A 55,530-nucleotide genomic window follows, 5' to 3' on the forward strand; every position below is an offset into this window, starting at 1 on the left:
TGGGAAAGAAAGGGGCCAGGCGTGCCATCTGCGCGTCGGTCAGCCAGAAGAGATCGCTCATGTCACCGCTCCGTTTTCGAAGCCGTGAATCATGCTGTTCACGCGAAATCAATGCATCCTGACCCTAGCCTGCCCTGAGTTCTTCCAGATATCCAGCCCACCACTCTGACATGCGGATCCGCTCTTCCCAGTGCAGGCCTCGCGCATAAGCGCGCCGCACCACGTTGCCTTCAACATGGGCCAACTGCCTTTCTATCGCGTCCGGGTGCCAGAGGACGCTTTCATTGGCCAATGTCGAGAAGGTCGCGCGGAAACCATGCGCAGTCATTTCATCGCCAGAGTAACCGATCCGACGCAACGCCGCGTTCAATGTGTTCTCACTCATGGGGCGCTTGAAGGAGCGTAGACTCGGGAATAGGTAAGCGCCCGTGCCGGTGATCTCTCGTAGTTCTTCGATAAGTTCCATTGCTCGGCCCGGCAATGGAACATCATGCGCGCGCCGCATCTTCATCTGCTCTGCCGGAATCGACCACACAGAATTTTCCGTATCAAGATCCTGCCATTTCGCATGTCGGATTTCGCCTGGGCGCTGGGCCAGCAACGCAAGGAGTTGAAGGCCGATCCGCGTTGTCGTTTGGCCGTGAAACCCATCAATCGCCCTCAGAAGCGCACCGAAGGCTTTAGGATCGGTTATAGCCGCGCGTGAAGTCGCCCGAGGCCGGATCAGAGCATCTTGCAGGGCATATGTCGGGTCACTCTCCGCCGCGCCGTTGGCCACAGCATAGCGGAAAACTCCGCCAATCTTGGAGCGCAAGCGCTTAGCCGTTTCGTAGTTTCCTTTTGCTTCGACTTTGCGGAGAACGACAAGGATGTCCGGCGCTGTGATTTCCGTAATTGGACGGGGACCAAAAGCAGCCTTCGCCATATCCAGAAGCCACTCCGTCTTGGCCATCGTTGCAGCGGCACGACCTTCGCGGCGGGCCTTGTCGATAAACTGGTCCGCGAGCTTGCCGAAGGTACGTTCAGTGACCTTCTGCGCCTCCCGCTTTTCTTCCTGTCTCACCGCGCTCGGGTCATTGCCTTCCGCCAATAGCGCCCGCGCGTCGTCCTTTTTCTTGCGGGCGGCTGAGAGGCTAACCGCAGGATACGCGCCAAGCGAGAGAAGCTTCTCTTTGCCCTCGAAGCGGTACTTCATGCGCCATAGCTTCGACCCGCCCGGTCTGACATCGAGATAGAGGCCCTCGAAATCTGAGACCTTGTAGGGCTTTTCCTTCGGTTTGAGACTGCGAATTTGAGCATCGTTTAAGGGCATGCTGGGGGTATCCTCATTCGCGCACTTGCTGCGATACCCCCTGATCTACCCCCATCGGGGCCGTATTGTACTGGACCAAGCCGCACGACTTCGGACCATAGGGGCCGCAAACCCCTTGTATTTCTTGATTTTCTGGATGTCTCTAACTTTCTTTGGACAAGAAAGTGGTGCCGGTGAAGGGACTCGAACCCCCGACCCCATCATTACGAATGACGTGCTCTACCAGCTGAGCTACACCGGCACTGGTGCGCGGCCTATTAGCAAACAGGCCGCGCAAGGGGAAGTGCTATTTTGCGCCCGCTTTCACAGGCTCTTCGGCCTCGATGATTTCCGCGTCCTCGGGCTCAGATGTCGGGGCCTTGGCCTCTGTCGGGGCAGCGGAGGCCGGGGCATCCGGGCCGACGTTTATCACGTCTGCCTCATCCGCCGGCTCCTGTGACTTGTCCTCCAGAGATCCAATGATCAGCGGCAGCATCTCGGCTCCTGCGGGCAGGACCACCTCGGATTGCGGCGGCGTGGTCCAGCTGAGCGTATCGAAGGCAGAGCAGTTGGTGCAGATCGGTGCCCATTCGGCGTGGATCGTTTTGCACTTGTCGCAGACCCATTGCGGGCCGCGCGGTGCGGTCAACGCCTTCGCCAGCCAGCCGCGCACAACGGCATCCTTTGCGCCCTCACCCTTTTCGATGGCCGCCATGATCGCGAGAACCCGCGCATCCGGATTCTTTTCCACCAGATCGCCCAGCGCGCGACGCGCCTCAGGGAAATCCTCGGCGGCGAGGTTCAGTTCCGCCTTGAGCAGCTTGGTCTCACGGTGGTCCGGCTGGATACGGGTCAGCTGAACAAACCGTTTCACGCGGGCCTCCGGGGTTTCATCCGGTTCGATCGCGGCAAAGGACGCGGCCAGATCAGGATGCGGATGCGCCTCCCAGGCCTTTTTCAGCACCTTGATCGCGTTGCGCTTGCGCCCCTGACCGATATAGGCCCGAGCCGCCAAGGCCGCGGCAGGGACCAGATCGGGCGAGGCGCGGTTGGCCTCCAGAGCGATCTCGGCGGCCTTGCCACTGGCTTCGGTATCCTCGATCTCGGTCGCTGCGGACAGCGCCAGAACCGCATCGCGCCGCTTGAAGACATCCCGCGGCAGAGCGCCATGCTTCAGCTTGGTCGCCAGCGTCTTGCGCGCCCCGGCCCAATCATGTTTTTCCGCCTGCAATTGCAGCAGGGTGTCCTGCACCTCGCCATGCTTTGGCTTGATGGCAAAAGCGCGTTCCGCCAGTTGCAGGGCGGTGTCGGTTTCACCGGCCTCCAGCTTTTGCCGCATCAGCCCACGGATGCCGACAAAGCGGGTGTTTTCGGACTTCAGCAGGCGCTTGTAGACCTCTTCGGCCTTCTTGCGGTCGCCGGACATTTCCGCCGCCTGCGCGGTGATCAGGTCCGTCAGTTCCGGCTTGTGCAGGTACTTGTCGGCCTTGGTCGCCTTTGCAATGGCCAGCCGCCCCTCGCCCGAGGCCAGCGCCATCAGTCCCTCGGACAGCGCCTCGTATCCCTTGCGCTCGCGGTTGCGATCGAAATAGCGGCTGAGCGCGGTGTCGTCGCCATTGATGAATTTCAGCGTGGCGATGACCAGTCCGAGCAGCTTGAAGAAAAGCCAGACACCGACGACCAGCAAGATGGCGGCAATGACCGATTGCAGCGGACCAAGGTTGTATTCCATGCCCGCAACGGTGATCTGCAACCCGCCCTGGCTTTCCAGCAGGTAGCCCGCGCCAAGGGCCAGGGCCGCAACCAACGCGACGAACACAACGATCTTGATGAGTGACCAAAGCATGGTGCGGACCCTTATTCCTGATTGAGTTCCTGGGAGAGCGCGGCGGTCGCCGCCAGCGCATCGCGCCGCAGCGTGGCCAGCGCCACCCAGTCGGAAAGTTCTGCCTGCGCAACGTCGGGCAGGGCGGAAATCTCAGACAAAGTGGTGTCCAGATCACCGCCGCGCAGGGCGGCCTCTGCACGTGACAGCACCGCATCGGGGTCGTTGCCCTCTCGCGGAGTGACCGACCGGGCGCCCAGCTGGCTCTGGAAGAACCCTGCAAGGCCGCCGTTTTCCGCGTCGTCGCTCCGGTTGGCGCGCGCAGCGGCCAATGCGTCACGCGCGGCGGCCGGGAATTCCGACAGCAGAACCGACGTCGTCGGCAGCCCGTCCTCGGCAGACTGCGCAAGTGCATCGGGCACCGCAACGCCATTGCCGGTCAGCACCGCCAGCGGCTCTGCGTAGGGTTTGCCATCGCGGGCACGCGTGGTGAGATCGGCAAGCGCGGCGCGGCTGGCGGCCAGCTTGGCGCGGGTTTCGGCGCTGGTCTCCGCATCGCGGGCCCGGGCCGCCACGGCCTCGATCTCTTCTTTCGCTGCCTTGACCGCGGCCAGCTGCTCCTTTTGCGCCTCGGCGATCGCGGCCTGCTGCGCCGCAACCTGCGCCTTCAGAGTGTCCAGTTCACGCTCATAGGCGGCAACCGTTTCGGGTGAAACGGCGTCGATCAGCGGCTGCTTCTCGATTGTCGACAGGCGCGTGTCCATGGCCTTGATCTGGTCCGACAGCCCTGTGACAGAGGACTGCAAACCGGTCAGGGTGGTTTCCAGCGTCGTCAGCTTTCCTTCCGCCGCCGTGATCGAACCGGAAAGCGGCGCCAGATCGATCCCGCTGATCGCATCGGCATTTTCCCCCGCCTTCTTGGTCAGGGTTTCGATCTGTTCCACCTGAGACCGCAACGCAGCCTTGGTTTCGGTGACAAAGGGATCTTCCTCGACCGCACCGCCGCCCATGAAGGGCAGATCGGGATAGGCCCCCGCAGCATAGCCCAGCGCAGCCGCAACGACACCGCCCAACACCATGGGACCGAAGCCGCCTTTGCGTTCCACAACGGTTTCGCGGATCACCTGCGGCGCAAGGGCCGAGGTCTCCGCTTCCGGCTCTGCGGTTTCAAGGCTGTCCTCACCGGAAAGCGTGTCATCGCCCTCTGCCGGTGCAGCGTCCGCACCGTCGACGCCGGCCAACGCGTCCGCGTCAGGCTCATATGAATCTGCCGTCTCGGTCAGGCTGTCCTCTCCGGACACATCATCCGCGAGTTCATCGCGCTCCGGTGCCGGATCTGCCTCTGCGGCGTCAACGGTATCCGCAACCGTGTCCGCCTCATCGGCGATCACTGTCTCTTCCGGCGTCTTCGGATCTTCCGACGTCAGGCTGTCTTCGACGGCCTTGGTGTCGTCGGTCTTGTCCTTTCTCGACTTCGCCACCTGATGTCACCCTTTCACATCGCATCTTGGTCCAACTGGGGTGGACCCAATCAAAACGCCCCGTCCCGCGCCTGTGACAGAAGACGCGCCACCGCCTTCTTCATCTCCTCCGACTCGGGCCGTTGAGCCACTATCAGTTCCTGTTTATGCAGCGGCGAGAGAGCGTTGACCACAGCTTCGCTCATTGCCGCGACAAGAAGCGGCGCATTTGCGTGTTCCCGCGCCAGCAATTTCGCCGTTCTGGGGGAAAACACCGGCACCACCACCGGAAGGTCACCGGCCAGCGCCGCGCGCGCCTCTGCCGTCAGATCCTGCGCGGGCTGATCGTAGATCGCGGCAGACCGGCAGGGCAGACCCTCCTTTGTCAGCATTTCCGCAAGGGTTCCGCGCACATGAACCCCGTGCAGATGCAACAGCGGCGTCTTCGGACGCCGTGCCGTCAACCAGCCAAACAGCTCGTCCACCGTTCCGTCCGCGCTTATCGCCGTCATGCCCGCAGCCCGGGCTGCATGGGCCGTGGCCCGCCCCACCGCATAAACAGGCAAATCAACCCGTCCGCCAAGTTCCAGCCACGCGCTCACGCCATTGGCAGAGGTAAAGATCAGCCCCTTGGCCCTGCGGTCATCCGGCAGGGGGCCGGTTACCACGATCGATATCAGCGGCGAGATTACGGCCCGAAAGCGCAGCCCCTCCTCCTCCAGCGCCCGGGCAAAATGCTCCGACGCCAGCCGGGGGCGGGTCAGCAGCAGCACGGGCAGGGTTTCGGCCATGCGGCCTCCGGGATTGTGGGGCGTTGATGGCGGTGGTACCTGCTGGTGTCATGCAACGCAACGGGAACACCGGATGACCGCTCCCCTTATCCTTGGCCTTGAAAGCAGCTGCGACGACACCGCCGCGGCACTATTGCGCGGACGCGCGGTGCTGGCCTCTGTCGTCAAGGGACAGGCAGATCTGCACGCGGATTTCGGCGGCGTCGTTCCAGAAATCGCCGCACGCGCCCATGCGGAACGGCTGGACCATTGTGTTGAAGACGCGTTGGCCGAAGCCGGGGTGAGTTTGCAGGACGTCGACGCCATCGCGGTCACCGCCGGGCCGGGGCTGATCGGCGGGGTTTTGTCGGGCCTGATGCTGGCCAAGGGGCTGACCGCCGGTCTGGGTGTGCCGCTGGTGGGCGTGAACCATCTTGCGGGCCACGCGCTGACGCCGCGCCTGACCGACGATCTGGCCTATCCCTATCTCATGCTGCTGGTGTCGGGCGGACATTGCCAATTCCTGATCGTGCGCGGACCACAGGATTTCACCCGTCTGGGCGGCACCATCGACGACGCCCCGGGCGAGGCTTTTGACAAGACCGCGCGCCTGCTGGGCCTGCCGCAACCGGGCGGGCCATCGGTCGAGGCCGCAGCGCGCGACGGTGATGAAAAACGGTTCCGCTTTCCCCGCCCCCTGCTGGACAGGCCGGGATGCGACTTGTCCTTTTCCGGTCTGAAAACCGCGCTGCTGCGCCAGCGCGATCAGTTGATTGCGGAGCAGGGCGGGTTGCACCGGCAGGACGTGGCAGACCTTTGTGCCGGGTTTCAAGCCGCTGTGCGCGATGTCTTGACCGAAAAGGCGCGCCGCGCGATCGACCTGTACCTACAGGAACAGCCCGATGCTCCCGCAATGGCCGTGGCCGGAGGCGTGGCAGCCAATACGCCCCTGCGGACGGCTTTGCAGGGGCTCTGCGAAACCTCGGGGGTGCGGTTCACCGCGCCGCCGCTGCGCCTGTGCACCGATAATGCCGCGATGATTGCCTATGCCGGGGGCGAGTTGCTGAGCGCCGGGGTCACGCATGACATGAGCCTCTCCGCCCGCCCCCGTTGGCCACTGGACCAACGGGCCGCCCCCCTGATCGGCTCTGGAAAGAAAGGCGCCAAGGCATGAGCGTAGCGGTCCTTGGCGGGGGTGCCTTTGGCACGGCGCTGGCGGTTGCTCTGGGCCGCAAGGGGCCGGTGACGCTTTGGGCACGGCACTCAGCGGAAATGATGGAACACCGCCAAAGCCCGCGCCTGCCCGGCGTGATCCTGCCCGAAACGGTAAAGGTCGTATCGGACCTGACCCAGGCGACGCAGCACGACAGTTTGCTGCTGGCCGTACCGATGCAACAGCTGTCCGTCCTGCTGGACCAGATAGACGCGCCGTTGAGCGGTCAGTTCCTTGTCGCCTGCTGCAAAGGCATCGACCTGACCGAAGGGCTCGGCCCCTGCGGGCTGATCGCGCGACACAAACCGCAGGCCGTGCCGGCCATCCTGACCGGCCCCAGCTTTGCCGCAGACATCGCCCGTGGCCTGCCCACCGCGCTGACATTGGCCTGCTCTGACGCGGCAGCGGGTCGCCAATTGCAGGCGACCCTGTCGACACCCGTGCTGCGGCTCTACCGCAGCGATGACACCATCGGCGCGGAGCTTGGCGGCGCGCTGAAGAACGTCATCGCTATCGCCTGCGGCGCCTGCATTGGGGCCGGACTGGGCGACAGCGCCCGCGCGGCCCTGATGACGCGCGGCTTTGCCGAGATGCAGCGTTTAGCCGCGCGGCTGGGGGCGGCGCCCGAAACCCTGACAGGTCTGTCCGGGTTGGGCGACCTGACGCTGACATGCACCTCTGACGGATCGCGCAACTATCGGTTCGGAGTGGCGCTTGGCCAGGGCGAGACCTTTGATCCTGAAGTAACGGTCGAAGGTGCGGCCACCGCCCGAGCCGCCGCCGGTCTGGCCGCCAACCTTGGCCTCCCCTTGCCCGTTTGTACCGCCGTCGCTGACCTGACCCAAGGCAATCTGACCGTGCCGCAGGCCATGGACACCCTTCTTTCCCGCCCACTCAAGGATGAATGACATGCTGATTGCCCTGATCGCACAAGACAAACCCGGCGCCCTGCAGATCCGAAAGGACACGCGCGACGCGCACCTGGAATACCTCAAGGCCACCAACGTCTACCAAGCTGGGCCTCTCCTGAATGACGACGGAGAGATGATCGGATCGCTGATCGTGCTCGACGTCGCCGACATGGCCGCCGCAAAAGAGTGGGCCGAAAACGATCCCTACGCCAAGGCGGGCCTGTTCGAAAACGTCACCCTGACCGCGTGGAAAAAGGTGATCTGATGCGTTACTGGCTGTTCAAGTCGGAACCCTCCACCTGGTCCTGGGACGATCAGGTGGCCAAGGGTGACGCGGGCGAGGAATGGGACGGCGTCCGCAACTATCAGGCGCGCAATTTCATGCGCGAAATGGCCTTGGGCGACCGTGGATTCTTTTACCATTCGCAAAAGGAAAAGGCCGTTGTCGGCACGGTTGAGGTCATCGCCGAGGCGCACCCCGACAGCACGACCGATGACGACCGCTGGGAATGCGTGGACATCAAGGCGCTGGAAAAGGTGCCGACCCCTGTAACCCTTGACGAGATCAAGGCAGAGCCGCGCCTGTCCGAAATGGTGTTGGTCAAGAACTCCCGGCTATCCGTGCAGCCAGTGACCGAAGATGAATGGCGGACCCTTTGTGAATTGGCCGGGCTGACAGCCTGACGCCGTTTCAGTCACTCTGCTCGGCGTATTGCCAGCCAAGGCCCGGCGCGGAGCCATTGCGCGACGCGCGGGGTGTTCAGGCTGCATATTTCCCAATTGATGCTAAACTTGCGCTGCCCGCAGGCGGGAAGCGCAACAAGGACAAAACCCATGATCGAAATCATCAACGTTATCGTGGCGGCCGTGGTCGCCTTTGCGGCTGGTGCCGTCTGGTATCTGGTGTTTGCGGAACCGTGGAAAAAGGCCACTGGTGTTCCGCTGGACGCCGAAGGCAATCCAGAAGGCGGGCAGAACCCGGCGCTGTTCGCGTTTACCTTTGTGATGCAATTGCTGGTCGCAGGCATGATGCGGCACGTGTTCGAATCTTCCGGCGTCGCCACGATTGGCGGCGGCCTCCTGTCCGGGATCGGTATCGGGTTGTTCTTCATCGCGCCTTGGGTGGCGATCAACAACGCCTACGGGATGCGCCCGTTCAAGCTGACTGTGATCGATGGCGGATACGCGGTCGTGGCCTGCGCGCTGATGGGGCTGATCCTGACGCTGTTCTGAAATAGCGTCTGAAGCAGACAGTGTTTTCTGGCGTACGCACGCGCGAAAAATCGGAGGGTTCCAGAATACCGGAACCCTCCGCTCACCCACGTGCTCCCTACGCACCACACGTGTAACGAATTCTTTGGTCCGGCCATTCTGGCCCGCAAATGCAGACTACGGCGGCCACCCCGGATCGGCAATTCAAAAGTCCGTTCAATTTCAATCGATTGAATCAAAAAGCCCCCGCAATGCAGGGGCTTTGACAGGTCTGCGACCTCGGTTCAGCCGTAAACGGCCTCTTTGCCGAAGTGCTTGGTCAGCATGTAGTACACCACTGCGCGGTACTTGTTGCGCTCGGACTTGCCATAGGTTTCGATGACCTTGTTGATGGCGTCCATCAGTTCCGGTCCATCGGACAGGCCCAGCTTCTTGATCAGGAAATTCGTCTTGACGGTCTCAAGCTCTGCCGGCTGGCTGGACGCGACGGTAGAGGCATCCGCGTTGTAGATCGCCGGGCCGCAACCGATGGTCACTTTGGTCAGAAGATCCATGTCAGGCTCGACGCCGCACTTGTTCTTCAGGTCACCGGCATATTGTGCGATCAGATCGTCGCGCTTTCCCATAGTTTTTTCCCTCGTATTGGCGCCCCATGTCAGGCGCAGGTCTCTTGGCATACCGCCTTGCGGGGGCATGGTGACCGCAGTTCCCCACTTTTGGCAAGGGAAATGCAGACCCGCCTTCCCCCTTGCGGCCCACCGGATACGACAGAGCCTCGTCGGAAATCCGACAGACCGGGCGCTGTCACCGGATCATCCTGCACGTGCCTTGCGCGAAATGGACCGACCACAGGGCCGGAGCCGACCAATCCGGCGCGACCGTCCGCGCCGGTTCAACAGGACTTTTGACCCGCAACGCCCAGCGCTTTACGAAGAAGGGGATGCCCGCGGGAACGCTTGCGGAGGATCGGGGCCAAAACGAACAAGAAGGGCACGACATGAGCGACACACGCACCGTCAGCTTTACCCAGATGAAACACGGCACCAAGGAGGATTACCTCCTGCTGGAAGAGCTGGAAAAACCCTACCTTGCCCTGACGCCTGACCGCGTGCTGGACGAATTGCGCCGACAGGGGGAGGTCACTCTGGAAGGCTACAGGATCACCCGCCTGACCCATGGCCTGCAATCCGCCACACGGGCCGAACGCGACGGTGCCGATATAGACTGGATCGTGGGCGCGTTGTTGCATGACGTCGGCGACGGGCTGGCACCGCAGAACCATGACCGTTTCTCGGCCGAGGTGATCCGCCCCTTCGTGCGCTGGGACGTGGCCTGGGTGGTGGAACACCACGGCATCTTCCAAAGCTTCTACTACGGCCACCACTACGGCTGGGACCCCAACGCACGCGAGCGTTTCAAGGAGCATCCCTGCTTCGACAGTTGCGCGGCCTTCTGCGAACGCTGGGACCAGTCCAGCTTTGACCCCGATTACGATACCCTGCCGCTAGAGCATTTCGAGCCGCTGGTGCGCGAGGTATTCGCCCGCAAGGCCTATGATCCGGCGGTCATCCGTGAGGGTTATGTCTCACCCTTGGCGGGGTGAGGCCATTCCGGCCCAAAGCGGCTTGAAGCCCGGGCCATGCAATGCAACTGTCCGGCAATCACCAGTACCGGAATGCCCATATGACACGTCGCCCTTTTGTTTTGATTGCCAGCCCGCTCATCCTGCTGGCGCTTGCCGCCTGTGAACCGGTTCCCGGCGGTGGCGGAATCAGCGGTCCCACCTCTCCCGCGCCGGAATCCGTGGCCGCCATCGCGGCGCCCTATCAGGATCTGAGCAATGTGCGCGTGCGGGCCGAGGATGGATGTTACTGGTACACGCATACCGGCCCGGTCGAAACCACGGAACTGCCCCTGCGCACCAACGCGGGCAACCCGATCTGTACGCGCCCCCAGTCCTGAGGCGCTGAAACCTCTGGACCAGGGACCGCCGTTTCACGACGTCAGCGGGCCGCCATCGGTGGGGTACAGATAGGCGGTCACGCCGGTGCTCACCTGTTCGTACAGATAGTTGATATGCGGCATCACCATGCGCACGCAGCCTGAACTGGCCCGCGTGCCGATGGAGCGCGGCGCCGGTGTTCCGTGAATGCGCAAATAGGTGTCCCGGTTGCCCTTGTAGAGATACAGAGCGCGCGACCCCAAGGCATTGCTGGGACCGGGGGGCTGCCCATCCGCCCATGCCGCGTACTTTTCCGGTTCGCGCGCGATCATCGCGGCGGTCGGTGTCCACATCGGCCACTTCGACTTGCGCCTGATCGTGTAGACGCCCGGCTCATACAGGCCGTCACGGCCGATGGCCGCGCCATAGCGCATCGCGGTGCCGTCATCCTGAATGTGGTAGAGGTAGCGCGCGACGGCATCGACATGAATGTCGCCCGGCTTCAGCCCCGGATTGGCCGTGACCCTGCGCGGCAGAAAACGCGGATGCAGACCCCAGGGATTCGACGTTTCAAGATTGAAATCAGGCGGCGTCACCTGGGCGTCCCACGACGCCCAATCTCCGGGCGCGGCGAAGGCAGGCCCCGCGATCACCGGCGTGGAAAGTGCGGCGAGGGAGGCAACCATCTGGCGTCTGGTAAACATTCGGAACCTTTCTAACGATGGCAACGACCGGGAAGACCCATGACAGCATGCCGTTGCGCAGACTTTCCTATCAAACCGTCAAACCCGTTCCGGCTCAAACCGGTTTCATGAACTTCACGAATTTTTTTGCCGATTGCGGTTTTCAGGCTCTGAAAAAGAACAACCGCCAGCCGATTGGCTGACGGTTGCGCTCTGGTCAATCAATCCGAACCGTCAGTAACGGTAGTGCTCGGGCTTGAACGGGCCCTCGGGCTTGACGCCGATATAGCTGGCCTGTTCTTCGGTCAGGGCGCTCAGCTTGACGCCGATCCGGTCCAAGTGCAGACGCGCGACCTTTTCATCCAGATGCTTGGGCAGGATGTAGACCTCGTTCTTGTAGTTGTCGCCGTTCTTGTACAGCTCGATCTGCGCCAGCACCTGGTTGGTGAAGGACGCCGACATCACGAACGACGGGTGGCCGGTGGCGTTGCCGAGGTTCAACAAGCGGCCTTCGGACAGCAGGATGATGCGATGCCCGTTCGGCATCTCGATCATGTCCACCTGTTCCTTGATGTTGGTCCACTTGTGGTTTTTCAGCGCGGCAACCTGGATCTCATTGTCGAAGTGGCCGATGTTGCCGACGATGGCCATGTCCTTCATCTCACGCATGTGCTCGATGCGGATCACGTCCTTGTTGCCGGTGGTGGTGACAAAGATGTCAGCCGTGGCAACCACGTCTTCCAGCGGGGCAACCTGGAAACCGTCCATCGCTGCCTGCAGGGCGCAGATCGGATCGATCTCTGTCACGATCACGCGGGCACCCGCGCCTTTCAGCGAGGCGGCAGAGCCTTTGCCCACATCGCCATAACCGCAGACCACGGCAACCTTGCCGGCCATCATGGTGTCGGTGGCGCGGCGGATGCCGTCGACCAGCGATTCCTTGCAGCCGTACTTGTTGTCGAACTTCGACTTGGTGACAGAGTCGTTCACGTTGATCGCCGGGAAGGGCAGCTGACCGTCGCGCACCAGTTGGTACAGGCGGTTCACGCCGGTGGTGGTTTCCTCGGACACGCCCATGATCTGGTCGCGGGTCTTGGTGAACCAGCCCGGGGAGGCCGCCATGCGCTTCTTGATCTGCGCCTTGATGACTTCCTCTTCTTCAGAGGTCGGCACGGCGATGATGTCCTCACCCGCCTCGGCGCGTGCGCCCAGCAGGACGTACAGGGTGGCGTCGCCGCCATCGTCGAGGATCATGTTCGGGCCGTCTTCGAACATGAAGGACTTGTCGAGGTAGTCCCAATGCTCTTCCAGCGTCTGGCCTTTGATCGCGAAGACCGGAATACCGGCCGCGGCAATCGCCGACGCGGCGTGATCCTGCGTCGAGAAGATGTTGCACGAGGCCCAGCGCACGTCGGCGCCAAGGGCCGTCAGCGTCTCGATCAGAACAGCGGTCTGGATCGTCATGTGCAGCGACCCAACGATACGAGCGCCTTTCAGGGGCTTTTCTTCGCCGTACTCGGCACGAAGGGCCATCAGGCCCGGCATTTCGGTCTCGGCGATATCGAGCTCCTTGCGCCCGAAATCTGCCAGCGAAATGTCTTTTACGATATAATCGTTCGTCATGTGGCTATGCTCCTGGTGCCGCTTGTGCGGTATGCGCCCCCGTACCAAAGAGGGATGTGATTGACAACAAGCGCGGATGTCATATCCAGAACGCCAATCAGGGCAGGGGTGCAGGCAGATGGAATTCGAACACCGCATTTGCGTGAACGAGCACGGCTTTTACTGCGTGCCCGATGCCTATGCGAAACGCGAGATCCCGAAAATCCTCGCACGGGGGGAGGTTTACGAGCCCAACACCCTGTCGTTGCTGGCACGGCGCGCGTTTGGCGGCGATATCGTGACCGGCGGTGCCTTCATCGGCGATTTCTTTCCTGCACTGTCCCGCGCCGTTGCGCCCGGTTCCCGCGTTGTCAGCTTTGAACCCAATCCGCTCAGCTTTGCCGCCGCGCAGCGCACCATCGCATTGAATGGCCTGTCCAACGTCGATCTGGCAGCCGTAGCGGTCGGCGAAACTTCCGGCACGCTTCACCTGCAACTGGCCCGTGAGGGCGGCAGCGCCACGGCGGCCCGCGCCAAGATCGTCGAGACAGCCAAGGACGGGGACACCGTCCCGGTCGAGGTCAGCACGCTGGATGACCTCTGCCCGGCGGACCGCATCGTGTCGATCCTGCATCTGGACGTCGAAGGCCATGAGAAACCCGCACTGCTGGGTGCGCGACGGATCATCGAACAGAACGCGCCGATGATCGTGCTGGAGGCCGATCGCCCGTGGCAACGCGGCATGTACGCCGATTTCCTGATCGAGCATTTCCCGGACCAGCGCTATCTCATGTGCGGTGGCATGGAGCGGAACGTGTTCTTCATCTCCCAGAACTGAGGCGTATCATGGCCCGTACTCCCCGTGCCTGGCAAAGAATGCTGTCCGGTCGCAGGCTGGACCTGCTGGACCCGACCCCGGTGGATATAGAGATCGAGGACATCGCGCATGGCCTAGCCTTTGTCGCGCGCTGGAACGGGCAGACGCGCGGAAATTACGCCTATTCCGTGGCCGAGCATTCGCTGCTGGTCGAGGTGATCTTTGGCCGGTTGTGCCCGCAGGCCCGTCCGGCAGAGCGGCTGACCGCCCTGCTGCATGACGCCCCGGAATACGTCATTGGCGACATGATTTCCCCGGTGAAGGCCGCTGTCGGTCCGGGCTATGAGGATCTGGACAAAAGGCTGACGGCGGCGATCCATATCCGCTTTGGCCTGCCCGCGGTGACGCCCCAACGTTTGAAACGCCAAATCAAGAAGGCAGACCGTGTCAGCGCGTGGATGGAGGCGACCCAGATTGCCGGGTTTAGCCGCGCCGAGGCGGACAAATTCTTTGGCGCCCCGGATATCGACATGATTGCCGATCTGGACATCCACCTGCGACCCCCGGTCGAGGTGCGACGGGATTTCACCTCACGCCACGCGTCTCTGTTGCAGGACATGCCCTGATGCGGATCACCGTCCGCCCTGCTGGCCCTCTGGATGCACGCCCCCTTGCCGAGTTGCTGAACGAAATCATCAGCGCAGGCGGAACAACGGCGTTGACCAACCCGCTCAGCACCACTGAGATGCAGGATTGGATGACCCGCGCGCCCGGCCGTTCTGCATGGCATCTGGCAGAGAATGAAATCGGGACCGTTATGGGCTTTCAGTGGATCGAACCGGCGGAGTATCTGCCGGATGAGGCCGCCGAGATCGCCACCTTTGCCCGCAGCGGAAAGACCGGACTTGGGATCGGATCGGCACTGTTTCGCGCCACGGAATCCGCCGCGCGGGCCTTGGGCTATGGCTGGATAAACGCCAATATCCGCGCGGACAACAGCGGCGGACTTGCCTATTACCAAAGCCGGGGGTTCGAGGATTACGGCGTGAAACGGGGCGTGCCTCTGGGGAACGGGCTAACGGTCGACAAGGTGTTGAAACGCTACGATCTGTAGCGTGCTGGCGCGCTGATGAGGCCGCGGCGTCAGGGCCCGGTCAGTTGCTGACGTCCACTCCCGGCGGTTCGGGATAATCAATCATCAGGTCGGTGCCGCTGGCCATGATGCAACTGCGCTTGTCCGCATTGGTGATCAGGACGGTAAAGCGGCCGCTGTCCTCAGAGGCCCAAAGTTCCAGCATCGTCGTCTGCGAGGTCAGGCCGATCAGGATCTGACGCTCATCAAAGCGGTCGTCGAGGCGCGTGACCACGGTATCGCGATCCGCACAAAAGACGGCCGTCTGGGCAAGGGCAACAGGCGGCGCCAGCGCTGCGGCGCCCATGACGAGGGAAGCGGTGAACAGACGTTTGAACATGATCTCTCCTTTCGCCGGAGAGATCGCCACCGGCGCTCTCGCCAGCATTGCATACAGTAGACACTATATATTGGGAGAGAGGCGCTGACCCCGCAATGGACAGCGCCGCACGTTTGCGTGTCGGTTCCGTCAGCGCGGAGAGCGTTTCGCCAGAATCCGTTGCAGGGTCCGCCGGTGCATGTTCAGCCGCCGCGCGGTTTCCGAGACGTTGCGATCACAAAGCTCATAAACGCGCTGAATATGCTCCCAACGGACGCGATCCGCGCTCATCGGGTTCTCTGGCGGCGGCGGCAGGTCGTCGCCCTTGGCCAATAGCGCGTTTGTGATATCGGTCGCATCAGCGGGTTTGGACAGGTAATCGGTGGCGCCGATCTTGACCGCCGCAACCGCCGTGGCGATGGCACCGTACCCCGTCAGGACAACCACGCGGCTATCCGGACGCTTTTCCCGCAGGACTTCGACAACGTCCAGACCATTGCCGTCTTCCAACCGCAGGTCCACAACGGCATAGGCCGGGGGACGCGCCGTGGCGATGGCTGTGCCAGCCGCCACCGATCCGGCCATCTCGACCTCGAATCCGCGTTTCTCCATGGCCTTGGCCAGGCGTCTGAGGAAGGGCTCGTCATCGTCGACCAATAACAGCGACCGGTCATCTCCGAGTTCCTCGATGCTGCGATCCGCCAAGAGCCATCCTCCCCGAAGCCGTTACGTAAAGAAGAGTATTAGCCCGCTAACCCCCGATGGTCAAACGTATCTAACGTCGTCAAGAGGCATCGATGAAGCAGGCCACCCGGTCGGCCATTTGTTCGGGTGTGACCTCGCGCCGGAAGTACTCGACAAAGCCATGCTCGGGCAGCACGAGATAGGTGAAGGTCGAGTGATCGACGAGGTAATACTCGGGGTCACCTTCCTGCTTCTTGTAGTAGGTCCGATAGGCAAGGCTTGCGGCCTTGACCTGTTCCGCCGACCCGGTGAGACCGATCATCTTGTCATGGATCAGTTCGGAAAACTCTCCCACCACCTCGGGGGTGTCGCGCTCCGGGTCGATGGAGATGAAGACCGGCGTGGTGCTCATCCCGCGTTCAGCCAGCAGATCCACCGCGTCGGCATTGCGCGCAGTGTCAAAGGGGCAGACATCGGGGCAATAGGTATAGCCGAAATAGACCAGGGTCGGCTCTGTGATCACATCCTGGTCCGTCACCGTCTCCCCGGCCCCGTTGACCAGCGTGAAGGGCCCGCCGATCTGGTCGGACCCGCCAGCGACCACGCCCTGACGGCACTGCGCAAACCTGTCATCCCCGGACGGGCGCTGTGTCACGTACCAGACCCCCCCCATCAATCCGACGAGCGCGGCAAAAGCGGCGATTGCGGCAAGACGCTGCATGACATTCTCCGGTTTAGATGTTTTGCTTCTAGCTAACGATTGTGGACGGGGCCGCAATTGAGACGAAAGGGCGCATATGGCGCAGAGCGAATTCGGTTTGTTCACTGACGAGCAGCGCAGCAACTGGATCCGGCTGCGCACGATGATTCTTCTGCGGTGGTTCGCCATCGTCGGGCAGATCACGGCGATTACCCTGGCCCAACGCCTGTACAACCTGCAGTTGGAACTGGGGCTGTGCTACCTTGCGGTGGGTGTTTCCATCGTCGGCAATCTCATCGCGATTTCGGTCTTTCCGGAAAACAAGCGCCTGAGCGAGACCGAGAACTTCATGATGGTGATGTTCGATCTGCTGCAACTCTGTTTCCTGCTCTATCTGACGGGCGGATTGCACAATCCGTTCTCGCTGCTTGTTCTTGGCCCCGTGACCGTATCCGCGGCCGTGCTCAGCCTGCGGTCGACTTTTCTTCTTGGGACAACAGCGTTTTTGCTGGTGTCGGGCATGGTCTATTATCACCTGCCGCTGCGCACCGAAGAGGGATTCATCCTGCGTATCCCCGATATTTTCGTCTACGGCCAGTGGGTCGCGATCACGATCGCGCTGGTCTTTATCTCTGTCTATTCGCGGCGCATCACGCGCGAGATGAATTCCATGTCCGACGCGCTGGCCGCGACGCAGATGGCGCTGGCCCGCGCGCAGAAACTGAACGATCTGGGCGGCGTCGTTGCGGCGGCGGCGCATGAACTGGGCACGCCCTTGGCCACGATCAAGCTGACATCGGCCGAATTGGCCGAGGAACTGGACGACCACCCGGACCTGAAAGACGACGCGCTGCTGATCCGCGAACAGGCCGACCGCTGCCGTGACATCCTGCGCAGTATGGGCCGCGCCGGGAAGGATGACCTGCACATGCGGCACGCACCGCTGGTCGAAGTGATCCGGGAGGCCGCCGAGCCGCATCAGGACCGCGGCAAGGAAATCCTGATCGAAGACGGCCCCGGGCCAGGCGGCGAATATACCCAACCGCAGATCCTGCGCAGGCCAGAGGTAATTCACGGGCTGCGTAATCTCGTTCAGAATGCCGTCGATTTCGCCCGGACCAAGGTCTGGGTCGAGGCCATGTGGACGGATGACGTAGTGTCAATTCGAATTCTCGACGACGGTCGGGGATTTCCGCAACACCTAATCGGACGTATAGGTGATCCCTTTGTTCGCCGCCGCCGCAGCGAAAGCGAAAAACGCGCGCGCCCGGAATACGAGGGTATGGGACTCGGGCTTTTCATTGCAAAAACTCTTCTGGAACGCAGCGGTGCGGAATTGAGTTTTGCAAATGGATCAGACCCTTACACCCAAGGTTTGGACGAAAAGGAACGGCGCGGCGCAATTGTCGAAGTTGTTTGGCCGCGCAGCAAGATCGTCGCCGATCAAGCCAAACCCGGGACGGCTCTCGGCGAAAACCGGTTGATTGAAATTTAACAAAATACTTTCCCGCCTACGTTGAAACTTAACAAGAAATTAACCTTCATGAATTGTTATCCATCCGGGAATTCCTGAAGGTCAACAAGAGGCGGAGATTTGGAAGACGTCTTATTTCTAGCCATCGGTGCAGGCGCCGGATCGGCAGCATTGGTCGTCCTGCTGATCCTCAATTCTCTGCGTCCGAAACGGGACAACCGACGAGGTATGCACGCCGGAATTCCCGATACGGTTCTGCTTCTTCGCAACGGCGAAGTCGTCGATCACACCCCTGACGCACCCGCTCTGTTCGAACGGACCATGCTGACCGGGATGGGATGGGACGAGGTTCGCGAGGCCATGTTGCCCGGTTTCCCCGACCTGCCAAAAACCCTGCCCGACCAGGCCACAAGCTGGCATTCGCCCAAGGTCCCCAATGCCGAATTGCGGGCCGATCCCTTTCGCAGCCGTGTGCATCTCAGTCTGCGCTGCGCCCCCGACGGCGCCGCAACCCTGTTCCGCGCGACCTGCTTTCTTGATGAATACGGACGTATCATCGACATGGCGCAAGCGGCACCCGACGCGCTTTGGCAGACCGACATGGAGGGGCACGTCATATGGAGCAACGAGGCCTATGAACGCCTCTGCGCCGAGGTTGGCGTCAGCGGTCAAAGTGAAGGCCCGTTCGAGTTTTCGCTGCCCGATGCCCGCGCCGAGCGGACCAGCCGTGTCAGCCTGCGGTCAGAAGCGCGGGTTCAACAGTGGTTCGAGGTCGTATCCCGGCCGATCGATGGCGGATGGCTGCACTACGCAAACAGCATCAACAGTCTGGTCAACGCCGAAATGGCGCAGCGGAACTTCGTTCAGACCCTGACCAAGACGTTCGCCCATCTTCCCATCGGTCTGGCGGTCTTTGATCGTGATCGCAGGCTGGTTCTGTTCAATCCCGCCTTGGTGGACCTGACGCACCTCCCGGTTGATTTTCTGTCGGCCAAGCCGAACCTGCTCAGCTTTTTCGACCACATGCGGGAAAACCGCATGATGCCCGAACCCAAGAATTACGCCTCTTGGCGCGACAAGCTTTATGATGTGGTCAGCGCCGCGCGTGAGGATCGCTATTGCGAGACGTGGAACCTGCCTTCGGGCCTGACGTACAAGATCACGGGACGCCCGCACCCCGATGGCGCTGTCGCCTTTCTGATTGAGGACATCAGCGCGGAAATCTCGCTCACCCGGCGGTTCCGCTCCGAGTTGGAACTCACGCAATCGGTGCTGGACTGTTTCGACGACTCCGTTTCGGTCTTTTCCCGTCTTGGCGTGCTGACCTTTTCCAACGCCGCCTATCGCACCCAGTGGCAATGTGACCCCGACAGCGCCTTTGCCGAAATCACCATCGTAGATGCCACCAAGGACTGGCAGAAGGCCTGCGAACCGTCGCCAATCTGGACGGACCTGCGCGAATTTGTCCTGACACTGCGTGATCGCCAAAGCTGGGAGGCAGAGCTCAATCTCAGGGACGGGGGCCGTCTGCGCTGCACGGTGCAGCCGGTCGCAGCCGGGGCGACCATGGTCCGGTTTACCAAGCTCACCGCACAGGAGTACCTGCACGAGGCGGAACCCGAACGTCGGCACGCGTTGAGTTGATCGCGCTTGCAGCCGGTGGCGGCGCTTGTATCCTCGCGCCATGATGCCCCGCCATGCCGAAATCCTGCTGTCGACACCGGATGACACCCGCGCCTTTGCGCAGCGGGTCGGTCGGGTCCTGCGTCCCGGTGATGTTTTGCTGCTGCACGGCCAGATCGGCGCAGGAAAGACCCATTTCGCGCGCAGCCTGATCCAGTCCCTGCAGGACGGGCCAGAGGATGTGCCGTCGCCCACTTTCACGCTGGTGCAGGTTTACGATACGCGCGCCGGGGAGCTTTGGCATGCCGATCTTTACCGCCTGACCGGACCGGATGAATGCGTTGAACTGGGCCTGACAGAGGCGTTCGAGTCGGCAATCTGTCTGGTCGAATGGCCCGACCGTCTGGAGGATCTGACGCCAGCGAACGCACTGAACCTGTCCTTTGCCGAAGCAGCGTCCGAAGACGCCCGCGTTTTGACCCTGTCATGGACAGATCCACGCTGGGACAGCTTGGCTGAAGGGGTTCCCGCGTGACTGCATTTCTCAAGGCAAGTGGCTGGGGCGACACTGTGCGGGCCCCGCTGGCTGGTGACGCCTCTGCGCGTCGCTACACGCGTTTGCAGCGGGGGGAAGACACCGCGATCCTGATGCAGGACCCGGAGGGGGATGTTTCCCTATTCGCACGGCTGGCACGGCACCTGACGGGCATCGGCCTTAGCGCGCCCGCCATTTTGGCCGACGATCCCGCCTCCGGCCAGTTGCTGCTGGAGGATCTGGGCGACGGACTGATCGCGCGACTTTCCAACAATGATCAAGCTGAGGCCGCCCTCTACGCCATCGCGACCGAGGCGTTGATTGCCCTGCACCGTCACGACCCGCCTGCCGGTCTGCCACGCGCCACACCAGAGCGGTTGGCCGGGATGATCGACCTTGCCTTTCTGCACTACACCCATGCGCCCGAGGCCCTGCCAAAGGCCTTCGCCGCCTTTCAACCGCTGTTGGAGGTGCATGCCCAGCCGGCGGATGTCATGGTTCTGCGCGACTACCACGCCGAAAACATCCTGCTCTTGCCCGGTCGCGACGGCGCCGCCCGCGCCGGCCTGCTGGATTTTCAGGACGCGCTGCAGGGGCACCGGGCCTATGATCTGATTTCCCTGATCGAGGACGCCCGCCGTGACGTGTCACCCGCCACGGCAGAGGCCTGCATCGCGCAGTACCTGGAAGCCACCGGACTGCCCGAAGAGGGTTTCCACGCCTCCCTCGCCGTGCTCGGGGCCCAGCGGAACCTGCGCATTCTGGGTGTCTTTGCCCGTCTCGCCGCCACGCGCGGCAAACTGCATTACATTGACCTCATTCCACGGGTCTGGGCGCATCTGCAAAAGGATCTGTCGCACCCGGCGCTTGCCGGTCTGCGCGAAACCCTGTCCGTGCTGCCCGAACCCACTCCGGATCACCTGCAACACCTCAAGGCCCCATGCCCGACGCCATAATGCTTTTCGCCGCCGGTTTCGGCACCCGCATGGGCGCGCTGACCGCCTCTCGTCCGAAACCGCTGATCGAAGTGGCGGGCAAACCGTTGCTGGATCACGCGCTGGACCTGACGGCGGGCATCACCACCCGTGTGGTTAACGCGCATTACCTTGCCCAACAGGTCGTCGATCATCTTGCCACCTCCAATGTGGCGGTTTCGGTGGAACAGCCCGAGATCCTCGATACCGGCGGCGGGCTGCGCAACGCCCTGCCACTGCTGGGAATTCACCCTGTGTACACGATGAATACGGATGCTGTCTGGAACGGCCCGAATCCGTTGGACCTGCTTCGGGATGCATGGAAACCGGATCAAATGGACGCCCTGTTGCTGTGTATCCCGACCGCGCGCGCCATCGGTCGCAAGACCGACGGGGATTTCACGCTGCAGTCCGACGGTCAGCTCACGCGCAAGGGCGACCTCGTTTACACCGGGGCACAGATCATCCGGACCGAGAGCCTGCATGATTTCCCGGAACAGGTGTTTTCGCTGAACAGGCTCTGGAACGTGCAGGCGGAACGCGGTCGCCTGTTTGGCCTGACCTATCCCGGCCAATGGTGCGACGTGGGCCACCCCGAAGGGATTCATCTGGCCGAAGAGATGCTGAATGTTTGAAGTTCCCGGCCCGCGCCTGTTCACCCTGCAGCCCGGCGCGGATTTTACCGCCGAACTGGTGCGCGGGCTGCGCGCCCGCCTTGGCGGACAGCCGCCAGAGGCCATCGCCCGCGTCGAAATCTACGTCAACGCCGACCGCATGGCGCGCCGCTTGCGCAGCGTCTTCGACGCCGGCGAGGCCAGCCTGCTGCCGCGCATCCGCCTCGTGACCGATCTGGCAGACCCGCTGACGCGCGCCCAACTGCCGCCACCTGTGCCGCCGCTGCGCCGCAGGCTGGAACTGACCGGTCTGGTCTCGAAATTGCTGGACGCCGAACCGGATCTGGCACCCCGGGCAGCGCTTTTTGACCTTGCCGACAGCCTCGCCTCCTTGATGGAGGAAATGCAGGGCGAAGGCGTGACGCCCGAAACCGTGGCACAGCTCGACGTGACGGACCAATCCGGCCACTGGCAGCGGGCGCTGCGGTTCTTCAGCATCGTGCAACACTATTTCGAGGCGGACTGCGCCCCCGATCCGCAGGCCTATGCCCGCCGCGCGCTGGACCTGCGACTGGCGCAATGGGCCGAAAACCCGCCGCAACACCCCATCCTGATCGCCGGGTCGACAGGGTCGCGCGGCACCACCGCCGCCTTCATGCAGGCAGTCGCCCGCCTGCCTCAGGGCGCGGTGATCCTGCCCGGTTTCGATCCGCATATGCCGGACACGGTCTGGGACCGGCTGACCGAACCGCTGAGCGGCGAGGATCATCCCCAGTACCGCTTTTCACGGCTGATGCGCGATCTGGATCTGCGCCCCACCGACCTGCGCCCCTGGACCGACACACCGCCGCCCAGCGCGGATCGCAACCGCGTTTTGTCTCTGGCGCTGCGGCCCGCACCCGTCACCCACCAATGGCTGTCCGAGGGGCCGAACCTGCCGCCGCTGCCAGAGGCAATGGCCGATGTCACCCTGTTGGAGGCCCCGACGCAACGCGAAGAGGCGCTGGCCATTGCCCTGCGTTTGCGGCAGGCGGTCGAGGACGGCACCCGCGCCGCCGTTGTCTCTCCGGACCGGATGCTGACGCGCCGCGTGACCTCGGCGCTGGACCGCTGGAACATCCTGCCCGACGACAGCGCCGGCACCCCGGCGCAGCTGACCCCACCGGGGCGTTTGCTGCGGCAGGTGGCGGAACTGTTCGTCAAACCGCTGACCGCCGAGGCCTTGCTGACCCTGCTGAAGCACCCGCTGACCCATTCGGGCGGCGATCGTGGCCCGCATCTGCTGAACACGCGTGAGTTGGAACTTTTCATCCGGCGCACGGGCATGCCCTATCCGCAACCCGACGCCCTGATCGACTGGGGTCAAACCAATCAGCGCGGCGATTGGGCCGCTTGGGTGGCGAACTCTTTCTGCGACCGGACCAATGGTGCCACACGCGCGCTGGCGGATTGGGTGCAGGACCTGCTGACACTGGCCGAGGCGCTGTGTGCCGGACCGGAGGAGTCGGGCAGCGGCGGCCTCTGGCAAGAGACCGCGGGGCGCAAACTGCAGGGCACGCTGCAGGAATTGCAGCGCGAGGCCGGTGCAGGTGCCGACATGACGGCGCGGGACTTCGCCGATCTGCTCAGCGCGATCCTGTCCCGCGAAGAAGTCCGCGATCGTGACGCGCCGCATCCGCAGATCCTGATCTGGGGCACGCTGGAGGCGCGGGTAATGGACGCCGATCTGGTCATCCTTGCCGGTCTGAACGAAGGCAGCTGGCCCGAGATGCCGGGCGCGGACCCCTGGCTGAACCGCCAGATGCGCGCGCGCGCCGGGCTGTTGCTGCCCGACCGGCGGATCGGCCTGTCGGCGCATGACTTTCAACAGGCCGCCGGCGCGCCAGAGGTCTGGTTCACCCGCTCGCAGAAATCGGATGAGGCGGAGACCGTGCCATCGCGCTGGGTGAACCGGATGCTGAACCTGATGCGGGGCCTGCCGGAACGCGGCGGGGATACGGCGATCAAACAGATGCAGGCGCGGGGCCAGCACTGGCTGGCGCTGGCCGAGGTGTCGGAAACGCCGATCCCGGCAGAGCCCGCGCCGCGCCCGTCCCCGGCGCCACCTGCAGAGGCGCGACCAAAGAAACTGCCGGTCACCGATATCAAGCGCCTCGTGCGCGATCCGTTCCACATCTATGCCAAGCGCGTGCTGCGGCTGAAACCGCTGGATCCGCTGATGCAGGCCCCCGACGCCCTGCTGCGTGGAACGCTGACGCATGACATCCTGGAATCCTTCGTGGCGACGACGGTGCAGGACCCGACACTGCTCACGCCCGCCGTACTGATGGATCAGGCGAAGCGCGTTCTTGATGACCCGGATCAAGTCCCCTTCCCGACAGTCCGCGTGCTGTGGCAGGCGCGGATGGCACGAATTGCCGACTGGTTTGTAGAGACCGAGACCGCGCGGCAGGAACAGGCCCGTCCCGGCCACTTCGAGATCGAGGGCAAGTCAGAGATCCCCGCACTGGATTTTACCCTGACCGCCAAGGCCGACCGTATCGACATCGACGAACGCGGGCTGGCGCATATTTACGACTACAAGACCGGGGCTGCCCCCTCGACCGGCGAACAGGAAAAGTTCGACAAGCAATTGTTGCTGGAGGCGGCAATCCTCGCCCGCGGCGGCTTTGCCCCGCTGACACCGCGTCAGGTGGCCCGTGCGCTGTTCATCGCGCTGCAACCGGCCAAACCGCAAGAGGTGCCCGCCCCGCTGGAAGACAATCCGCCGGGCAAGGTCTGGGAGGAATTCACCGCCCTGATCACCGCCTATGCCGAGGCCGGAACCGGCTATACCGCCCGCCGGGCGCTGCAAAAGGACAGCGATACCGCTGAATACGACCACCTGTCGCGCTACGGCGAATGGGAAGTCACCGACGCGCCGCAGAAACAGGGGCTGACATGAAACGCGACGACGCGACAGAGGCGCAGGTCCGCGCCGCCGCCCCTTGGCATTCGACGTGGCTGGCCGCCAATGCCGGATCCGGCAAAACGCGGGTGCTGACTGATCGGGTGGCGCGGCTGTTGCTGGACGGGGTGGACCCGTCGCACATCCTTTGTCTGACCTATACCAAGGCCGCGGCAACAGAGATGCAGAACCGCCTGTTCAAGCGACTGGGCAGCTGGGCCATGCAGGATGAGGCGCAGTTGCGCGCCGAACTGGACCAGTTGGGCGTCGATCAGAGCCTGAGCAGCGATTTCCTGCGCGATGCCCGCACCCTGTTTGCGCGGGCCATCGAAACGCCGGGCGGGCTGCGGATTCAGACCATCCATTCGTTCTGCGCCTCGCTCTTGCGGCGGTTCCCGCTGGAGGCCCGCGTCAGCCCCCAGTTCACCGAAATCGAGGATCGCGCCGCCGAACTGCTGCGGGCCGAGGTGCTGGACCGCATCGCCGAGGGGCCGGAGGCGCATCTGTTGCGGGCAATCGCCCCTTATATCTCGGGTGATGACGTCGAGGACCTGACCGCGCAACTTTGCGGCCGCAGGGACGATTACCTGCGCGCCTGGAGCGCCGAGGAAATCCGCGCCAGCTATGGCCTGTCGCCGGACGAGACCGAGGAGAGCCTTCTGGCGCGGGTCTTCCTTGGGTCCGAAAAACCGCTGTTTGACGCGCTGGTCCCGCATCTGAAGACGGGTGGAAAGACGGACGTTTCCCTGGGCGATCAATTGGCCTCGTTCACCGCCCCCGATGCCGCCGGGCTGTCAGTGGTGCAGGCCGCTTTGCTGACGCAGGGCGGCACCATCCGCAAGAACCTTGGAACCAAGAAGCTGCGCACGAATGCGCACGACCTGTTCGAACAGCTCGATCAGCTTGCCGCACGGACAGAGGACGCTCTGGACGCCCAGCGCGGACTTGCCGCCGCCCAGCGCGACATTGCCTTGCACGCCTTTGCCACCCGGTTCCTAACCGATTACGAGGCCGAAAAGCTGCGGCGCGGCTGGCTGGATTTCGATGACCTCATCACCCGCGCGCGGGATCTGCTCAGCGATCCGGGCGTCGCGGAATGGGTATTGTACCGGATCGACGGCGGCATCGACCACATTCTTGTGGATGAGGCGCAGGACACATCCCCGGTGCAATGGCAGGTGATCGAACGGCTGGCGCAGGAATTCGCGGCGGGCGAAGGCGCGCGGGCCGACACCCGACGCACGATCTTTGTCGTCGGGGACAAGAAACAGTCGATCTATTCCTTTCAGGGTGCCGACCCGTCCGAGTTCGACCGGATGCGCGAGGATTTCGCGGAACGGCTGAAAAACACCGACAGCCCGCTGCAAAAGGAAAACCTGCTCTACAGCTTTCGCTCGGCCGAACCGATCCTGCGCTTGGTGGACAACACTTTTGACGGGGCGGTGCCCTCCGGCTTTACCCCCGATCAGACGCACCGCGCCTTCAAGGACCGGATGCCGGGGCGCGTGGACCTGTGGCCGGTGGTGGAAAAGGTCAAGGACGACGACGACAGCCCGTGGTTCGAACCGCTGGACCGCCCCGGATCGCGCCATCACACGGTGATCCTTGCCCAGCGCATCGCACGGTTCATCCGACGGACCATCGAGGCCAAGACCCCCCTACCGGTCGAAAACGGCCAGTCCGGCACCTACAGTGCGCGGCCCGTGCATGCGGGCGATTTCCTGATCCTTGTGCAAAGCCGCTCGCGCCTGTTTGCCGAGATCATCCGGGCCTGCAAGAACGAGGGCCTGCCCATCGCGGGCGCCGACGTTCTGAAGGTCATGGCCGAACTGGCCGTGCGCGACATCATCGCCCTGCTGAGTTTCCTCGCCACGCCAGAGGATTCGCTGTCGCTGGCCACGGTGCTGCGCTCTCCGCTGTTTGGCCTGTCTGAGCAGGAGTTGTTCGACCTCGCCCACCGCCGACAGAGCAGACACCTGTGGGAAGACCTGCGCAAACGGCGCGCGGACTTCCCCAATGTGCTGGGCGTGCTGGACGATCTGCGCGGGCAGACCGATTTCCTGCGCCCCTATGACCTGATCGAACGCATCCTGACCCGTCACAACGGCCGCCGCCTGTTGATCGGACGTCTGGGACCAGAGGCAGAGGATGGCATCAACGCGCTGCTGCAACAGGCGCTGGCCTATGAGCAGTCTTCGGTGCCTTCGTTGACCGGCTTTCTGGAATGGGCGCAATCCGACAACCTGAAGATCAAGCGCGCACCGGACAGCGCGGGCCGGATGCTGCGCGTCATGACGGTGCACGGCTCCAAGGGGCTGGAGGCGCCGATCGTCATCCTGCCCGACTGCGCCAAGGCAGGGGTTACGATCCGGGATGTCTTGCTGAAGGATGAAAACGGCCCCCTGTGGAAGATGACCGCCGATGGTCAGCCCGCGCGCCAACGCGCGGCGCTGGAGGCCGCCAAGGAAAAGGCTGCGCAAGAAAAGGACCGCCTGCTGTATGTCGCCATGACGCGGGCCGAAAAATGGCTGATCGTCGGCGCGGCGGGGGATCTGGGGAAAAGCGGTGAAACCTGGTACGACAAGGTCGCGCGCGGAATGGAGCGGTCCGGACAGGTCGCACAAGAATATGACTTTGGCGAGGGCGACACCGGCGAAGGCTGGCGTCTTGGCGACGAGACCTGGACCCACCTGCCGTTCGAGGACAGGCTTGAAGAGACCCCACCTCAGCCCCACCTGCCCGCGCATCTGGCGCTTGCCGCTCCCACACCCCCAGAGCCGGTGAAGGCGAAATCACCCTCTGACCTTGGCGGGGCAAAGGCGCTGTCCGGGGCGCAGGGCGACACCGAAGAGATCGCCAAGGCCCGCGGCACCGCGCTGCATCACCTGCTGGAAAACCTCGCGCCCCTGCCTGCGGACTTGCGATCCGGATCCGCCGACAGCCTGTGCGGCACCCTGCGCAATGACCCTGACCTGTCCATCGTTGCCGACCAACTGGACATGATCCGGGAAGAGGCGCTGACCGTCCTGTCCGCGCCCGAGCTTGCGCCCGTCTTTGCCGCCGAAACACTGGCAGAGGTGCCTGTAACCGCCGATCTGCCCGGCCTTGGACGCATCCACGGCATCATCGACCGGCTGATCGTCACGCCGGACCGCGTGACCGCCATCGACTTCAAATCGAACCGCACGCTGCCCGCCACGCCAGAGCAGGTGCCGGAGGGGCTGTTGCGCCAGATGGGGGCCTACGCCGCCGCGCTGGCGCAGATCTATCCCGGACGGACCATCGACACGGCGCTGATCTGGACGGCAAACGCACACTATATGCCGCTGCCGCACGATGTTGTGACACAATCCCTCGGGCGTGCCGCCGCATCTTGACGGCAGGCGGAGGCGTCCATACCTTCCCGACCTTGTCAGGCTGCTAAACCTCAGGAGATTCCCAATGGCCACCGTTCCCGTCACCGATGACACCTTTGACGCCGAGGTGAAGAACTCCGACATCCCCGTTGTCGTCGACTTCTGGGCCGAATGGTGCGGCCCGTGCAAACAGATCGGCCCGGCTCTGGAAGAGCTTTCCAAAGAAATGGAAGGCAAGGTGAAGATCGCCAAGGTCGACGTTGACCAGAACCCGAACACCGCCGCCGCCATGGGTGTGCGCGGCATCCCGGCCCTGTTCATCTTCAAGGATGGTCAGCCGGTGTCCAACCTTGCCGGTGCGCGCCCCAAGGCCGCGCTGCAAAGCTGGATCGAAGAATCGATCTGATCCGGGCGACCGGGTGATGTTTCAGGGGCGCCTTCGGGCGCCCTTGTCGTTTTGGGCGTCAGGGTCCATATCGCCCAGCAACCGAAAAGGAGCACGCATATGTCCGACGATTTTCCCGGCTGGCACGGCACAACCATCATCGGCGTCCGCAAGGGCGGACAGGTGGTCATCGCGGGCGACGGTCAGGTCAGCCTCGGCCAGACCGTGATCAAGGGCACCGCGCGCAAGGTGCGCCGCATTTCCCCCGGCGGACATGAGGTGCTGTGCGGTTTTGCCGGATCCACGGCGGATGCCTTTACCCTTCTGGAACGGCTGGAGAAAAAATTGGAGGCCGCGCCGGGTCAGTTGCAGCGCGCCAGCGTCGAACTGGCCAAGGACTGGCGCACCGACAAATACCTGCAAAAGCTGGAAGCGATGCTGATCGTCTCGGACGGGCGCGAACTCTACGTGATCACCGGCGCAGGTGACGTGCTGGAACCGGAACATAACGTCGCCGCCATCGGCTCGGGCGGGAACTTTGCGCTGGCGGCGGCCCGTGCACTGATGGACAGCGACAAAAGCGCCGAGGATATCGCCCGTACCGCCATGGGCATTGCCGCCGATATCTGCGTCTACACCAACGGCAACCTGACGGTGGAAACGCTGGCAGGCTGATCGGCGTCAGGGGTCGGCGGGCTGGTCCGCCACCCTGTGCCATGCGCCATCTTTGCGGCGAAAATGCCGCCGCACAGAGGGCTGGAAATCCGTCCCCTCCGACCCCCATGTCTCAACCATAAGGCAATCCTGCCCGATCTCCAGCAGGTTGAAGGTGTTGGGCTCTCCGCGCAGACGGCGTGACAGGCTGGTCCCGGCCTGCACGAACAACAAGCCGGGATAGGCCCGGAACGGCGCGATCACCGTGTTGTGCAGGTGGCCCGATAGCACGATCTGCGCCCCGCAACCGGCAAAACGGTCCAGCGCCTGCGCGGCACCGCGCATCAGCCGCTTGCCCACCTCCGGGCCATGTTGCAAGGGGTGGTGCAGCACGACGATCCGCGCCCGCGACCCGGCCGTGTCAAAGCCATCGCAGGCCCGGGCGATCCGCCGTTTGGACAACCGCCCGCGCTGCCAACTGAACCGGTTTACGGTGTTCACGCCCACCACCACCATCGAGGAGTCTTCGTATCGGGGCTCCAATACCGGATCGATGGCTCGGCGATAGCGCGCCCAAGGGGCCGTCATCCGGACCCACAGGTTGTCCAGCGGCGTGTCATGATTGCCCGGCACCGCCAGCCAGCGACAGGGCAACCGGTCGAGAAAGGCGCTGGCGCGGGCAAATTGACCCTTGCGCGCGCGCTGGGTGAAGTCGCCGGAAATCACCACCAGATCAGGATCGATACGGTGAACGGAGTCCAGCAGCGGCGCTTCCAGCTCGGGCCGATCCTTGCCGTAATGCAGATCCGACAGGTGCAGGACTCGCGTCATGCAGCCTCCCTTGGCACAATGAGCCGCAAACGCTGATGCGACATCCGAAAATCCAATGGCCCCGCCATCCGACGCTTTTCGCCGTCATAAGCCAACAGCGTCGCGCGCCGCTTTGTCAGACCGATGCTGACCCGGTCGCCACGGTACAGATCATAATCGACACCTTCCTCCAACGCCCCGACGGCCAGACGAACCATTCGGTGCAACAACTCTCTGCGCGTCTCCGCCCGCACCACCAGAACCGCGAACTCACCGTTCTGCACCGCATCGCCGCCGGCAATGCCAAAACGAGAGAGCTGAAAGGCCGACCGGCCCACGAAAACCAACGCGGTGCGGAGAACCTCCTGCCTATCGTCCAGATTCAGACTGACCTGCAGTGGCTTTCGAAACCGCAGGAAGGTCTTGACCACCGACCAATGCGCCATCAAACGCCGCCGTCCCCAGCGGCGATAGATCGACTCGCGCTGTTTCAGGATCGACGGATAGATGCCGATGCTGGCGTTGTTCAAAAAGACCTGCCCGTTCACCATGCCGACGCGGCTGCTGACGCCGCGCCCGTCGATGATCTGGCACGCTGCGGTTTCCGGGTCTTCCGACAGGCCCAGACCGCGCGCGAAATAGTTGAAGGTCCCCATCGGCAGGACCGCCATCGGAACGCCGGTGCCGATCAGCATCCCCGCCACCGCCATCGCGGTGCCGTCCCCACCGGCAGAAACGATCATGCGCGCGCCCTGCGCCCGCGCCTCTGCCACCGCCTCTGCCAATGGGCGGCGTCTGTCGAACGGGATGACCCGGGCACCCAGCACGGCCCGCGCCGACGACAGAGCCGCCGGGTCACGCAAATTGCGCCCCGAACGGGGGTTGGCAATCACGCAGACCGGACCGTGATCCGTCGTGTCTGGATACATGTCCATCGGGACGGATCCGGCGTCAGGCATTGGGTAACCTCCATCTGCCCACTCAACCCGGCAGGCAGGGCGCGGTTCCGTCAAGGGTTGGAATCCCGGCACAGGTTGTTATCTCTGCGCGGACGGCGGCATATGCCCCGCATGATGCACAGGACCCAAATGACAGACCTCACGCCCCGCGAAATCGTTTCGGAACTCGACCGTTTCATCATCGGACAGGCAGAGGCCAAGCGCGCCGTCGCCGTGGCCCTGCGCAACCGCTGGCGGCGCAAGCAGCTGTCGGATGACCTGCGCGATGAGGTCTATCCCAAGAACATTCTGATGATCGGCCCCACCGGCGTCGGCAAGACAGAGATCTCGCGCCGTCTGGCCAAACTGGCCCGCGCGCCGTTCATCAAGGTGGAGGCGACCAAGTTCACCGAAGTTGGCTATGTCGGCCGCGACGTGGAACAGATCATCCGCGATCTGGTGGATGCCGCCATCGTCCAGACCCGCGAGCAGATGCGCGAGGACGTCAAGGCCCGCGCGCATGAGGCCGCCGAGGAACGGGTGATCACCGCCATCGCCGGGACCGACGCCCGCGAAGGCACACGTGACATGTTCCGCCGCAAGCTGAAGGCTGGCGAGTTGGACGATACCGTGATCGAGCTTGAGGTGGCCGACACCGCCTCTCCGTTTCCGACCATGGAAATCCCGGGCCAGCCGGGGGCCAATATGGGCATGATGAACCTTGGCGAGATGTTCGGTAAGGCCTTTGGCGGGCGCACCACGCGCAAGCGCCTGACCGTTGCGGAGAGCTATGAGATCCTGATTTCGGAAGAGGCGGACAAGCTGCTGGATGACGAACAGGTCAAGACGGCAGCGCTGGAATCGGTGGAGCAGAACGGCATCGTGTTCCTGGACGAGATCGACAAGGTCGCCGCCCGGCAAGAGGCGCGCGGCGGGGATGTCAGCCGCGAGGGCGTGCAGCGTGACCTGCTGCCGCTGATCGAGGGCACGACGGTTTCGACCAAGCATGGCGCGGTCAAGACCGACCACATCCTGTTCATCGCGTCGGGTGCCTTCCACATTGCCAAGCCATCCGACCTGCTGCCCGAATTGCAGGGGCGTCTGCCGATCCGGGTCAATCTGCGCGCGCTGACCGAAGAGGATTTCGTCCGCATCCTGACAGAGACGGACAACGCCCTGACCCGCCAGTACACGGCGTTGATGGCGACCGAGGAAGTGACCGTGAGTTTCACCGAAGAGGGCATCGCCGCGCTGGCCAAGATCGCCGCCGAGGTGAACACCAGCATCGAGAATATCGGCGCGCGGCGGCTTTATACGGTGATGGAACGGGTGTTCGAGGAGCTGAGCTTTACCGCGCCGGATCAGGCCGGGGTCGAGGTGGTCGTGGACGCCGAATTTGTCGAGAAACATCTTGGCGAACTGACCCGTTCGACGGACCTGAGCCGCTACGTCCTCTAGGGGTGTCCACGCGTGGACAGCTTAGGGGGAATGCAGGATCAATGGGTTACAGGCGCGGTTTTACCGATCTTTAACCCATACGCCTGAATTCCCCCCTTGGCGGTTGGTCAGAAACGAGACAGGGCGCGGTGTACGCGCCCTGTTTTTTATTGACCAGACTCGTGGACCTTTTGGCAGGGCCGAAGGGTTCAGGCGGTCGCCTTCTTGCGGCGCGTCCGCGCGGCACCAAGCGCGCCAACGGCGCCAATCATGAGAAGGGCGGAGGCCGGCAGCGGAACCGGCGTGGCGGTCACGAAACGTCCACCGGCAAGGAGATCACCGGCAGATCCGACCACAAGTTGTTCCTGAAAGCTGAACGTCAGGGAGTCACCGACAAGGCTGGCCGTCACACCAGCGAAAAGCCCGGCCGGATCAAGCTCAAATCCAGTCACGGCCAAGCCGCCGAAATCGAGACCGGACAGTACGAAATCGATATCGTCCCCGATTGCACCGACCAAAGTCCCGGCGAAATCGTAGGAGGCGCCAAAGGTGATGGCCACTTCGGGACCAAGATCGCCATTCGCGTCGATGGAGATGACATCAAGCAGGTTGTAATCGACCGAGCCGACGTCAGCTGTCATGCTTCGCGTTCCAACCAAAGACCCATTATAGAAAATGGAAAAATAATATGCGTCATCTGGCACAACGCTGGCTGCATGGGCGCCAGTGGACAAGGAGGCAACGGTCAAAGCAGTGGCAAGCGCAGAACGCAACATAGTACTCAACTCCGAAAATTAGTCTTTAGTTAACCAATTCAGTGCCAAGCGGACAGGCTTTCTGTCAATGCTTGCCGCCTCAAATGCATGGAAACAGTGAAGAACCAGTGCCGAAATAAAACAGCGCCCGGGCATTGCCGGGCGCTGATTTGTTAACCGGTGCGGCGGTTTACGCCATCCACCACCGTTCCGCCATGCGGGCGTTGTCCATCTGCCAGAGGTTGCCGACGGTGTCCGGGTTGGCCACCTTGTTCGACACGGCCTGAACATAGTTGGCGAACATCGGCACCAGAACGCCGCCTTCGTCACGCAGGATCATCTGCATTTCGGTGTACTGGTCGCGGCGCTTGGCCGGGTCCAGTTCGGCGCGGGCCGAGAGCAGCAGTTCCTGGAAGCGGGCGTTGTCGTCGCCGTCCCACTGGCTGTCATTCCACGGCACACCGGCCTCATAGGCGGTCGAGAACATCCAGTCCTCTGTCGCGCGGCCCGACCAGTAGCAGGCGCAGAACGGCTTTTTCAGCCAGACGTTGGACCAGTAGCCATCCGCCGGTTCCTGCACCACGTTGATGTTGATGCCGCCTGCCTTGGCCGAAGCCTGGAACAACTGGGCCGCGTCAACCGCACCTTCGAAAGCCGCGTTGGAGGCCGACAGGTCGATATCGAGCGAGGACAGGCCTGCTTCCTTGAGGTGGAACATCGCCTTGTCGGGATCGTAGGCAAGCTGTTCCATGTCGCCGGCGAAATACTGGTTGGCGGGACCGATCGGGGTGTCGTTGCCGACACGGCCGTGACCCAGCAGGATCTTATCGACCATTTCCTGACGGTTGATGCCGTATTTCAGCGCCTTGCGCACGTTCGCATCGTTGAAGGGCGCAACGTTGGTCAGCATCGGGAAGGTGTAGTGCTGGTTGCCCGTCACTTCCTGAATGCGCACCATCGGGTTTGCCTTCAAGAGCGCCTCTGTCTTGAAGTCGATCCGGTTGATGGCGTCGACCTGACCGGTCAGCAGCGCATTCATCCGGGCGGTGTTGTCGTTCACCGCGATGTATTCGACAGAGTCGAAATAGCCCGCGCCGTCACCCTTGTAGTGATCGGGGTAACGGGTGGCGACCATGCGCACGCCCGGCTCAAAGCTTTCGACCTGATAAAGGCCGGTGCCGATGCCCTTGGCGATGGCCTCTTCGATCTGGCCCGCCGGGTACATCAGCAGGTGATAATCCGACATCAGGTAGGGGAAGTCGGCGTTCCCGGCGGCCAGCGTGAACTGCACCTGATGGTCGGTGACCTTTTTCATCTCGGTGATGGCTGAGACAATCGGCTTGGCCGCGGATTTCGCGCCTTCGGCCACGTGCAGCTGCAGCGAGGCGATCACGTCATCCGCGCCGAACGCCTTGCCATTGTGGAAGGTCACGCCCTGACGCAGATCGAAGGTCCAGGTCTTTGCATCTGCCGACGCCTCCCACGAGGTCGCCAGTTCGCCCACCAGAGAGCCGTCTGCCGCCACTTCGGTCAGGCTGTCGAATACGGTGCCCTGCGCCGAGGCGATCATGAACAGGTCGGAATGGGTACGGCCATCCCAGCTGTCCGAGGTGTTTGCGCCCGAAAGCGCCGCGCGCAGGCGTCCGCCACGTTTGGCCTGTGCCCGCAGCGGCAGGCCCGAGGCGGCCAGAACACCGGCGGCTGCGCCAGTGGTCAGAAGTCCGCGTCTGCTGATTCTCGTCATGTCAGTCTCCCTTGTCAGTGCCTGACGGGCAGTTTCCCGGCAGGTCATTCATTATTGATCACTGTCTTACGACATTTTCCCGACGGCGGCATCGCCAATGTTATCAACTCCGCGTTCCTTCAGCAGGTTGGTCAACCAATCCGGATCCATTTCCGGCACGGAGGAGAGCAGAAGGTCGGTGTAGGCGTGGTGCGGCGGCTTGAACATTTCGAGCTTGGGGCCCTGTTCGACAACCTGTCCGTCTTTCATCACCACCACCTCGTCCGCGATGGCGCGCACGGTGGCAAGGTCATGGGTGATGAACATGTAGCTGAGTTGCAGTTCGTCCTGCAGGCGGGCGAGCAGGCGCAGGATGCCCTCTGCCACCAGCTGATCCAGCGCGCTGGTGACCTCATCGCAGATGATGAACTTGGGTTCTGCGGCCAAAGCGCGGGCGATGCCGATGCGCTGTTTCTGTCCGCCCGACAGTTCGCTGGGCAGGCGGTCGATGTACTGGCTGGCGGGCAGTTCGATCTGTTCCAGCAGATCCGCAACGCGTTTGCGTTTCGCGCTGCCGCGCAGACCCATGTAGAATTCGACAGGGCGGCCAATGATTTCGCCGATGGTCTTGCGCGGGTTCAGGGCGGTGTCGGCCATCTGGTAGATCATCTGGACCTGCCGCAGCTGTTCCTTGCTGCGCTTGCGATAGTCCAGCGGCAGGGCCTCTCCGTCCAGTTCGATGCTGCCGATGCGGGGCGGCAAAAGGCCGGTGATGCAGCGCGCGGCGGTCGATTTGCCAGAGCCGGATTCGCCCACCACGGCCACCGTTCGTCCCTGATGGATGTCGAAACTGACGTCATGCAGCACATCCACGGTGCCATAGGCGGCGGTGATGCCCTGCACGGAGATGACCGGGGTGGCATTGGCATCGGGCGCGGGTTTCTGCGGCCGTTCAAAGGCGCGCACGGCCCAGAGGCTCTTGGTGTAGTCCTCTTTCGGCTGCGAGAGCATGGTGCGGGTATCGGCCTCTTCGACCTCATCGCCCTTGAGCAGCACCTTGATGCGGTCGGCCATCTGGGCAACCACGGCAAGGTCGTGGGTGATGTAGATCGCCGCCGTGCCGAATTGTTCGACGATATCGCGGATGCTGGCCAGCACCTCGATCTGGGTGGTGACATCCAGCGCGGTGGTCGGTTCGTCAAAGATGATCAGGTCGGGGCGGCAGGCCATGGCCATGGCCGTCATCGCCCGCTGCAGCTGTCCGCCGGAGACCTGATGCGGATAGCGAAAGCCGATTTCGTCCGGGTTCGGCAGGCGCAGCTTTTCGTAAAGCTCGATGCCGTCGGCGGCGCTTTCGGCGCGGGTTGACACACCGTGCTGAACGGGCGCCTCCGTGTGCTGGTCGATCAGCTTGTGCGCGGGGTTGAAGCTGGCCGCGGCGGATTGCGCGACATAGGCGATCCGCTTGCCCAGCAGCTGGCGTTTCTGTTCGGCGCTGGCGGACAGCAGGTCGATGCCGTCGAAGGTGACGCTGCCGCCGGAAATGCGCACGCCGTCACGGCAAAAGCCCATGGCGGCAAGGCCGAGGGTCGATTTGCCCGCCCCCGATTCGCCGATCAGGCCCAGCACCTCGCCCTTGTTCAGGGTCAGATCGACGCCCTTGATGATGGGCATCCAGGTTTCGTCCGAGCGGCCCTCGATATGGACGTCGCGCATCTCGACCAGAAGATCAGACATGGCTCACTCCTTCAGGCCCGACGAGCGGTGCAGCATCCAGTCCACCACAAAGTTGACGGCCACGGTCAACAGCGCGATGGCCCCGGCGGCAAGCAGGGGTACAGAGGCGGCAAGCGGCGCGAATCCGGCGTAGTTGATGAAGGCCGACAGATCCTTGACCATGGTGCCCCAGTCCGCCAGCGGCGGCTGAATGCCAAGTCCGAGGAAGGACAGAGCCGAGATCGTCAGGAAGACAAAGCAGAACCGCAGGCCGAATTCGGCAAGCAGCGGTGCGGTGGCGTTGGGCAGGATCTCTTTGAAGATCAGATAGGTCAGCCCCTCACCGCGCAGCTTGGCGGCCTCGATGTAATCCATCACCACGATGTTCATGCCCACCGCGCGGGCAAGGCGGAACACCCGTGTCGAATCGATCATCGCGATGATCACCACCATGGCGATGGTCAGCCCAAAGCCCGTGACCCAAGCGGAGGCCACGGTGATCAAGAGCAGCGAAAAGATCAGCGAGGGGATCGCCATCAGCACATCGACCCCGCGGCTGAGCACCTGATCCATCCAGCCGCGCAGCGTTGCCGCCAGAAACCCGAGCGTTCCCCCGACGAAAAACGCCAGAAGCGTGGTGGCAAAGGCGATGCCCACGGTGTTCTGTGCGCCGTAGATCAGGCGCGACAGGATATCGCGGCCAATCTGATCCGTACCCAGCGGGAAATCCGGGCTGCCGCCCAGCGCCGGATTGCCGCCCGGCACGATATTGGCCTGCCCAAAGACCTGTTCCTGCCCGTGCGGCGCCAGCAGCGGCGCAAAGATCGCAAGAATGGCATAGATCAGGATGACAAGGATGCCAAAGGCCGCCGTGAGCGGCATCTGCCGGAACAGTTTGCGCGTGCCGGCGGTGCCCAGATATTGCCCGGCAAACCGAAACACAAAGGCCGCCGCCGCGCTGATGGCAACGCCCTGTACCGCCCAGCGAAAGAACTGAACCGGGGCAACCGGAACGCCCTGCTCTGTCTCGGTTGGCTGGAAATAGTACCAGATACCAAAGATCAGCGCCGCCGCCCCCAGCACATAACCAAAGGCCACGGCCAGCGGCATGTCCCGGAACGAGGGCTTGTTTCCGGTGATCTTCTGCCCGGCAAAGCGGAACAACCAGCCCCCGGCAAGCAGTACGAGAAAACCACCTATGATCCACAACAGCGTCATTTCGGATGCCTCAGGCGCGGGTTGGACAGGATCGACAGGATGTCGGCGGTCAGGTTCAGCAGGATATAGGCCCCGGCAAAGATCAGGCAGCAGGCCTGCACCACCGGGATATCGCGGATCTTGACGCTATCGACGAACAACTGCCCGATGCCCGGATAGACAAACACCACCTCGACCACCACGACCCCGGTGATGAGGTAGGCAAGGTTCAGCGCGATCACGTTGATGATCGGCGCCAGCGCGTTGGGCAGGGCGTGATGCACGATCACGCGCATCGGTTTGATCCCCTTCAGGCGCGCCATTTCGATATAGGGCGATGCCAGAAGGTTGATGATCGCGGCGCGTGTCATGCGCATCATGTGCGCGGTGACAACCAAAGTCAGGGTCAAGGCGGGCAACAGCGTCTTTTCCAGCCGCTCCCCAAAGCTCATCCCGTCGTAGATGTTCGACAGCGACGGCAGCACCGGGTTCAGGACGGCAAGGAAGAGGATCAGGATGTAGGCCAGAAAGAATTCAGGCGAAGAGATCGAGGTCAGCGTCGAGATGTTGGCAATCTTGTCGAAGACCGAATTGCGATAGAGCGCGGCCAGTATGCCCAGCGTCACCGCAAAGGGCACCGCGATCGCCGCCGTCACCCCGGCCAGGAACATTGTGTTGGCAAAACGCGGAGCGATCTGCTGCGCCACGGTGACCCGCACGCCGGAATCGCTGCCCACGAAACTTGCAAAGTTGGCCTGCGCAAAGGAATTGCCAAGGTCGCCCCGCAGCGCGCCGCCAAGCCAGTCCAGATAACGCGCCACCGGATGCTGATCGAGCCCGAGGTCACGGCGGATTGCCTCCACCGCCTCTGGCGTTGCGCCCTGTCCCAGAATCGCTTCGGCGAAGTCGCCGGGCAACATGTTCACCGCTGTGAAGATGACGATCGAGACAATGAACAGCGTCAGCAGGCCCAAGCCGAGACGCTGGAGGATGATTTTGAGAACCGGATGCAAGGTCCCTGTTGGTCCTTTTTTGTTGTTACAAGCACGTTAACGCGCTGGTTCAACATGTAAAGCCCGCTTCGGAATTTGATTTCCGGGTGATCAGGGCCGGCACGGGAGGCCGATCAGCGGCTGTCTGCCGCCATTTCATCCATCACGCGCACCAGTTCGGCGCTGATCCCCGGCTCGCTCAGCGCGTGCCCGGCGTTGCGGATCATGCGCAGATCCGCCCCCGGCCAGTTCCGCGCCAGTTCCCAGGCGCGGCGCGGCGGGCAGATCATGTCATAGCGCCCCTGCACGATGACACCGGGGATTTCGGCGATTCGATTCACGTTTTTCAGGATCCAGCCGTCTTCATCTAGGAAGCCGCGGTTGATGAAGTAATGGTTCTCAAGCCGGGCAAAGGCGCGCGCGTAATCCCCCGGTGCCTCACCGCCCTGCCCGTTCGAATAGACCGAGGCCAGCGCGTTTTCCCATGAGGACCAGGCCTGGGCAAAGCGGGTCTCGGTGTGGATGTCGCCGCTGAACAGCCGCTGATGATAGGCCTCGATCAGGTTGCCGCGCTCTTCCTCCGGGATCATCTCGGAAAACCGCGCCCAGGGTTCGGGCCAGAATTGACCGGCGCCGCCGCCATAGAACCAGTTCAGCTCTGCCCCGGTCATCATGAAGACGCCGCGCAGCACCAGGTGCCGAACCCGGTCCGGGTGGCTGATGGCATAGATCAACGAGAGCGTCGCGCCCCAGCTACCGCCAAAGACCACCGCCTCGTCGATTTCCAGCGTTTCGCGGATCAGCTCGATATCGGCGACAAGATCCCATGTGGTGTTCTTGACCACGCTGGCATGAGGCCGGGAACGCCCGCAGCCGCGCTGATCGAAGAGAATGACGCGATAATGTTCGGGGTCGAAATAGCGCCGCATGGCCGGGCTGCAGCCGCCGCCGGGGCCGCCGTGCAGCACGATGACCGGCTGCCCGGACGGGTTGCCGCATTGTTCCACATAGATCGTGTGACCGTCACCCGTGTCCAGCATGCGCTGATCAAATGGGTCGATCGCGGGGTAGAGATACTGCACTGCGCGCTTTTGGCCCGGGATTTTGTCCATGCCCTACCTATATTGCGCCTCAAGGCCAAAAGACCATGGGGAAAGTCATGACAACCACAGTCGACGCATCCGAGATCGCCAAGTTCGAAGCCATGGCCGCAGAGTGGTGGGATCCGAACGGAAAATTCAAGCCGTTGCACATGCTCAATCCCTGCCGGCTGGATTACATCACCGCGCAGATCGCCGCCGAATTCGACCGCGATCTGAAAACGCCGCAGCCGTTCGACGGGCTGCGCATCCTCGACATCGGCTGCGGCGGCGGGCTGCTGTCCGAACCGATGGCGCGGCTGGGCGCGGAAGTGGTGGGCGTGGATGCCGCCGAACGCAACATTCCCGTGGCGCAGACCCACGCGGCGCAGTCCGGGCTGGAGATCGATTACCGTTTCACCACCGCCGAGGCGATGGCCGCGGCAGGCGAAGAGTTCGACGCGGTGCTGAACATGGAGGTGGTGGAACACGTGGCCGACCCGCTGGCCTATCTGACCGCGTGCCGCGAATTGCTGAAGCCCGGCGGGCTGCACATCTGTTCCACGATCAACCGCAACCCCAAAAGCTTTGCCATGGCCATCGTCGGCGCCGAATACGTGATGCGCTGGCTGCCCAAGGGCACACATGAATGGAACAAGTTCATCACCCCGGACGAACTCTATGACCTGATGCGCCGCGCCGGGCTGGACCCGGTGGACCGCAAGGGGTTCGTCTTCAATCCCATCAGCTGGAAATGGAGCCTCAGTGACCGGGATCTGAGCGTGAATTACGTGACCGCAGCGCTGAAACCGGCCTGAACAAGGGGGCAGCGCCCCCTATTCTTCCAGCCGCAGGCGCAATTCCCGCAGGACGGGCAGCGCGGCCTTGACCTTGGCCTCTCCAAGATCGCTGAGCATTTCCTCGATCAAGGGTGTGATCGCGGCCAGGGCCGCTTCGCGGGCGGATTGTCCGGCGGAGGAGATCGACACCAGCTTGCGCCGGGCGTCGTCCCAGTCCGGGCGGATGTGGACGTAGCCCGCAATTTCAAGCTTGCCCAGCGTGTTGGTCATCGCGCCGCGTGTGACGTGAAAGGCGCGGGCCAGTTGGGCGGGGGTTCTTTCGCCGCCGCGCGCTAGGTGATTGAGCACCGAGAAATGCGAGATTTCCATACGGTTGGGCAGCACCTTGGTGAGGCGCGCGCGCAAGAGCTGATCCGCTGTCAGGAGTTCGCTGAAGAGCGAGATGGCAAGGGCGCTGGCGTCGCTCATGCCCGTGGTCCCGTGAATTGGCGGTCATGGGTGAGGGCGGGCACCTTGCGCCGCGCCTCGGCCACCTTTGCCATGTCCAGATCGACGCAAAAGACACCCGGGTCGGTCCCGGCGTCCAGCAGCACCTCTCCCCAAGGGGTTATCGCCATGCTGTGCCCGTAGGTTTTGCGCGCGCGGCCCGCCTGCGCGTTGTGGGTGCCGGTCTGGGCCGGGGCCAGCACATAGCTGCCGGTTTCGATGGCGCGCGCCTGCAAGAGCGGCTGCCAATGCGCCGGGCCGGTGCCGGGCGAAAAGGCGGCGGGCACCGTCAGGATCTGCGCCCCGGCCTGTGCCAGTGTGCGATAGAGATAGGCAAAGCGGACATCGTAACAGACGGTCAGTCCGATAGCGCCCAGCGGCGTTTCGGCCAGAACCGCGCGATCCCCCGGCGCATAACCCGATGATTCGCGGTAGGTTTCGGTGTCCGAGACCTGCACATCGAACATGTGCATCTTGTCGTAGCGCGCCCGGATCGCCCCATCCGGGCCGATCAGGAACGAGCGGTTGACGAAGCGCGTCTCCGGCGGATCCGCCTTCAGCGCCAGCGAGCCCACCAGCAGCCAGAGATCCAGGTCCGCCGCCGTCTTGCGCAGGCCCTTCAGAACGGTGTCTTGATCCTCGACGCGCAGCACCTTTGCCTGATGGCTGCGGTCCATCGAGACGCAGTTGCAGACCTCGGGCGTCAGCGCCAGATCGGCGCCTGCATCCTTGGCCTGCCTCAGCATATCCTGCATCGTGACAAGGTTTTCCGCCGGATCATCCGACGAAGACATCTGAAGGAGCGCGGCCCGCATCACCCTGCCAGCAGGGGGTCCAGCTTGCCCTGCCGTTCCAGCGCCGCCAGATCGTCATAGCCGCCCACATGGGTTTCGCCGATGAAGATCTGCGGCACAGTATGACGGCCATTGGCGCGGTCCATCATTTCGGACCGGCGATCGGGCTGTTGCAGGACATCGACCTCGGAATAGTCCACGCCCTTGCTGTCGAGCAGGCGCTTGGCCGCGTGGCAATAACCGCAGAGCGGCGACGAGTAGATTTCGACCGGTTGCATGTCGGTCCTCCGCAAAAAGGGTGTTTGCAGGTGATTTAGGCGTCTTTGGCGGCGCGCGCCAGCACGCAGACGCAAATCTCTGTTGCACCGGCCGCAAGACAGGCCTCGGATGCCGCAGAAAGCGTCGCTCCTGTGGTCATCACGTCATCGACGATCAGGACCGGGCGTCCGTCGATCTGTGCCCGCGCGCGTTCCGCGACCCGGATGCGCCCCTCCAGCGCCTCAAATCGTTCCTGACGGCTGCGCCCGTCCAGCACAGGCGTCGGCTCTGGCCGCTGCAGGGCATCGGGCGACCAGTCGCAGCCCAGTTCCGTGGCCAAAGCCTCGGCCAGCAGGGCGGATTGGTTGTAGCGGCGGCGCAGGTGGCGTTTGACATGCAGCGGCACCGGCACCACCAGCGTATCGTCCCGAACAAGGCTGCGGCTCACCCGCGCCATCCAGCGCGCGGCGGGGCGGGCGATGTCGTGCCGGTCGCCGTGTTTCAGCGCCAGAACCATGCGCCGCCCCCGGTCCCGATAGACCAGCGCCGCCCGACCGTGTTGCCATGGCCGCGCAATGGTCAGACAGTCATCGCAGACCTCCTCCCGGTCCGACTGACCGGGCAGGGGCACGCCGCAGAGATCGCAGGAAAGGCCGGAAATGAACGGCGTGTCACGCCAGCAAGCCCCGCAAAGGCCAAAGTCCGTTTCGACCAATCCACCGCAGGCAAGGCAGCGCGGCGGGTAGACCAGCTGCACCAGCGTTTGCATCCCCGCCGACCACAGCCTAAGAGCCTTACCCATGCCTAATCCTCCGCGCCTGACCGATCGGAATGCCCTGACCCTGCACCGCGCCCGCGCCCAGCGTGAGGCGCTGTTCCTGCATGACGCCGCCGCCGACGACGCTCAGGATCGTCTGGCCATGGTTAACAGGACGTTTACGGATGTGGCCGTGGTGACCCCCTACCCGCAGGTCTGGGAGCCGCTGTTCCCGAACGCCCGGATCGTCCCGGACGCCGAGGTTCTGGATCTGGCCGAAGCCTCGCAGGATCTGGTGATTCACGGGCTGTGCCTGCATTGGGCGGATGACCCGGTGGGCCAGATGATACAGTGCCGCCGTGCGCTGCGGCCCGACGGGCTGTGCCTTGTGCTGACCCTTGGCGGGCAGACGCTGCATGAATTGCGCGCCGCACTGGGGCAGGCGGAAACCGAGCTGACCGGCGGGCTGTCGCCGCGCGTCGCCCCCATGGGCGAGATCCGGGATCTTGGCGCGCTGATCCAGCGGGCCGGGCTGGCCCTGCCCGTGGCCGATTCCGCGCCCCTGACCGCCAGCTATCAGACCGCCTTTCACCTGATGCGCGAGTTGCGGGCGATGGGCGAATCGAACGCCCTGGACACGCGGCTGCGGCGGCCGACCCGCCGCGCCGTGCTGCTGCGCGCCGCCGGGCTTTATGAACAGGCCTATGCCCTGCCAGATGGCCGTGTGCCCGCCACGTTCGAGATCATCACGCTGACCGGATGGGCGCCGGATGCCTCTCAACCACAGCCCCTGCGCCCCGGATCCGCGGCGCAACGGCTTGCCGACGTGCTGAACACCTCGGAAACACCGCTAAAAAGTTGACGCCGCAATGAACCGCGATACCTCCGACCGTAAACAAGACCACGGGACCACCGCCATGCTGGACGCTACAAATACCGCCGCGCTGCATTCCTCTGCCCCGGCTGACCATCCGAAACTGCCGCGCCCGCGCGTTGGCGTGCTGCTGGCCAACCTGGGCACGCCGGATGGGACGGATTATTGGTCCATGCGGCGCTATCTGAACGAATTCCTGTCGGATCAGCGGGTGATCGACTATCCGCGCTGGAAATGGCAGCCGCTGCTGCAATTGATCATCCTGTCGAAACGGCCCTTCACCTCTGGCGCGGCCTACAAGTCGATCTGGAACGAGGAGGCCGATGAGAGCCCCCTTGCGACGATCACCAAGGAGCAGACCGCAAAGATCACCAACCGCATGTCGCTGGCCTATGGTGATCAGGTCATGGTCGATTACTGCATGCGCTACGGCAATCCGTCGACCGAATCGAAGGTGCGCAAGATGGTCGAGGCGGGATGCCGCAAGATCCTGTTCTTTCCGCTTTATCCGCATTATGCGGGCGCCACCTCGGCCACCGCGAACGATCAGTTCTTTCGCGCCCTGATGAAAGAGAAATGGCAGCCCACGGCCCGCATCGTGGACCCCTATTTCGAGCATCCGATGTATATCGAGGCCTTGGCGCAATCCATCGAGCGGGCCTATGCGCAGGCAGAGTCCCGTCCGGAAATCCTTGTCTGTTCCTACCACGGGTTGCCGCAGCGCTACCTGATGGAGGGCGATCCCTATCACTGCCAGTGCCAGAAAACGACTCGACTGCTGAAAGAGCGTCTGGGCTGGGACAACACCCAGATCAAGACCACCTTCCAGAGCCGATTCGGCCCCGAGGAATGGCTGCAGCCCTACACCGTCGAAGAGGTCGCGCGTCTGGCGAAAGAGGACGGCAAGAAACACATCGCCATCTGCGCCCCGGCCTTCTCAGCGGATTGCATCGAGACGCTGGAAGAGATCAACGAAGAGATCAAGGAAAGCTTTGAAGAGGCGGGCGGTGAGCATTTCACCTATATCCCCTGCCTCAACGCCGATGAGGCGCATATCGATGCGCTGACCCAGGTGATTGATGAAAACCTGTCGGGCTGGGTCGGCTGACCCGGCCAAGCGCGCGGTTTCGTTAACCAAATCAGCGGCGCAGGCAGGACCCGGAATCAAAAAAGGCGGTGTCGTCGCACCGCCTTTTTCATTGTCTGTATCGTCCGTAACCGGCTGACAATTAGTCAGCGGCTGCAGCTGCGATGATCGCGATCAGGAGCAGCGGGATCAGGATACCAGCGGAGGACGATGCCTCCTGGGTTTCTTCCACGACCACGACGGGCTCCATGACGACTTCGTCCTTGGCGTACGACTTGTACGAACCAGCGAATGCGGTGGATGCTGCGCCAGCGAAGACGGCTGCGAGAGCGATTTTCTTCATGTTTCTTCTCCAGATATTCGCCTGCCGTGGACATAAGCGTACCGCCGACAGGCACCCAAGACTTACCTCGTGACTCTCTCTAAGCAGTAATTCGGAGGGTTTGCAATTGGTTCCGACATGCCCGAAATGGAGGTCACGGCCGGTGTCGTCAAATTAGCAACACCTGCGTTCCGACCCGGGCCATCTCGTAGAGTTGCTCGATATGCTCGTTATAGAGACCGATGCATCCGTTCGACGAACGGCGGCCAATCTTGCGCGTGTCGTGGGTGCCATGGATCCGGTAATAGGTCCAGCCAAGATGCAGCGCGCGGGTGCCCAGCGGGTTGTCCGGACCCGGGCCCACATAGTCCGGCCACTCGGGGTTGCGCTTTTTCATCGACGGCGTCGGACGCCAATCGGGGTTGGGATCCTTCAGAATCACGCTGGTGCGGCCCCGACGGGTCAGATCCTCTGTCAGCGGCACCGAAGAGGGGTACAGGTAATAGGCCCCATCCTCGCGCCAGAAGTGCAGCGCGCGTGAGGAAATATCGACAAGGATCGCACCGTTGCGGGTGTTGCTGAAATAATCCTGCCACGACAGGGTGCGGAAACTGGAGATATTGCGGCGCACGGAGCCGATGACCTGACGGTCGAACTCTGTCGTGCCCTGGTTCACGTCCTGGGCCAGCACGGGCGTGCCGATCAGGGCCGCGCCACCAGCCAGAAAGGCGCGTCGGCCCAGCGGTTTTCCTGCCAACTTCGTCATGATGCTTCGTCCTTGGGCAGTTAAAATGATGCGTCGGCATATTATGGCCCGAAAGCCGCAGTCGCAATTCAAACAGGCGTCATTGGGCCTCATCACGCCGATGTGGGTTTGATTGGCAACGCGTCCTTCGCTAAGCCGGTTCCAAATGCAAAGATCCAAGAGCAGCCTGTAATGAACCGTCGTGCCTTTCTCGCCCTGTCGTCTGCCGCAGCCATGGCTGCCTGCACCACCACGCCGACCACAACCCCGGTGACGCGGCTGGGACCGGACGGCAAACCCCTGCCGCAGGTCTATCGCATCTCGAATTCAAGCGACGGACGCATCCAGTACCGGATGCTGGACGCGGTGAATGCGCTGCGCAAGTCCGCCGGTGCCCCCGAGGTTACGCTGGACGCGCAGTTGAACGCCGCCGCCGCTACCCATGCGCGCGACATGGCCGTTCAGAACCGTCCGTGGCACTTTGGGTCTGACGGATCCTCGCCGATCGACCGGGTGCGCCGCGTCGGCTATCAGGGCCGCCTTGTGGGTGAGACGATCTCTGAAACCTACGAGACAGAGCTGGAAACGCTGGGCGCGTGGATGGAAAAGCAGGAAACCCGCAACGTGATCCTTGACGGTTCGGCGCGCGATCTCGGCTTTGCCTGGCATCAGGAACCCAACGGCAAGATCTGGTGGTGCATGGTTCTGGGCGCGCCCGGTTCGGGCATTGTGGCCGTTGCAACCCCCGCCGCCGCAAGCTGAACCCGGCTGCAAGACAACACACGGAATGACAAAAGGCGGGGAGTTCCCCGCCTTTTTCCTTGGACCGTTCAGGGGTTGATGGTGATCGGCGTGCCGTTCTTCACCATCGAATAGATCTGGCGTATTTCGCGGTTGGACACCGCAATGCATCCCGCCGTCCAGTCGCGCCCGCCCTTGCGGTACTTCCACGGCCGCCCGTGAATGAAGATGTCGCCCCCCGGGCTTTTGCCCATCCCGTTCGCCTTGGCACGGTCCTGATGGTTCGGGTAGGACACCCCGATCGACAGGTAGAACTGGCTGTTGGGATTGCGCCGGTCGATGATGTAGCTGCCTTCGGGCGTCCTGCCATCGCCCTCGATCGCCTTGTGTCCGCGCGGCGCGAACCCAAGGCCCACGTCATAGGATTCCAGCACCTCCTGATCATGAATCAGGTACATCTTGCGCGCACCCTTGTTCACCAGAACATGGGTCACCTCCGGCCCATTGTAAGTTGGGAACTTGCCGCAGGCGGACAAACCCAGCCCAAGCGTCAAGACCATCAGTATTCCCAGAAATCGCATTGCACTGCCCCGTTTTGATTTTGGGCCAGTCTATATCAGTCGCGCGATCCGGTGTAGGTCACTTCTTCGCCAGTTCTCCCTGCTCGGCCAGACGCCGCTCTATCGCTTCCAGGCGCGCCAGCACCTCGTCCCGGTAGAGGTCGGTGCGTTCGTTATCCTCTTCGTGGTGGGCATCCTGCATCGAGTTCACGATCAGACCCACCAGCAGGTTCACCACCGCGAATGTGGTGACCATGATGAAGGGCACGAAGAACAGCCAGGCGTAGGGGTAGACCTCCATCACCGGGCGGACGATCCCCATGGACCAGCTTTCCAACGTCATGATTTGGAACAGCGAATAGGCCGACAGGCCCAAATCGCCAAACCAGTCGGGGAAACTGTCACCGAACAGCTTCGTCGCCATGACGGAGCCGATGTAGAAGATGATCGCCATCAGCAGGAACACGCTGCCCATCCCCGGCAGTGCGGTGACGAACCCCTCGACCACCCGGCGCAGGCGCGGGGCCACGGAAATCACGCGCAAGACCCGCAGGATGCGCAGCGCCCGCAGCACCGACAGGCCGCCCGCGCCCGGCACAAGCGCGATGCCGACGATCACGAAATCGAACACGCTCCAGCCGGAGAGAAAGAACCGCCAGCCGCGCGCAAAGAGCTTGGCCGCGATTTCAACGATGAAGATCGCAAGACAGATCTTGTCCAGCGCCACGATCAGCCCTCCGTAACGGCTCATCAGCGCGTCGGATGTTTCCATCCCCAGCACCACGGCGTTCAGCAGAATCACCGCAATGATGGCGTTCTGGACGCTGGGCATATCGACGATTGCCCCGACGCGCGCGCGTAAATTCATCAGGTCATTTCTCCAGTCTCAGGCCTGCGACGACCTCCACATGGGTGGACCAGCGGAACTGGTCAACCACCTGCACCCAGTCAAGGCGATAGCCCGCCTGAACCAGCCGCGCGCAGTCCCGCGCAAAGGTGACCGGATTGCAGGACACGTGCGCGATACGCGGCACGCGGGCGCGGGCGATCTGTTCCACCTGCGCCTCTGCCCCGGCGCGCGGCGGGTCGATCACCACCCCGTCGAAGCGGTCCAGCTCATCCGGCAAAAGCGGGTTGCGGAACAGGTCGCGCGCCTCATGCGTCACCTTTTTCAGCCCCTGCGCCTGCCGCCAGCCTTTGTCCAGCGCGCGGGTCATGGCGGCGTCGCCCTCGACCGCGTGGACCCGTGCCTGCCGCGCCAGCGGCAGGGCAAAGGTGCCACACCCGGCGAACAGATCGCCCACGAAAGCCGCGCCCTCCAGCGCCTCCTTGACCCCGGCAAGCAGCGCCGCCTGCCCGGTTTCGGTCGCCTGCAGAAAGGCCCCCGGCGGTGGCACAACCAGCGCCTCGCCGAATTTCTGGTGGGGCGGTTTCAGCGTCAGGACCTCATCGTCCCATGCCAGACGCGCCAGCCCGTCCTCCTGCGCGATCCGGGCCAGTTCGACCCGGAATTCGTCATCCACCGGCTTGCCGCCCCGCACCGAGACATCCAGCCCCGACAGGCTTTCCGTCACCAGAACCGACAGTTCGCCCTTGCGTGACGCGCCAGCGATGGCCAGCCGTTCGACAATCGGCAGGGACGCGACCAAGGCAGGCGTCACCAACTGGCAATCCGGCACCGCGACCACCACGTCAGAGGCCTTTTGATGGAAACCCGCCAGCGCGCCCTTCTTGGTCCGCCGTGCCGAAAACGCCGCCCGCCTGCGCGACCGCGCCGGGGAGGTCACCGTTTCGCGCAATGTGCATTCCAGCCCATGCGCCTGTAGCGCCCAGCGGACCACGCCCTCTTTCCACGCCGTCACAAAGTCGTCGGCGGCGTGCTGCAACTGGCACCCGCCGCAGGATTTCGCGTGGCGGCACGGAGGGGAAACACGCTGATCAGAGGGGGTCAGGATGCGGGGCGCGGCCATGAACCCGTTGGTCACGACGCCTTCGACCACCTCGCCCGGCAACATCCCCGGCGCATAGACCGGCCCCGGCGCGATGCCGTCACCGTGATGGCCCAGACGCTCTATCGTTATCTGCTGCACGTCTTCGGACATGAGCGCCACCCTGCTGTTTCTACTTGGCAAAGATACCCAATAGCCGCCGCATGCCCAAAGCGCCAGCGCCGGTCACTATTCCGCGGCTTCGGCCCCAAGGAAACCGCCCGATTGCCGCTCCCAGTAGCGGGCATACAGGCCACCCTGCGCCAGAAGCACCTCATGCGGCCCCTGTTCGACGATCCGGCCCCCGTCCATCACCACGATCCGGTCCATCTGCGCGATGGTGGACAGGCGGTGCGCGATGGCCAGAACGGTCTTGCCCTGCATGACCTCCTGCAGGGCGGTCTGGATTTCGGCCTCGACCTCGGAATCCAAGGCGCTGGTCGCTTCGTCCAGTATCAGAACCGGTGCGTCCTTGAGGATCGCGCGGGCCAGTGCGATGCGCTGCCGCTGGCCGCCGGACAGTTTCACGCCCCGCTCGCCCAACCGCGCGTCATAGCCCCGGTTGCCCTTGTGATCGCTGAGATCAAGGATGAACTCATGCGCCGAGGCCCGGCGGGCGGCGGCAAAGACCTCTTCGTCCGTGGCATCGGGACGGCCGTATCGGATGTTGTCCATGGCGGAGCGGTTGAACATTGCCGTTTCCTGCCGCACCACCGAAATCACCTGCCGCAGGCCGGATTGAGTCACGTCACGAATGTCTGTCCCGCCCAGCAGGATGCGCCCCTGTTCCACGTCATAGAGCCGCAATAACAGCGACACGGCGGTGGATTTTCCCGCGCCGGAGGCCCCGACGAGCGCCACCTTTTCCCCCGGCGCAATCGACAGGTCGAAATCCCGCAGCGCCGACTTTTCGCCGCCATAGGCAAAGCCCACATGATCAAAGACGATCCGCCCGTGCGGCGCGCGCGGCAAGGCGTCAACGCGATCCATGATCTCATGCGTGCCGGTCAGGGTGGCGACGCCGTCCTCGATCTCTCCGATATGGGTGTAGATGGTCATCACCACCCGGCCCAGCCGGTTGGTCAGCATCGACAGCCGCGTTGTGACCATGGCCGTCATGGCGATATCGCCCGCCGAGGCACTGCCCAGCGTCCAGAGATACAGCGCGCCAAGGATCGACACCATGGGCAGCAAGCCCCCCAGCGTCATCAGAACCACCCGGAAAAACGCGGAAATCGTCCCGAACTCCATCGAGCGATCACGATAGCGGTCCAGCGCGCCCAGCGTGGCGCGATCCTCCTGATCGTCAGCGGCGAAGAGCTTGACCGTGGCGATGTTGGACAGCGTGTCCACGATCTGACCGCTGACATGGGTGCGCGCCCCCGCCCGCGCCTGCGAGCGCGCCTGAACACGCGGGATGAAATACCGCAGCGCCGCCACATAGAGCACTGCCCACAGCGCAAAGACCAAAAGCAGGCGCGGGTCGATGGCCCCGATCAGAACGAAGGAGCCAAGGAACATCGCCAGCGCATAGACCAGCACATCGGTCGCTTCGATCACGAGGTCGGTCAGCGATCTGGCGGTCTGAAAGGCCTTTTGACTGATGCGGCCGGCGAAATCGTTCTCAAAGAACCGCATCGAATGGCCCAGCGTGTGCCGGTTGATCCGGCTGAGGACCAGCGGGAACAGGTTCGGCCCCAGCAGGATGCTGCTGACGCCCGCGTCAAAGACAAAGATCAGCGGCCGCACCAGCAGGAAAAACACCAGACCAAAGACGATCAGACCCCAGTACGGCCCCCAGAACGCCCCCTGCCCCGTCGCCTCGGCGGTGTCTATCACCCAACCGGTAAAACGCGCGGCGACCAGTTCAGCCAAGCCGGTCATGAAGGTCACGCAGACCGCCGCGAGGATCGCCTTTTCCGACCCGCGCAACGCCCAGCGCGCAAAGGGCCACAGGCTTTGCGGCGGCGGTCCTTCGGCGGGGGCGAAGGGATCGATCATGTCGCCCAAGCGTCGGATCATTCGGCGGCCTCCACCGCGTCTTCGCCAAGGAAACCGCCGGACTGCCGTTCCCAATAGCGCGCGTAGAGCCCGCCCTCCGCCAACAGGTCATCGTGGCTGCCTTGTTCGGCGATCTGCCCTTCGTGCAGGACGACGATGCGATCCATGCTGGAAATGGTCGACAGCCTGTGCGCGATGGCCAGCACGGTCTTGCCCTCCATCACCCGCGCCAGCGCCTCCTGGATCGAGGCCTCGACCTCGGAATCCAGCGCGCTCGTTGCCTCGTCCAGAACAAGGATCGGTGCGTCCTTCAGTATCGCGCGGGCCAGCGCGATGCGCTGCCGCTGTCCGCCGGACAGTTTCACACCGCGTTCGCCCAGATAGGCCTCATACCCCTTGCGGCCCTTGAAATCGGCCAGATCGAGGATGAAGTCATGCGCCTCTGCCCGCTTGGCAGCAGCGACCACCTCTTCGCGGGTGGCATTGGGCCGACCGTAGCGGATATTGTCCAGCGCCGAGCGGTTGAACATGGCGGTTTCCTGCGTGACCATGCCGATCTGCTGGCGCAGGCTGTGCTGCGTGACCGTGGCGACATCGGCGCCGTCGATCCGCACAGAGCCACCTTCGGTGTCGTAAAGGCGCAGCAGCAGAGAAACCAAGGTGGACTTGCCCGCGCCGGAGGCACCGACAATGGCCAGCTTTTCGCCGGGCGCAATGGTCAGCGAAATACCGGACACGCCGCCGGTGCGCCCGCCATAGGCAAACTGCACATCGTCAAAGACGATCTCGCCGTCCGTTACGGTCAGGTCATGGGCTTCGGGGGCATCGGTCAGCGCGTGGCCCACGCTGAGCGTGGCCATGCCGTCCTCGACCTCTCCGACGTGGCCGTAGATCACCATCAGCGTAAAGCTGATCCAGCCGGTCATCTGCGACAGCCGGATCGTCACCGCGCCGACGGCGGCGATATCGCCGGGAGAGACACCGGAAGAGCGCAAAACAATCGCGGCGCCCACCATGATCACAGGCAAGATCCCGGCGATGAAGATCAGGCCAAGACGGAAGGTCGTCGTCGCCTCGCCAAAGTGCAGAGCCTTGCCGCGCAGGCTCTCCATCGCGCCCAGCGCCATGCGGTCCTCATGGCTGTCCCCGGCGAACAGCTTGACCGTCTTGATGTTGGAAATCGTGTCCACCACCTGCCCGGTCACCATTGCCTGCGCCTCTGCCCGCGCGGCGGAGCGGCTGCGGATCTTGGGCAGCATGACGCGCAGAAAGCCGAGGTACAGCGCGAACCAGCCCACCAGTAGCGCCAGCATCACGGGATGGATCGCGCCCAGCAGGACGGCGGTGCCGATGACCGTCGCAAGCCCGAAGGTGACGGCGTTGACCGATTCGATCACGATTTCCGTCAGGGACCGCGCCGCCTGTAGCTGTTTCTGCGCGATGCGCCCGGCGTAATCATCGTCGAAAAAGGTCACCGACTGGCCGATGGTCCAGCGGTACAGCCGCGCGAGGATCAGCTTGAAGATGTTGGGCCCGATCATCACCGCCTGCGTCAGCGCCAGCCCGCCGAACAGCAGGGGCCGCGCGATCAGCAACAGCCCCACCGCCACGGCAATCAGCACGCCGTGATCGGACAGGAAACTGACCTCTACCGGCGCGCCGACCGCATCCACGACCCGGCCCAGCAGGTACATCGACAGCACCTCTGTGATCCCGGCCAGGACGGAAATCGCCACGCCCAGCCAGACGATCATCCAGCCCCCCTGCAGCGCCCATGCCATGAAGGCGCGCAGGCGGTCGGGCGGCTGGCCCTCGGCCTGCCGTTCGGGGTCTATCAGGTTGCCGGCCCGGTATATCAGTCGTTGAAATAGCTGCATTATTCTGCTGCCTCCGTATCCGTTTCCGTCGCGGACTGAGTGTCCGGGTCGAGAAACCCGCCGGATTGCCTTGCCCAAAAACCTGCATATAGGCCGCCCTGCGCCAAAAGTGCGTCATGGTTGCCCTGTTCAACGAACCGCCCCTGATCCATGACCAGAATGCGGTCCATCTGCGCGATCGTGCTCAAACGGTGGGCGACGGCGATGACCGTCTTGCCCTGCATCATGCCGTAAAGCGTATCCTGAATCGCCGCCTCGACCTCGGAATCGAGCGCGCTTGTCGCCTCATCCAGCAGGAGGATCGGCGCGTCCTTCAGGATCACCCGCGCCAACGTCACCCGCTGCCGCTGCCCACCCGACAGTTTCACACCACGTTCCCCCACATGGGCGTCATAGCCGGCGCGCCCCTGCGGATCCTCCAGATCGAGGATGAATTCATGCGCCTGCGCCTGTTTGGCAGCCGCGATGATCTGATCCTCAGAAGCGTCGGGGCGACCGTAGAGCAGGTTGTCCCGCACCGAGCGGTGCAGCAGTGAGGAATCCTGCTGCACCATACCGATGCTCAGGCGCAGGCTGTCCTGCGTCACGGCAGAGATGTCCTGCCTGTCGATCAGGATGCGCCCCTGTTCCACGTCGTAGAACCGCAACAACAGCTTGACCAAGGTGGATTTTCCCGCGCCGGACCGCCCGACAAGCCCCACCTTTTCACCCGGACGGATGGTCAGCGAGATCTGGTCCAGCCCCCCCGACCCGCGCCCATAGTGGTGCGACAGATCCTCGACGCGGATCTCTCCTGCCGTCAGTTTCAGCGGCACTGCCCCGGATGCATCCGTCAGGCTGATCGGCTGCGCGATGGTTTCCATCCCCTCCTGCACGATCCCCAATTCGCGGAACAGCGAGGTTGTCGCCCACATGATCCAGCCGGTCATCGCGTTCAGCCGCAGAACCAGCGCCGTCGCCGCCGCCACGGCCCCCGCCGTGGCACTGCCCCCCATCCACAGGAACAGCGCAGTGCCGACAACCCCGACGATCAGGAAACCGTTTAGCAGGTTCAGCACCAGATCCATGATGGTGTAGAGCCGCATCTCCTTTTGAAAGGTGTGCCGCCCGTATTCGATCACGTCCTTGGCGTCTGCCAGCTCCCGGTCATGCTGCGCGAACATCTTGACCGACTGAATGTTGGTATAGCTGTCCACCACGCGCCCGTTGAACTGTGACCTCGCATCGGACGAGGCCTTGGACGCCGGCGAGACATGCCGCACCGTCCAGCGGATCAGCAGACCGTAGAGCACGACCCAGACAACCAGCGGCACCATCAGCCGCGGATCGGCCCCGCCCAACAGGACCAGCGCGCCGACAACATAAGCGATGGAAAAGGTCATCGCGTCAAAGGTTTGAAAGGCAACCTCGCCCACTGCGGGCGGGGTCTGCATGATCCGGTTGGCGATCCGGCCCGCGAAATCGTTTTCGAACCAGCCGACGGACTGGCGCAACACATGGCCATGCGCGCGGTAGCGGATCAGGGTGCCAAGGTTGGGCAGGATCGTCTGGTTGATCAGCGCCACGTCAAAGACGTTGATCAGCGGACGCAGCAGCAACAGGAACACAGCCAGCGCGATCAGGGCCAGACCATGCGCGCCCCAGACCTGCGCCGGATCCCCCTCGAGGATGTCGACCACCCAGCCCATCGCCCAAAGCAAACCGATTTCAATCGTCGCGGTGACGATTGAGGTCAGCGTCGCAACGATGAACACCCCCCGAAACGGACGCGTGTATTGCAGGATGAACGGCACCAGCCGCCGGGGCGGCGTGTCGTTCTGCGCATAGGGTTCATAGGGATCGACGAGGTTCTCAAAAAAGCGGAACATACCGGGGCCTTTCAAAGGCGAAAAAAGACAACGATGTTTTGAACGGGGTTGGCCAAAGCCGATCCCGTACGTCCAGATCGGCTCAGACGAAGCTGATAAAGATCCTTGGACGCACCATCGTTTCTCCCCGGTAGAATTGAGTCGCTGGTTTTTTAGGACAGAAAACCGCCCCTGTCACCCCTCGTCGATCCGGTCGATCAACTCTGCCTTGTTTAACGCAAAGCCCGACGCAATCCACATCGCCTCTGTCCGGCGGAGGGCGTCGCCAAGGGCCGGACCCTGATGGAGATGCATCAAGTCCTTGGCTTTCAGGGGAAATCTGGCGTCAGCGCCTCGTTCAGCCTGCTGCGTCAGGTCATCGGGCAGGGGCATCTCCAGACTGGCGCAGCGCAGGGCAACGGCAGTTCGCGCCACGTCCTGCCCATGCCGATAGGCGAGCTCGGCGGGGCTCTCAGCGCTGCTCATCAGATCAGTGTAGAGGGCCAGTTGCCTCTGCAGCGCCTTCGACAGCCGCAATGACGCACCATCCGCAAAGCCAAGGCTGGCCATGCGGGCCATCGGATCCACCGGCAAGTTCAGCTGCGCTTCCAGCAGCAGAAAGG

Annotated in this window: 56 protein-coding genes and 1 tRNA gene (1 of these 57 only partly in view); 25 read left to right on the top strand and 32 right to left on the bottom strand. The window is 63.2% G+C overall.

Going from position 1 to position 55,530, the window contains the following annotated elements; genetic code table 11:
- Positions 1 to 124: 124 nt before the first annotated feature.
- The 5 genes from ACTXGA_RS16680 to ACTXGA_RS16700 all read right to left on the bottom strand — a co-directional run bounded on the left by ACTXGA_RS16680 (position 125) and on the right by ACTXGA_RS16700 (position 5,367).
- Entirely contained in the window at positions 125 to 1,312 is a 1,188-nt protein-coding gene (locus ACTXGA_RS16680; RefSeq protein WP_443395596.1) for a tyrosine-type recombinase/integrase, read from the bottom strand.
- A gap of 165 nt (positions 1,313 to 1,477) precedes the next feature.
- A tRNA-Thr gene (locus ACTXGA_RS16685) sits at positions 1,478 to 1,553 on the bottom strand.
- 45 nt (positions 1,554 to 1,598) lie between these two features.
- Entirely contained in the window at positions 1,599 to 3,137 is a 1,539-nt protein-coding gene (locus ACTXGA_RS16690) for a heme biosynthesis protein HemY (protein ID WP_443395598.1), read from the bottom strand.
- An 11-nt stretch (positions 3,138 to 3,148) separates the two neighbouring features.
- Entirely contained in the window at positions 3,149 to 4,597 is a 1,449-nt protein-coding gene (locus ACTXGA_RS16695; RefSeq protein ID WP_443395600.1) for a COG4223 family protein, read from the bottom strand.
- A 50-nt stretch (positions 4,598 to 4,647) separates the two neighbouring features.
- The gene (locus ACTXGA_RS16700; RefSeq protein WP_443395602.1) at positions 4,648 to 5,367 is read right to left on the bottom strand and encodes a uroporphyrinogen-III synthase; all 720 of its coding nucleotides are present in this window, start codon (positions 5,365 to 5,367) and stop codon (positions 4,648 to 4,650) included.
- A gap of 73 nt (positions 5,368 to 5,440) precedes the next feature.
- Here ACTXGA_RS16700 and tsaD point away from each other — a divergent pair, with 73 nt between their 5' ends.
- The 5 genes from tsaD (at position 5,441) to ACTXGA_RS16725 (ending at position 8,703) form a co-directional block, all read left to right on the top strand.
- A complete protein-coding gene (gene tsaD / locus ACTXGA_RS16705) occupies positions 5,441 to 6,520 on the top strand; it encodes a tRNA (adenosine(37)-N6)-threonylcarbamoyltransferase complex transferase subunit TsaD (RefSeq protein ID WP_443395604.1) in 1,080 nt (359 codons plus the stop codon).
- Positions 6,517 to 7,467, top strand: a complete 951-nt coding sequence (locus ACTXGA_RS16710) for an NAD(P)H-dependent glycerol-3-phosphate dehydrogenase (RefSeq protein ID WP_443395606.1) — start codon at positions 6,517 to 6,519, stop codon at positions 7,465 to 7,467. Before tsaD ends, ACTXGA_RS16710 begins: the two co-directional genes overlap by 4 nt.
- A gap of 1 nt (position 7,468) precedes the next feature.
- Positions 7,469 to 7,735: a YciI family protein gene (locus ACTXGA_RS16715; RefSeq protein ID WP_443395608.1), complete on the top strand. Its 267-nt coding sequence runs from the start codon at positions 7,469 to 7,471 to the stop codon at positions 7,733 to 7,735.
- The gene (locus ACTXGA_RS16720) at positions 7,735 to 8,154 is read left to right on the top strand and encodes an EVE domain-containing protein (protein ID WP_443395609.1); all 420 of its coding nucleotides are present in this window, start codon (positions 7,735 to 7,737) and stop codon (positions 8,152 to 8,154) included. The genes ACTXGA_RS16715 and ACTXGA_RS16720 overlap by 1 nt, the downstream gene beginning before the upstream one ends.
- Positions 8,155 to 8,307: 153 nt before the next feature.
- Complete coding sequence (locus ACTXGA_RS16725; protein WP_443395877.1) at positions 8,308 to 8,703, top strand: DUF1761 domain-containing protein; 396 nt, start codon at positions 8,308 to 8,310, stop codon at positions 8,701 to 8,703.
- A 263-nt stretch (positions 8,704 to 8,966) separates the two neighbouring features.
- Here the strand turns inward: ACTXGA_RS16725 and ACTXGA_RS16730 are convergent, their stop codons facing one another.
- Positions 8,967 to 9,308, bottom strand: a complete 342-nt coding sequence (locus ACTXGA_RS16730; RefSeq protein ID WP_443395611.1) for a DUF2853 family protein — start codon at positions 9,306 to 9,308, stop codon at positions 8,967 to 8,969.
- A gap of 404 nt (positions 9,309 to 9,712) precedes the next feature.
- On the opposite strand from ACTXGA_RS16730, the gene ACTXGA_RS16735 reads away from it, so the two are divergent.
- Both ACTXGA_RS16735 and ACTXGA_RS16740 read left to right on the top strand, forming a co-directional pair.
- Positions 9,713 to 10,285: an HD domain-containing protein gene (locus tag ACTXGA_RS16735; protein WP_443395879.1), complete on the top strand. Its 573-nt coding sequence runs from the start codon at positions 9,713 to 9,715 to the stop codon at positions 10,283 to 10,285.
- Positions 10,286 to 10,365: 80 nt separating this feature from the next.
- On the top strand, positions 10,366 to 10,644 hold the full coding sequence (locus tag ACTXGA_RS16740) for a hypothetical protein (RefSeq protein ID WP_443395613.1): 279 nt from the start codon (positions 10,366 to 10,368) through the stop codon (positions 10,642 to 10,644).
- 33 nt (positions 10,645 to 10,677) lie between these two features.
- Here the strand turns inward: ACTXGA_RS16740 and ACTXGA_RS16745 are convergent, their stop codons facing one another.
- On the bottom strand, positions 10,678 to 11,328 hold the full coding sequence (locus tag ACTXGA_RS16745; RefSeq protein ID WP_443395614.1) for a L,D-transpeptidase: 651 nt from the start codon (positions 11,326 to 11,328) through the stop codon (positions 10,678 to 10,680).
- Between the two features lie 17 nt (positions 11,329 to 11,345).
- On the opposite strand from ACTXGA_RS16745, the gene ACTXGA_RS16750 reads away from it, so the two are divergent.
- Entirely contained in the window at positions 11,346 to 11,510 is a 165-nt protein-coding gene (locus ACTXGA_RS16750; protein WP_443395615.1) for a hypothetical protein, read from the top strand.
- 31 nt (positions 11,511 to 11,541) lie between these two features.
- On the opposite strand, the gene ahcY is transcribed toward ACTXGA_RS16750, so the two are convergent.
- Complete coding sequence (ahcY, locus tag ACTXGA_RS16755) at positions 11,542 to 12,930, bottom strand: adenosylhomocysteinase (protein ID WP_443395617.1); 1,389 nt, start codon at positions 12,928 to 12,930, stop codon at positions 11,542 to 11,544.
- A gap of 118 nt (positions 12,931 to 13,048) precedes the next feature.
- On the opposite strand from ahcY, the gene ACTXGA_RS16760 reads away from it, so the two are divergent.
- From ACTXGA_RS16760 to ACTXGA_RS16770, 3 genes are read left to right on the top strand one after another with little or no spacing between them, the layout of a single operon-like run.
- Positions 13,049 to 13,747, top strand: a complete 699-nt coding sequence (locus ACTXGA_RS16760) for an FkbM family methyltransferase (protein WP_443395619.1) — start codon at positions 13,049 to 13,051, stop codon at positions 13,745 to 13,747.
- Between the two features lie 8 nt (positions 13,748 to 13,755).
- Complete coding sequence (locus tag ACTXGA_RS16765) at positions 13,756 to 14,352, top strand: HD domain-containing protein (RefSeq protein WP_443395620.1); 597 nt, start codon at positions 13,756 to 13,758, stop codon at positions 14,350 to 14,352.
- Positions 14,352 to 14,840, top strand: a complete 489-nt coding sequence (locus ACTXGA_RS16770; protein ID WP_443395622.1) for a GNAT family N-acetyltransferase — start codon at positions 14,352 to 14,354, stop codon at positions 14,838 to 14,840. Before ACTXGA_RS16765 ends, ACTXGA_RS16770 begins: the two co-directional genes overlap by 1 nt.
- Before the next feature lie 40 nt (positions 14,841 to 14,880).
- On the opposite strand, the gene ACTXGA_RS16775 is transcribed toward ACTXGA_RS16770, so the two are convergent.
- The 3 genes from ACTXGA_RS16775 to ACTXGA_RS16785 form a co-directional block, all read right to left on the bottom strand.
- Positions 14,881 to 15,198 carry a hypothetical protein gene (locus tag ACTXGA_RS16775; protein WP_443395623.1) on the bottom strand — a complete coding sequence of 106 codons (318 nt, stop codon included), beginning with the start codon at positions 15,196 to 15,198 and terminating at the stop codon, positions 14,881 to 14,883.
- Positions 15,199 to 15,327: 129 nt separating this feature from the next.
- Complete coding sequence (locus tag ACTXGA_RS16780; protein WP_443395624.1) at positions 15,328 to 15,882, bottom strand: ActR/PrrA/RegA family redox response regulator transcription factor; 555 nt, start codon at positions 15,880 to 15,882, stop codon at positions 15,328 to 15,330.
- 79 nt (positions 15,883 to 15,961) lie between these two features.
- Entirely contained in the window at positions 15,962 to 16,582 is a 621-nt protein-coding gene (locus tag ACTXGA_RS16785; protein ID WP_443395626.1) for an SCO family protein, read from the bottom strand.
- A gap of 76 nt (positions 16,583 to 16,658) precedes the next feature.
- Here ACTXGA_RS16785 and regB point away from each other — a divergent pair, with 76 nt between their 5' ends.
- The 9 genes from regB to hslV all read left to right on the top strand — a co-directional run bounded on the left by regB (position 16,659) and on the right by hslV (position 29,144).
- Positions 16,659 to 18,056: a sensor histidine kinase RegB gene (regB, locus tag ACTXGA_RS16790; protein WP_443395628.1), complete on the top strand. Its 1,398-nt coding sequence runs from the start codon at positions 16,659 to 16,661 to the stop codon at positions 18,054 to 18,056.
- Positions 18,057 to 18,155: 99 nt separating this feature from the next.
- Entirely contained in the window at positions 18,156 to 19,679 is a 1,524-nt protein-coding gene (locus ACTXGA_RS16795; RefSeq protein WP_443395630.1) for a PAS-domain containing protein, read from the top strand.
- A 40-nt stretch (positions 19,680 to 19,719) separates the two neighbouring features.
- Positions 19,720 to 20,193: a tRNA (adenosine(37)-N6)-threonylcarbamoyltransferase complex ATPase subunit type 1 TsaE gene (gene tsaE, locus ACTXGA_RS16800; RefSeq protein WP_443395881.1), complete on the top strand. Its 474-nt coding sequence runs from the start codon at positions 19,720 to 19,722 to the stop codon at positions 20,191 to 20,193.
- Positions 20,190 to 21,149 carry an aminoglycoside phosphotransferase family protein gene (locus tag ACTXGA_RS16805; RefSeq protein ID WP_443395632.1) on the top strand — a complete coding sequence of 320 codons (960 nt, stop codon included), beginning with the start codon at positions 20,190 to 20,192 and terminating at the stop codon, positions 21,147 to 21,149. Before tsaE ends, ACTXGA_RS16805 begins: the two co-directional genes overlap by 4 nt.
- The gene (locus ACTXGA_RS16810) at positions 21,134 to 21,802 is read left to right on the top strand and encodes a nucleotidyltransferase family protein (RefSeq protein WP_443395634.1); all 669 of its coding nucleotides are present in this window, start codon (positions 21,134 to 21,136) and stop codon (positions 21,800 to 21,802) included. The genes ACTXGA_RS16805 and ACTXGA_RS16810 overlap by 16 nt, the downstream gene beginning before the upstream one ends.
- Positions 21,795 to 24,725, top strand: coding sequence for a double-strand break repair protein AddB (gene addB, locus ACTXGA_RS16815; protein ID WP_443395636.1), 2,931 nt, complete (start codon positions 21,795 to 21,797; stop codon positions 24,723 to 24,725). Before ACTXGA_RS16810 ends, addB begins: the two co-directional genes overlap by 8 nt.
- Positions 24,722 to 28,105, top strand: a complete 3,384-nt coding sequence (addA, locus tag ACTXGA_RS16820; RefSeq protein ID WP_443395638.1) for a double-strand break repair helicase AddA — start codon at positions 24,722 to 24,724, stop codon at positions 28,103 to 28,105. Before addB ends, addA begins: the two co-directional genes overlap by 4 nt.
- Positions 28,106 to 28,169: 64 nt before the next feature.
- On the top strand, positions 28,170 to 28,490 hold the full coding sequence (gene trxA, locus ACTXGA_RS16825; RefSeq protein ID WP_443395640.1) for a thioredoxin: 321 nt from the start codon (positions 28,170 to 28,172) through the stop codon (positions 28,488 to 28,490).
- Between the two features lie 99 nt (positions 28,491 to 28,589).
- Complete coding sequence (hslV, locus tag ACTXGA_RS16830) at positions 28,590 to 29,144, top strand: ATP-dependent protease subunit HslV (RefSeq protein ID WP_443395642.1); 555 nt, start codon at positions 28,590 to 28,592, stop codon at positions 29,142 to 29,144.
- Positions 29,145 to 29,150: 6 nt separating this feature from the next.
- Here hslV and ACTXGA_RS16835 read toward each other — a convergent pair whose 3' ends face one another.
- Both ACTXGA_RS16835 and ACTXGA_RS16840 read right to left on the bottom strand, forming a co-directional pair.
- Positions 29,151 to 29,954: a metallophosphoesterase family protein gene (locus tag ACTXGA_RS16835; protein WP_443395644.1), complete on the bottom strand. Its 804-nt coding sequence runs from the start codon at positions 29,952 to 29,954 to the stop codon at positions 29,151 to 29,153.
- On the bottom strand, positions 29,951 to 30,892 hold the full coding sequence (locus tag ACTXGA_RS16840; RefSeq protein WP_443395646.1) for a diacylglycerol/lipid kinase family protein: 942 nt from the start codon (positions 30,890 to 30,892) through the stop codon (positions 29,951 to 29,953). Before ACTXGA_RS16840 ends, ACTXGA_RS16835 begins: the two co-directional genes overlap by 4 nt.
- 129 nt (positions 30,893 to 31,021) lie before the next feature.
- Between ACTXGA_RS16840 and hslU the strand changes: the two genes are divergently transcribed.
- A complete protein-coding gene (hslU, locus tag ACTXGA_RS16845; RefSeq protein ID WP_443395648.1) occupies positions 31,022 to 32,329 on the top strand; it encodes an ATP-dependent protease ATPase subunit HslU in 1,308 nt (435 codons plus the stop codon).
- A gap of 188 nt (positions 32,330 to 32,517) precedes the next feature.
- Here hslU and ACTXGA_RS16850 read toward each other — a convergent pair whose 3' ends face one another.
- The 6 genes from ACTXGA_RS16850 to pip form a co-directional block, all read right to left on the bottom strand.
- Entirely contained in the window at positions 32,518 to 32,949 is a 432-nt protein-coding gene (locus ACTXGA_RS16850) for a VPLPA-CTERM sorting domain-containing protein (protein WP_443395650.1), read from the bottom strand.
- A 304-nt stretch (positions 32,950 to 33,253) separates the two neighbouring features.
- Entirely contained in the window at positions 33,254 to 34,807 is a 1,554-nt protein-coding gene (locus ACTXGA_RS16855; RefSeq protein ID WP_443395652.1) for an ABC transporter substrate-binding protein, read from the bottom strand.
- A 66-nt stretch (positions 34,808 to 34,873) separates the two neighbouring features.
- On the bottom strand, positions 34,874 to 36,523 hold the full coding sequence (locus ACTXGA_RS16860; RefSeq protein ID WP_443395654.1) for an ABC transporter ATP-binding protein: 1,650 nt from the start codon (positions 36,521 to 36,523) through the stop codon (positions 34,874 to 34,876).
- 3 nt (positions 36,524 to 36,526) lie between these two features.
- Positions 36,527 to 37,720: an ABC transporter permease gene (locus tag ACTXGA_RS16865; protein WP_443395656.1), complete on the bottom strand. Its 1,194-nt coding sequence runs from the start codon at positions 37,718 to 37,720 to the stop codon at positions 36,527 to 36,529.
- Positions 37,717 to 38,712, bottom strand: coding sequence for an ABC transporter permease (locus ACTXGA_RS16870; RefSeq protein WP_443395658.1), 996 nt, complete (start codon positions 38,710 to 38,712; stop codon positions 37,717 to 37,719). The genes ACTXGA_RS16865 and ACTXGA_RS16870 overlap by 4 nt, the downstream gene beginning before the upstream one ends.
- A 113-nt stretch (positions 38,713 to 38,825) precedes the next feature.
- On the bottom strand, positions 38,826 to 39,803 hold the full coding sequence (pip, locus tag ACTXGA_RS16875) for a prolyl aminopeptidase (RefSeq protein WP_443395659.1): 978 nt from the start codon (positions 39,801 to 39,803) through the stop codon (positions 38,826 to 38,828).
- Between the two features lie 47 nt (positions 39,804 to 39,850).
- Here pip and ubiG point away from each other — a divergent pair, with 47 nt between their 5' ends.
- Positions 39,851 to 40,588: a bifunctional 2-polyprenyl-6-hydroxyphenol methylase/3-demethylubiquinol 3-O-methyltransferase UbiG gene (gene ubiG, locus ACTXGA_RS16880; protein WP_443395661.1), complete on the top strand. Its 738-nt coding sequence runs from the start codon at positions 39,851 to 39,853 to the stop codon at positions 40,586 to 40,588.
- An 18-nt stretch (positions 40,589 to 40,606) separates the two neighbouring features.
- Here the strand turns inward: ubiG and ACTXGA_RS16885 are convergent, their stop codons facing one another.
- The 4 genes from ACTXGA_RS16885 to ACTXGA_RS16900 are packed head-to-tail and all read right to left on the bottom strand — an operon-like array spanning position 40,607 to position 42,910.
- A complete protein-coding gene (locus ACTXGA_RS16885) occupies positions 40,607 to 41,038 on the bottom strand; it encodes a MarR family winged helix-turn-helix transcriptional regulator (RefSeq protein ID WP_443395662.1) in 432 nt (143 codons plus the stop codon).
- Entirely contained in the window at positions 41,035 to 41,871 is an 837-nt protein-coding gene (locus ACTXGA_RS16890) for a carbon-nitrogen hydrolase family protein (RefSeq protein ID WP_443395663.1), read from the bottom strand. The genes ACTXGA_RS16885 and ACTXGA_RS16890 overlap by 4 nt, the downstream gene beginning before the upstream one ends.
- A complete protein-coding gene (gene grxC / locus ACTXGA_RS16895) occupies positions 41,871 to 42,128 on the bottom strand; it encodes a glutaredoxin 3 (protein WP_443395665.1) in 258 nt (85 codons plus the stop codon). The genes ACTXGA_RS16890 and grxC overlap by 1 nt, the downstream gene beginning before the upstream one ends.
- Positions 42,129 to 42,163: 35 nt before the next feature.
- Positions 42,164 to 42,910 carry a ComF family protein gene (locus ACTXGA_RS16900; RefSeq protein ID WP_443395667.1) on the bottom strand — a complete coding sequence of 249 codons (747 nt, stop codon included), beginning with the start codon at positions 42,908 to 42,910 and terminating at the stop codon, positions 42,164 to 42,166.
- Between ACTXGA_RS16900 and ACTXGA_RS16905 the strand changes: the two genes are divergently transcribed.
- Together ACTXGA_RS16905 and hemH are read left to right on the top strand one after the other, a co-directional pair.
- Complete coding sequence (locus ACTXGA_RS16905; RefSeq protein ID WP_443395669.1) at positions 42,909 to 43,727, top strand: methyltransferase domain-containing protein; 819 nt, start codon at positions 42,909 to 42,911, stop codon at positions 43,725 to 43,727. The two genes, ACTXGA_RS16900 and ACTXGA_RS16905, sit on opposite strands and share 2 nt — an antisense overlap.
- A gap of 55 nt (positions 43,728 to 43,782) precedes the next feature.
- Positions 43,783 to 44,847, top strand: coding sequence for a ferrochelatase (hemH, locus tag ACTXGA_RS16910; RefSeq protein ID WP_443395671.1), 1,065 nt, complete (start codon positions 43,783 to 43,785; stop codon positions 44,845 to 44,847).
- Between the two features lie 121 nt (positions 44,848 to 44,968).
- On the opposite strand, the gene ACTXGA_RS16915 is transcribed toward hemH, so the two are convergent.
- Positions 44,969 to 45,169, bottom strand: coding sequence for a ferrochelatase (locus tag ACTXGA_RS16915; RefSeq protein WP_443395673.1), 201 nt, complete (start codon positions 45,167 to 45,169; stop codon positions 44,969 to 44,971).
- Between the two features lie 148 nt (positions 45,170 to 45,317).
- Entirely contained in the window at positions 45,318 to 45,914 is a 597-nt protein-coding gene (locus ACTXGA_RS16920) for a L,D-transpeptidase (RefSeq protein WP_443395675.1), read from the bottom strand.
- Between the two features lie 171 nt (positions 45,915 to 46,085).
- Here ACTXGA_RS16920 and dalA point away from each other — a divergent pair, with 171 nt between their 5' ends.
- Positions 46,086 to 46,655 carry a divisome-associated lipoprotein DalA gene (dalA, locus tag ACTXGA_RS16925; protein WP_443395676.1) on the top strand — a complete coding sequence of 190 codons (570 nt, stop codon included), beginning with the start codon at positions 46,086 to 46,088 and terminating at the stop codon, positions 46,653 to 46,655.
- A 68-nt stretch (positions 46,656 to 46,723) separates the two neighbouring features.
- Here dalA and ACTXGA_RS16930 read toward each other — a convergent pair whose 3' ends face one another.
- From ACTXGA_RS16930 to ACTXGA_RS16960, 7 genes are all read right to left on the bottom strand, one after another.
- A complete protein-coding gene (locus ACTXGA_RS16930; RefSeq protein WP_443395678.1) occupies positions 46,724 to 47,215 on the bottom strand; it encodes a L,D-transpeptidase family protein in 492 nt (163 codons plus the stop codon).
- Positions 47,216 to 47,273: 58 nt separating this feature from the next.
- Positions 47,274 to 48,062, bottom strand: coding sequence for an ion transporter (locus tag ACTXGA_RS16935; RefSeq protein ID WP_443395680.1), 789 nt, complete (start codon positions 48,060 to 48,062; stop codon positions 47,274 to 47,276).
- Between the two features lie 4 nt (positions 48,063 to 48,066).
- A complete protein-coding gene (locus tag ACTXGA_RS16940; protein WP_443395682.1) occupies positions 48,067 to 49,296 on the bottom strand; it encodes a class I SAM-dependent RNA methyltransferase in 1,230 nt (409 codons plus the stop codon).
- Positions 49,297 to 49,371: 75 nt separating this feature from the next.
- Positions 49,372 to 51,204: an ABC transporter ATP-binding protein gene (locus ACTXGA_RS16945; protein WP_443395684.1), complete on the bottom strand. Its 1,833-nt coding sequence runs from the start codon at positions 51,202 to 51,204 to the stop codon at positions 49,372 to 49,374.
- Entirely contained in the window at positions 51,201 to 53,060 is a 1,860-nt protein-coding gene (locus ACTXGA_RS16950; protein WP_443395686.1) for an ABC transporter ATP-binding protein, read from the bottom strand. The genes ACTXGA_RS16945 and ACTXGA_RS16950 overlap by 4 nt, the downstream gene beginning before the upstream one ends.
- Entirely contained in the window at positions 53,060 to 54,928 is a 1,869-nt protein-coding gene (locus ACTXGA_RS16955; protein WP_443395688.1) for an ABC transporter ATP-binding protein, read from the bottom strand. Before ACTXGA_RS16955 ends, ACTXGA_RS16950 begins: the two co-directional genes overlap by 1 nt.
- 174 nt (positions 54,929 to 55,102) lie before the next feature.
- A protein-coding gene (locus tag ACTXGA_RS16960) for a CCA tRNA nucleotidyltransferase (protein WP_443395690.1) crosses the window boundary here: on the bottom strand, positions 55,103 to 55,530 show its end. 736 nt of this gene lie beyond the right edge of the window; only the last 428 of its 1,164 coding nucleotides appear in the window; its start codon lies beyond the right edge, outside the window — the gene reads right to left on this strand; its stop codon occupies positions 55,103 to 55,105.

Source organism: Antarctobacter jejuensis (assembly GCF_052266595.1).
GTDB lineage: Bacteria > Pseudomonadota > Alphaproteobacteria > Rhodobacterales > Rhodobacteraceae > Antarctobacter > Antarctobacter jejuensis.

Coding starts and splice junctions, on each gene's coding strand:
- pip (WP_443395659.1), bottom strand. CDS start 39,803: ATGGACAAAATCCCGGGCCAAAAGCGCGCAGTGCAGTATCTCTACCCC.
- ACTXGA_RS16940 (WP_443395682.1), bottom strand. CDS start 49,296: ATGTCCGAAGACGTGCAGCAGATAACGATAGAGCGTCTGGGCCATCAC.
- ACTXGA_RS16885 (WP_443395662.1), bottom strand. CDS start 41,038: ATGAGCGACGCCAGCGCCCTTGCCATCTCGCTCTTCAGCGAACTCCTG.
- ACTXGA_RS16765 (WP_443395620.1), top strand. CDS start 13,756: ATGGCCCGTACTCCCCGTGCCTGGCAAAGAATGCTGTCCGGTCGCAGG.
- hemH (WP_443395671.1), top strand. CDS start 43,783: ATGCTGGACGCTACAAATACCGCCGCGCTGCATTCCTCTGCCCCGGCT.
- ACTXGA_RS16770 (WP_443395622.1), top strand. CDS start 14,352: ATGCGGATCACCGTCCGCCCTGCTGGCCCTCTGGATGCACGCCCCCTT.
- ACTXGA_RS16850 (WP_443395650.1), bottom strand. CDS start 32,949: ATGACAGCTGACGTCGGCTCGGTCGATTACAACCTGCTTGATGTCATC.
- ACTXGA_RS16905 (WP_443395669.1), top strand. CDS start 42,909: ATGCCTAATCCTCCGCGCCTGACCGATCGGAATGCCCTGACCCTGCAC.
- ACTXGA_RS16710 (WP_443395606.1), top strand. CDS start 6,517: ATGAGCGTAGCGGTCCTTGGCGGGGGTGCCTTTGGCACGGCGCTGGCG.
- ACTXGA_RS16955 (WP_443395688.1), bottom strand. CDS start 54,928: ATGTTCCGCTTTTTTGAGAACCTCGTCGATCCCTATGAACCCTATGCG.
- ACTXGA_RS16720 (WP_443395609.1), top strand. CDS start 7,735: ATGCGTTACTGGCTGTTCAAGTCGGAACCCTCCACCTGGTCCTGGGAC.
- addA (WP_443395638.1), top strand. CDS start 24,722: ATGAAACGCGACGACGCGACAGAGGCGCAGGTCCGCGCCGCCGCCCCT.
- ACTXGA_RS16860 (WP_443395654.1), bottom strand. CDS start 36,523: ATGTCTGATCTTCTGGTCGAGATGCGCGACGTCCATATCGAGGGCCGC.
- ACTXGA_RS16735 (WP_443395879.1), top strand. CDS start 9,713: ATGAAACACGGCACCAAGGAGGATTACCTCCTGCTGGAAGAGCTGGAA.
- tsaE (WP_443395881.1), top strand. CDS start 19,720: ATGATGCCCCGCCATGCCGAAATCCTGCTGTCGACACCGGATGACACC.
- ACTXGA_RS16840 (WP_443395646.1), bottom strand. CDS start 30,892: ATGCCTGACGCCGGATCCGTCCCGATGGACATGTATCCAGACACGACG.
- ACTXGA_RS16700 (WP_443395602.1), bottom strand. CDS start 5,367: ATGGCCGAAACCCTGCCCGTGCTGCTGCTGACCCGCCCCCGGCTGGCG.
- ubiG (WP_443395661.1), top strand. CDS start 39,851: ATGACAACCACAGTCGACGCATCCGAGATCGCCAAGTTCGAAGCCATG.
- grxC (WP_443395665.1), bottom strand. CDS start 42,128: ATGCAACCGGTCGAAATCTACTCGTCGCCGCTCTGCGGTTATTGCCAC.
- ACTXGA_RS16750 (WP_443395615.1), top strand. CDS start 11,346: ATGGCAACGACCGGGAAGACCCATGACAGCATGCCGTTGCGCAGACTT.
- ACTXGA_RS16785 (WP_443395626.1), bottom strand. CDS start 16,582: ATGCAGCGTCTTGCCGCAATCGCCGCTTTTGCCGCGCTCGTCGGATTG.
- ACTXGA_RS16920 (WP_443395675.1), bottom strand. CDS start 45,914: ATGACGAAGTTGGCAGGAAAACCGCTGGGCCGACGCGCCTTTCTGGCT.
- ACTXGA_RS16900 (WP_443395667.1), bottom strand. CDS start 42,910: ATGGGTAAGGCTCTTAGGCTGTGGTCGGCGGGGATGCAAACGCTGGTG.
- ACTXGA_RS16690 (WP_443395598.1), bottom strand. CDS start 3,137: ATGCTTTGGTCACTCATCAAGATCGTTGTGTTCGTCGCGTTGGTTGCG.
- trxA (WP_443395640.1), top strand. CDS start 28,170: ATGGCCACCGTTCCCGTCACCGATGACACCTTTGACGCCGAGGTGAAG.
- ahcY (WP_443395617.1), bottom strand. CDS start 12,930: ATGACGAACGATTATATCGTAAAAGACATTTCGCTGGCAGATTTCGGG.
- hslU (WP_443395648.1), top strand. CDS start 31,022: ATGACAGACCTCACGCCCCGCGAAATCGTTTCGGAACTCGACCGTTTC.
- ACTXGA_RS16945 (WP_443395684.1), bottom strand. CDS start 51,204: ATGATCCGACGCTTGGGCGACATGATCGATCCCTTCGCCCCCGCCGAA.
- ACTXGA_RS16810 (WP_443395634.1), top strand. CDS start 21,134: ATGCCCGACGCCATAATGCTTTTCGCCGCCGGTTTCGGCACCCGCATG.
- ACTXGA_RS16730 (WP_443395611.1), bottom strand. CDS start 9,308: ATGGGAAAGCGCGACGATCTGATCGCACAATATGCCGGTGACCTGAAG.
- ACTXGA_RS16930 (WP_443395678.1), bottom strand. CDS start 47,215: ATGCGATTTCTGGGAATACTGATGGTCTTGACGCTTGGGCTGGGTTTG.
- ACTXGA_RS16950 (WP_443395686.1), bottom strand. CDS start 53,060: ATGCAGCTATTTCAACGACTGATATACCGGGCCGGCAACCTGATAGAC.
- ACTXGA_RS16775 (WP_443395623.1), bottom strand. CDS start 15,198: ATGTTCAAACGTCTGTTCACCGCTTCCCTCGTCATGGGCGCCGCAGCG.
- ACTXGA_RS16935 (WP_443395680.1), bottom strand. CDS start 48,062: ATGAATTTACGCGCGCGCGTCGGGGCAATCGTCGATATGCCCAGCGTC.
- dalA (WP_443395676.1), top strand. CDS start 46,086: ATGAACCGTCGTGCCTTTCTCGCCCTGTCGTCTGCCGCAGCCATGGCT.
- ACTXGA_RS16740 (WP_443395613.1), top strand. CDS start 10,366: ATGACACGTCGCCCTTTTGTTTTGATTGCCAGCCCGCTCATCCTGCTG.
- ACTXGA_RS16865 (WP_443395656.1), bottom strand. CDS start 37,720: ATGACGCTGTTGTGGATCATAGGTGGTTTTCTCGTACTGCTTGCCGGG.
- ACTXGA_RS16760 (WP_443395619.1), top strand. CDS start 13,049: ATGGAATTCGAACACCGCATTTGCGTGAACGAGCACGGCTTTTACTGC.
- ACTXGA_RS16835 (WP_443395644.1), bottom strand. CDS start 29,954: ATGACGCGAGTCCTGCACCTGTCGGATCTGCATTACGGCAAGGATCGG.
- ACTXGA_RS16890 (WP_443395663.1), bottom strand. CDS start 41,871: ATGCGGGCCGCGCTCCTTCAGATGTCTTCGTCGGATGATCCGGCGGAA.
- ACTXGA_RS16680 (WP_443395596.1), bottom strand. CDS start 1,312: ATGCCCTTAAACGATGCTCAAATTCGCAGTCTCAAACCGAAGGAAAAG.
- tsaD (WP_443395604.1), top strand. CDS start 5,441: ATGACCGCTCCCCTTATCCTTGGCCTTGAAAGCAGCTGCGACGACACC.
- regB (WP_443395628.1), top strand. CDS start 16,659: ATGGCGCAGAGCGAATTCGGTTTGTTCACTGACGAGCAGCGCAGCAAC.
- hslV (WP_443395642.1), top strand. CDS start 28,590: ATGTCCGACGATTTTCCCGGCTGGCACGGCACAACCATCATCGGCGTC.
- addB (WP_443395636.1), top strand. CDS start 21,795: ATGTTTGAAGTTCCCGGCCCGCGCCTGTTCACCCTGCAGCCCGGCGCG.
- ACTXGA_RS16915 (WP_443395673.1), bottom strand. CDS start 45,169: ATGAAGAAAATCGCTCTCGCAGCCGTCTTCGCTGGCGCAGCATCCACC.
- ACTXGA_RS16745 (WP_443395614.1), bottom strand. CDS start 11,328: ATGTTTACCAGACGCCAGATGGTTGCCTCCCTCGCCGCACTTTCCACG.
- ACTXGA_RS16855 (WP_443395652.1), bottom strand. CDS start 34,807: ATGACGAGAATCAGCAGACGCGGACTTCTGACCACTGGCGCAGCCGCC.
- ACTXGA_RS16715 (WP_443395608.1), top strand. CDS start 7,469: ATGCTGATTGCCCTGATCGCACAAGACAAACCCGGCGCCCTGCAGATC.